We start from the raw sequence: 50,962 nt of genomic DNA on the forward strand, positions 1-50,962 counted from the left end.
TGTGATCCCAAAAATTACAAGGAACTATTACCTCATAACTGGAAAAAGTAATCTAAAAAATTATCTTGCTAAAGCTATAAATAGAATAATACTATTTTATCACACGTACTACACCGAATACTTACAATTCAAAAAAATTAAAGTATACAGGAAGCGGACTTAATAGATTAACAGGAAGTTACAATATAAGGCAACATTGCCGTATGATATCTATTTAACAGCTTATTAATCAATTTTAATAGATTAATTACCTAACCCCGCAGAATTAATTATATATTTGAGAAAAATATTGAAGGACTTTTGTTAATCTGCATGTATGAATACAAAAACATCCATACTTAATCCTTGCAAACCATGAAACTAGAACGACTGATTCTTTTCGTTTTAGTGCTGCATTCAACTATATATATCTGGGCAGATTCAAATGTCAGGTATTCTATTGAAGGTAGTTTGCATGATACCAGTGGACAGTCCATTAACTACGCAACGGTAACTCTGTTATCTGCAATTGATTCAACGTATATAGGAGGTAGTATCACCAATGAGGATGGAAAATTTAGAATCAACAGTATATCATCTGGCAGATATACATTGCAAATAACTCATTTGCTGTTTAAACGTAAACATGTAGACGTTGTAATTAAAGACAATATGGCCTTATCTCCAATTGTTTTAGAAGACAATATCAATGAATTAGGGGCTGTTATTGTTACCGCCAATGCAATTCAGCATAAACCAGACAGATACATTGTTTCATTGCAGGGGAATCCAATAGTCAAAGGAAATAATACAACGGAAGTTCTTGGTCTAATGCCCGGGATCACCAACGAAAGAGGAGTTTTAAAATTAAATGGAAGAGACGTCTCTCAAATTTATATAGATGGACGTAAGCTAAGAGATCGAAAAGAACTGGATGCTATACAGGCTGATAATATTGATAAAATTGAAATTATATATCTTTCAGGAAGCGAAGAAGATGCAGGAAGTACAGGTGGAATTATAGATATTAAACTCAAAAAGCTAGTTAATGGAGGATACTATGGATCAGTATCCGGCGACTATGCTCTTCTTCTTAACGAAGGGCATTACTCAGATAATATAAATGCATCCGTAAATTATGCATATAAGAGACTAAGTGTCTATAATTATCTGTCTTATAATGATTTCAAACAAACAGATACGTATGAAATCAGCTCAATCTATAAGCAGTTGGAGCAGAATATAACGATGAGAACTTATGAGAGAGGATGGAAGCAAAGCTTCTCTGACAGGTTAAACCTATCCTATGAACTGAATAAAATGCATAGTATTGGCATTAATGGAAGGTTAAGTATTGCTGATGCAACTCCAATTCAACACTCCAGTTCTATCGTAAAAAATAGTAACGAGACTACTACGAATTCAACTGGCTCGGATATTAACAATGATACAAAGAACAGGCAATATCAATTGGCATTGAATTATAATTGGCAGATTGATTCTAAAGGATCCAACTTCAAACTTATTGCTGATTATCTGAATTTTTCAAATCAAATCCAACAAAACGGCATTTATAGATATGGAATTAATAGTGAATCAGAAACTAATAAATACTCCAAAAATGATATAGACAATAAAACCGATATGTATGAAGTTGACGCCAGATTTGCAATTATGATTGGGAAGAAAGGTCAGTTAGATTTTGGAGCAAACTACAGTCTGAATAAATCTGATCAACAATTGGATTATCAACATTTAATAAATAATGCATGGATTGCTGATACTGATTTATGCGATAATTATATGTTGGAAGGAATAAAGTATGCAGGATATATGTCGTATTCCTCAGCAATTGGCAAGAAAATAAAATATAAAGCCGGTTATAGAATTCAACAAAATAAAATAAGTTACCATTCAAAAAAGATATACGAAACAAACTTACGTACTTATTTTGGATTCTACCCCTCTCTTAGCTTAATGTACAATATTAATCCTCAGGATGGTACATACATTAACCTAAATTATCAACGAGACATGGATCCAATTCCATATAATGCCATATCTCCTGTTATTGTGTATAATAATGAAAATTCATATACAAAGGGTAATGTAAATATTAAACCGGTCAATTTTCACATAATTATGCTTGGAACGGCATATAAAAGCAAATGGAATCTAAACTATTTATTTGTTTCGGGAAACGATTTATTGTATTACAAGACATTCGTCGACGAGAAAAATCCTTTAGTAACTTATACTATGCCTGTAAACAACGGGCGTATGTACGGACATAGCTTTGCTACAGACCGTACATTTAAAATATCACAGTGGTGGAGTATAAAGGGTAATTTAAGGTTAGAGTGGATGAAATATAAGGGACTAGAAATCAATACCGCTGCATGGAAACCCTATGTATTATTAACAAATACATTTAATACCCTTTCTGGGTGGGGTGGTAATTTAACAGCATATTTAGAGCCTACCTACAAATCGCAAGAGCGTACCTATAAAGCGGTCTATGGATTGTACGGTAAAGTGTATAAATATCTGCTAAAAGAAAAGCTACTGGCAAGTCTTAACTTTACAGCTCTTGCCCGTAACAGACAGATAATAATCGATACCCCGGATGTACTTTCCAAGAAAAGGTATCTCACAAGCCAAACAGGTATATCAATCGGAATAACATATAATTTCAATGGAGGTAAAAAAGTGACAACAAAACAAGTTCAAAGTATTCAGAAATATTATGAATACAAAGATAAATAGATTTTTTGGCTTAGCCTGTAGCTCTCGTAAGAGTGCTAATAGAACCTATTAACTCTCTGAATATCAACCATTAATTACAACTCCAAAAACATGAAAAAGGCAACATTAGTATTGGTAATCGCTTTGCTCGCAGGCTTGGCTGGATGCGGGCAAAAACAAGCTATTAGCGATGATATAATCGTTGTTGACATTACGAAAGCTCCTTCGTCCAAAAAGGAATTGATTCTTCAGGATTTTATGGATGTGGAATATGTTGCCTTGGAAACAAAAGATGACTTTCTTAATCGAGGTGTTGTGCATGATATTGGCAAAAAGACAATATTGGTAACCAACCAAGACGATGGGGATATTTTTGTTTATGACAGAACCGGAAATGCATTAAGAAAAATAAACCGTAGAGGCCAAGGAGGTGAAGAATACATTAGTTGTTTTAATATTACTTTAGATGAGGAGAACGAAGAAATGTTTATTAACGACATCTCTCTCCAAAAGATTCATGTATATGACTTATATGGAAACTTTAAACGGAGTTTTCAACACAAAAAAGGTAACGGGACTTTATTTTATAACGACATATTTAATTATGACAAGAATAATCTGATTTGTTATGACCAATACAATGAAAAAATTCCATTTGTTCTTATTTCAAAAAAGGATGGCAGTATTACCAAAGAAATCAAAATTCCCTTTAAAAAGAAAATACTACTATTACAGCAAACAAGAGATGAAGAACATATTTATATAAAGACCCCGGGACCTTATCGTAGAATTATAACCTTCAAAGGCAATTGTATATTATCAGAAACTTCATCCGATACCGTATATACATTATCTCCAGATTATAGTTTATATCCGCTTTTAGTAAGAACTCCTTCTATCCAAACTATGAATCCGGAGGTATTTCTTATATTAAGGTTTTTTTCAGACCGTTATTATTTTATGGAAACAATTAAAAACGTATTTGATTTTAGTACAGGAAAAGGGTTTTCTAGAACTTTTTTCATGTACGACAGGCAGGAAAAAGCATTTTTCAATTATACAGTTTATAATGGCGACTATACAATCAAAAAAGAGATATACATGAACTGGTTAAGACCTGTAAATCACGAAATCGAATCTTGGCAAGCTTTAGATGCGAACCAGCTCATAGAATCCTATAATAATGGTGAGCTGAAAGGGAAACTGAAGAAAATTGCTGCAACACTAAATGAGGATTCAAACCCTGTGATAATGCTGATTAAGCATAAGAAATAGACTAGTTAGGATATTGTCCGAATTTGATAAATATGTATTACCTTAAATAATTATGATATGCAAAAACTAATTATTGGAATTTTGATTTCCACTTGTATTCTTACAATGTTAAGTTGTAACAAAGATGAGGCATATGATATATATGCAGTCCCTTTGTATGTTCCAATACTGGAAAGTATGAATATGCCTCGTCCGGAAGGATCCTATAACTATCCTGTAATTCCCAACACCAAAGAATGGATTAAGCTTAATGACAGGGAGCAGATGGTTGACGTTTGCCAGATTAATAAGTCGGTAGTAAAAGCGATGTCTACTCAGGCTCTTATTCAAGCATTGTGGGAGTACCCATTATATGCCGATTTCTTTGCATGGGAGAATACACAAAAAGGATACGAGTTTGTTTACGAAGAATTAAATGTTTTTCAGGAACTTAAAAAGCGTTCCGATGCAGCCAGTTGTCTGCTTTACAGATACCAGAGAGTTTTAGAAAAACACAAGAAGCATGCTTTTGCTCATTATTTGCTGGAAATGCATTTAGCTCAAAATTATTTCATTTCGCAACTTACCTCTGATGAGAAAAAGGCTGTTGTAAAACGGGCATTAGAAATTTATACTATAAGACAACAGGATCCGGAGTTTACGGATACGTTTATGGCGATCGATATAACATTCTACCTTGTTGGACGAATAATGATCCACGACCAATACAAGCCTTTTGTTGATAAACTATCAATCAATCCGGAATGGGAAAAACTATTTACAGAGCACGTGTATAATTTTTATAGATCTCCAGATGAAGCTAATGAGTTTCTGGAAACAATAATCGGTATGGCAAATGATTACATAGAAAAATAGATTTCTGTTTCTACATACTGAAAACAGATAAGGCCGGCTCAATCAGATTTGAACCGGCCTTTAATGTCTATATGTTACTATTTATTTTTTACACTGACTTCTGATCCATGATATGCGGGCTGAATTCTGTTCGGGGAAAGTCCAATGGCCTGTTTCAAGGTACAGATGAAGATCTTTGGGGGCTTTGATAACATTATAAGCTGCATGCATAGATGTGGGAGGGCAAACCACATCGTTATAACCCCAGCTGTACCATCCAAGTGCTTTTACCCTGCTCGCAAAATTCACAACATCAAAATAAGAAAGTGTTTCTACTTCGTTAGGCTGAGGTTTGGCATTCTTATAATAATGCGGCCAACCTCCTGCCCGGTTGTTCAGGTATCCTGCAAAATCGCTTAGAGCCGGATACAATGCAGCCAGGAATTTGATTCGGGAATCCAGTCCGGCTGTAATGATGGACAAAGCTCCTCCCTGACTGCCACCTGTTACTCCTACCGTTGCTCCATCAAACTCAGGCAACGAATAAATGAAGTCTACAGCTCTTACGCATCCAAGATATACCCGTTTGTAATAGTGATTGTCGCGGTCGTTCTTGTTAATCCCGTTATAATTGCGCAAGGCTCCTGTTGCAAGGCTATAATAGAGCTCTTGAGGTAAATTAACCGGGATTCCGTGAATACCTATTTCAAGAGAGATTATATCTTCACCCATATTGGACCCTCCATAGGGACGGATACCAGCACCCGGTACCAATAAAACAGCCGGATATTTACCGGGTTTTACCGGAACGGAAAGCATACCGTAAACACGTGAACCTCTCATGTCATTCTGAAAACTTACATGATACACGTTAAGCGAAGAGGTACACTTTTCGGGAACCAACACCATGGTAGGATCAAGCGGCGTTTTACGTGCTTCATCAATCGAGTTGCTCCAGAAAAGATCGAAGTCTTTCGGATCGGGGGTGGTAGGGCGGATCTTTTCTGCTTCATAGGCTACAGTTGCCAATCCTTCGTATTCTTTACCATCTACTTTTGCAACCACACGGCAACGAAGAAAGCCCGGCTCCTTCAAGGAGGCTTTCAGTTCTGTCTTACCGTCTTTCAGAACCACATTCTGTTTCTTAACAGAGGGAAATGCCTCCGGGCCCAGTTCATAGTCGACCGTAACATTATCCAAAAGAACCTGACTTTTAAAAACCTGCACGGTAAATTTCGCCTCCTGTTTAATTTTATATTCCCAGTTGGAATGATCGGGAGATATAACCACACTAATCAGTTTCTGTGCGGGCTGAGCCATTGCAATGCCGAAAGGCATCAATAAAAACAACACGAGAAATGGAATTAAAAGCTTTTTCATAGAATTATTCATTTATGTTTTAATATAAGATTATCTTAAAGAATTTCATTGTTTCGAATGGGACAACACAAAATGTATTTAATCTCCAACTAATAGTTTACTGCATAATCCTTTGGGAATTTATCATTTGCAAATGCCTTTTTTGCTGTCCAGTCGGCTGCAGGTGCTGTCCAAAAAGAGTCTGTTGCAGGCAGTCCAAGAGCCAGAAAGCATTCGGACGTAAGGTACATACTTCCATTGTTGCTATATGAATCTCCTAACTCAGGCTGTTTGCCGGCAAATCCGATAGTCAGAAATCCTTCAGCATTAAAATTAGTGGGATTCGTAAATATCCGTTTTTGTACAGCCGTAAGCGCTGCCCTTACCTGCCCTTCGGAAAGCTTTTCGGGCAATAACTTTTTCCAGGCCAGCAACGATAAGGGCTGGAAAGCTCCTGTACGGTAGGTGAGTGACCGTCCAAAAGGAGGAAAAGTCCCTTCGGGAGATATCATACGCTCCAGTTGTTCCGAATAACGCTGAATTCTTTTTAAAGCCTGATTGTACGCTTTCTTTTCCGATTCGCTTTGTTCGGAAAAGACTTCGAGAATCTCCAGCAACATGGGCTGAATTACAAATGAATTATAGTAATCATAATGAAAACGCTCGCCATCCATATACCATCCGTCACCCACATACCATTCATTCATCTTTCTGATGGAAAGATCAACGCGCATCGGATCGTATGATTCGCCAACCGACTTAAAAAAGGCTTCATTCATGGCTGCGAAAAGCAACCAATTTGAATAGGGAGGTTTAACTCGTCTCAATTGTTTAAGTTCCGATATGATTCTTTCTTTGGTGACCTTATCCTGGGGTTCCCACAATTGCTTAGGAGCTCGGATCAATGCATTGGAGAAGAATGCCGAATCAACAAGCGGCTGTCCTTCGGAATGCCATAACAGATAATCCGGACTTTTGGGATCTACTGAGTGAGCATAACTCTGTAAGGCCCATTCCCTGAGTTGTTTCCTTTGTTTGCCTTCCTGAGTTTCGTCGTCGGGGAGTGAAAGCCACGGGGCCAGACCAGACATTAAACGACCGAAACACTCCATATAGGTAACGGATTTATCTCTTCCATCCCATGTTGGGCTGACTTCAACAGACATTCTTTTTCTGAGTTCGCCTTTAGCCATTGCAGATAAAACGGGTTCGGCCATTCTATACATCAAGTCGCACCAGTATGCTCTGTCATTTCTATCTGTTACATCTGTTTTTTCTGAAGAATTATGTATGCCGACAGCCTGGGTGTCTTGAGTGATAATTCCTAATGCAGCGCCGGCTGCCATTGTTTTTACAAAATCCCGTCTTTCCATGTAGTATCAGGTCCTATTATCTTAAATTAGTTTTCTGCAATATTGATAGAATGAACAATACGACGTTGCAAAAATAACGCTCTTTTTTGTAAAACAAGTATTATAGTAGAAAACAAACAACTCCCCGCCTCTGATTCATTCATGAAGCGGGGAGTTGTGACTTTATTTAATCTTTGGGGCCAGAACAACTAAGTACATGACACAAATTGTTAGAACAATTACCGCGCCGATCTGTCCCGATAAGGCATCGGAAGCAATACCCATCAACAAGGGGAAGACAGCTCCTCCGGAAATTCCCATTACCATGAGGCCGGAGATCTCGTTGTTTCGTTGAGGTAGATGAAGCAGCGCTTGCGAAAACATGATTGAAAATACGTTGGAATTACCGAACCCGATCAGTGCCACGCAGATGTAAAGCGATAAAAGGCTATGTCCGAAATAAAGTCCGCCAACAGCTATAACCATGGAGGCAACACTGATAATGAAGAATTTTTTGGCAGAAAAACGGGCCAGGATTATAGCTCCGGAGAAACAACCGAGTGTTCGAAACAGAAAATAAAGGCTGGTTGAATATCCCGCATCAGCCAAGGTCATGTCCATACGCTCTATCAGCAACTTCGGTGCCGTAAGGTTGATACCTACATCAATACCGACATGAACCAAGATGCCCAGAAATAACATAAACACAAGCTTATCACCCAACAGACTAAAGCATTCCGAAAATGTAGACTGTTTTCCTTCAATAGGCTGCTCTTTTATATTTGTAAGAGACAAAGTTCCCGCGGCCAATATTGCGATGACTCCAAAAATAGGGAAAAGCATCTTCCAATCGCCGAATGTTATAACTGCCCAAGCAGCTATAATTGGTGCCAGAAACGAAGCGATCGCTTTAACAAACTGACCGAGTGTGAGGCTGCTGGCCAATCGGTCGCCCGCAACTATGTTGGCAACCAACGGATTTAAAGAGACCTGCATCAATGTATTTCCGATTCCCAGTAAAGAGAAAGAAAGCAGCATAAATGTAAAACTGTAACCGACTACCGGAATCAACAAAGCCAGAGCTGTTACAAGCAGACTGATAACTACTGTCTTTCGCCGGCCGATCTTGTTCATCAGCATGCCGGTTGGAACCGAGAAAATCAGGAACCAAAAGAAAACCATGGAAGGCATCAGATTCGCCATGGTATCAGACAACATAAAATCTTTCTTTATGTAATTCGTAGCAATACCAACCAAATCAACAAAACCCATCGAAAAGAAAGCAAACATCACCGGGATGATACGTGCATAGGAATTTGAACTTTTCATAGACTATAATGCATAAAGTAAATACTCGCGTAAATTATCATACGGTCCACGCTCCGGCTTTGGTACAAACGTATGCAGCTTTATCAACGGCAAACTGATGTGACTCCTGCAATGATTTTCCCTCTATGAGCGATGAGATGAAAGCCCCCGTAAATGAATCGCCGGCTCCTACCGTATCCACCACCTTCACTTTGGTTGTTTGAATGCAGGAATAATCGTCTTTTGTAATTACCTTACTATAATCGGCCCCGGCTGTAAGAATCACGACCTTCAGGTTAAAATGGTTGAGAAACCATCTGCAGGCAGCGTCCTCATCGTATCCATCCAATGGAAACATCTCACGCAGCAACTCTAACTCATCATCATTCATTTTAAAAACGTTGCACAACCGAAGAGATTCTTCAATTATCTGCTTCGAATAAAAATGCTGACGAATATTTATATCCAATATACGATAGGCACTTTGAGGTACCAGGGATAAAATTTCATGAATGGTACTTCTGGATACTGCCGAACGCTGTGCCAATGTTCCGAAACAAATCGCATCGGTACGTCTTGCCATCTGTTTCACCTCATCCGTTGCCGGGATATAATCCCAAGCCACATTCTCTATTATCGTATAATTGGGAATTCCTTCTTTCAGCTGCACCAATACAGTTCCGGTTGGATAATCCACCCTTTCTATGAAATAGCTTAGTTTTATTTTATCAAGCTCTTGCAAAATTTCATCTCCAAGCGCATCCTTACCGATAGCACTGATAGCGTAGCTCTCGGCTCCCAGAAGTGAGGCATGATAGACAAAATTAACCGGTGCCCCTCCGGCTTTTTTCCCGGATGGAAGCATATCCCACAGAAGCTCTCCAATTCCAACAATTACAGGTTTATTTTTCATGTGCGTACATTTTATTGTTTGTTGTATCTATTATCGGTTGAAACTTTTATTTCCATATGGATTTTAATTCGGTAATTGAGGCTTCGCCCAACCGTATCTGTCCGTTCTCGGCAAAGATCTCGATTATATCAAAATCTTCGGTTGGATAGTAAAGATCCGTGATCACCACTTTATTATCCGCTGCAAAAAATTCAAGAGATGTTTTATCCACCACTATTCTCCAGTCAGCGTAATTACCATTTGCAATAAAAGGAACTATATGGGTGAGAGCAAACTTTTCCGAGAAAACTTCACCAACGGCATTGGTACGGTCTACATAAAAGAATGAATCCACATTATCGTACCCCACCGTAATATATTCTCCACGCGAGTTTTTCAATGTAATACCATATTTGGAGGGGAATCCCATTTTTGTTTTATCTGCAATGTCAAATCGAAGTCTGATATCTACCGGCGACTTGGCAAACGGGATTCTATCCGAGATTGTCATGATGCCTTTTATGTCCTGATTAATAAACTCCACCTTTTCGCCGTACAGTTTTTCAATCTCTTTTACCGGTTCGGATGTAAGCAGGTAGGTGTCCAGCTCTTTAACCAATCCCAGTTCACGCGGGAAGGTAGCAGCTCCGCTCCACTCGATGCAAGGCTTTTCGCCTGCATATTCCCAATTGTTCATCCATCCGATAAGGATCCTGCGGCTTTCGGGAGCGTTGCTCCAGGTTACCCCTGCATAATTATCCTTCCCATAATCCATCCATTGGGTTTTGGATTGTGCCGAAATAAATTCTTTTCCATTAAAATCACCTACAAAATATTGGGTTGCAGAACCTCCGGCAGGTCCTCCGGGATTAATGTTGACAATCAGTACCCACTTGGTTTCATTGGATCCTTTAACCTGCAACGGGAACAGATCCGGACATTCCCAAACACCTCCATGTTCACCACGCCCCTCTCCGAACTCACTCAGATAAGTCCAGTCAAGGCAATTGGGAGATGAGTAGAATTTAATAACCTGCCCTGAAGCGATACTCATAATCCACTGTTTCGAATCATTATGCCAGATAACTTTTGGATCTCTGAAATCGCGGATTCCGGGATTCTTCACAACCGGATTTCCTTTGTATTTGGACCAGGTACGCCCTTTGTCCAGACTATACGCGATAGCCTGAGATTCGATTTCGGTAAACCTGCCCTCTTTTTCCGCCTTCATGTCGTGATAGGTAAAAAAGGCAACTAAAGGAGGATTTTCCTTTGTTCCTAATCCGGAGGTGTTATTGTGGTCGGCAACAGCACTACCGGAAAAGATGTAACCCAGACTGTCCGGATAAATTGCTATGGGCATATGCTCCCAGTGAACCAGGTCTGTGCTGATAGCATGCCCCCAGTGCATCGGTCCCCAAACCGACTTTTCGGGATAATGTTGATAAAACAGATGGTATTCTCCTTTGTAATAAACCATTCCGTTGGGATCATTCATCCAATGCTTTGGCGGCGTAAAGTGAACCTGCGGACGGAATTTTTCCTGAAATTTATTCCCTGCACCTGATCCTTCGTTATCATTTGATTTAGTCTGCATACATGCTGTCGCTAAAAGCAGCATGGATAGCAAATAGAGATACGTTGTTTTCATATAGATCGTTTTTACTCAATGTTTATATTAAGATAATTAGTATTAGTTATATGCTTTTAATCCTCATAGACTTCATATTACGATGACTCGTCTTTATCAGATTAATATTCTATCGCATTTAACAATATTGATTAGTAAGATTTGAAGGCAAACCAAAAATAGTAAAAAAATTGGTTTGCCTTCTATATTATTTACCATCCGTAATTCTGAACATATAACTTTTTGCTAAAGTTAATCTGCTGTTTCGGAATAGGAAAGTATTCGTCTCTGTTTTTTGTAAATTTTGCTTCGCGAAGATGCTCACGTCTAGTTTTCTCAACGGCGAAGTAGCTGTTGAGGTACTCGGCGGCTATTCCCCATCGTACCAGATCAAAGAACCGGAATCCCTCCATTGCAAACTCCATACGGCGCTCCCAACGTAATGCCTGACGGGCAAAGTCGTTTGTCCAGGTGCAATTAATTCCCGGTTGATAGGTACCGACCACAAACTTGCCTGTAGGATCACCTTGAACATCCACTAAACGGGCGGTGCTGTTTGCGGCTCTTTCACGTATGGAATTGATTAAAGGCAATGCCTCTGATTCGCGCCCTAGTTCAATAAGGGCTTCGGCTTTCCATAACAGGACATCATCATAACGGATTATATCCCTGTTTTTTGAACTCGACATAAAGGGATTTACCTTTTCAAAGCAAGGGCAATCGGGCAATACAACCTCTTTTAATGACATAAAAGCTCCATAAACCTCTGGTTGTCTGTTCCACCACGCTTCAAAAATAAACTCAGGATTGTATTTGTAGGGAAGTCCGGGTATAGCCACACTGTGATTAAGACGCGGATCCACATTATTTTGTAATAAATCATCCGGAGTATTCAGGTTCTTACTATTGAAATCGGCAAACTTGGGTAATCCTTTATCGTCGGTTTGAAATGAATTTACCAGATTTTGAGAAGCCTGATGAAATCCACAGCATCCATATTCCGGATTCATGGGATAATTTAACATGGCACCCCAATCCAGGCGACCATGTAATGTTCCATCGTTTCTTGAATGCTGAACAGCAAAAATGGATTCTTTACTATTTTCTGTTTCGCAGAGGAAATTATCCGCATAATCGGCATTCAAGCCATATTTACCGGAATTTATAACTTCACTGGTTAGATTCACCACCTCCGTTAGTTTATCTTTGTTGATGTTTGTCACGTTATGCTTTTCATCTTGTTCGTAGGCTGCATACAATAATGCCTTGGCAAGATATGATTTGGCCATCCATTTGTTGGCTCTACCCACCTCAGCATTATTATCAGGAAGGGTTTGAGCTGCAAAACGGAATTCTTCAATGATTTTATCCCATAGCTGCTGACTTGTAAATTCTACGTTGGATACATTGATGTATTCTTCCACCGGTACAGTTTCGTCAATAAAAGGAATTTGTTTGAACAACAGCTTCAGCTCGAAATAATAATGAGCACGAAGGAATCGCATTTCAGCTATACGGATCATCTTCTTTGAAAAATCGGCTTCGTCGATGGCATTCAATCTGGCCAACGCATTATTTGCCCTTGATATGGCGACATATTCCTTGTACCATTTACTATCCAGCAAACCGATATCGTCTCTGAGGTAAGTAAACGTTTCATAAAAATGGAATTCCTGCAAATCTCCCGTTCCTGCACCTCCCTTATAGGCATCTCCGGAGCGAAGGTCTCCGTAGGGCCAAGGACTGTTTGGTTCGGTGTAATGATCGTTACCTAAACTCGAATAAGCTGCTATGACCATTTTCTCCACATTTTCAGGAGTATTCAGTTGTTCGTTGCTCAAAACTCCTTTCGGGTTCTCGTCCAGGAAAGAATCGCATGAAAAAAGGAGAACCGACAAAGAGCAGCATGTAAATATATATTGCATTGTTTTCATAATTCTATCAATTAAAAAGTTACGTTCACACCAAAAGTTACTGAAAAAGGAATTGGATAAGACAAATTGGGAGTTTCCGGATCTACACCGGTAAACGCATCGTCGCCCCAGGTCTTTTTAACCGTCAGCAAGTTCTGCCCCATTACATAGATTCGGGCATTTTTCATGTAAACCGACTTTAACAGATGCTCTGGAATGGTGTATCCAATCTCCATATTAGCCAGTTTAAGGTACGAAGCATTCTCAATGAAATAGGATGAGTAACGACTTTCATAGTTGTTATCATTTAATGATAAAGCAGGAATAGTGGATGAACTGTTTTGAATAGTCCAGGCATCCAGCGTTCTTTTACCATAATTATGTCCACCAAAGAAACTAATGAAATCGGTATACCTCTTCACTTCATTGTTTACGTTATAACCAACCAACCCATTCCAAAACATACTGAAATCGAAGTTTTTCCAATTAACGGCCACATTCAAGCCATAGATAAAGTCGGGATCCGCCACACCCAACCAGGTTCTGTCTTCATCATTTATTTTTCCATCCTTATTTACATCCTTAAATCGGATTCGGCCTACCCCTTTACCTGTTTGTTCCACATGTGCATCCACCTCTGACTGATTCTGGAAGATCCCTTCGGCCACATATCCGAACATTGAATTTAATGGTCTCCCCAAAATTGTCTGATCGTTTCCATTACCTGCATACGAATTGATAACATCTTCCGGTAGCTTTACCACTTTATTTTTATAACTCGAAATATTACCTGTTACGCTCAATCCAACATCTCCTATTTTATCATTGTAGGAGAGGATGAATTCAAATCCTTTATTATCGAGCGTTGCGCCGTTTACCCAGCGGCTTCCACCTTCGCCGATGGTAGCAATATAAGGAGGGTTAATTAAGATATCCTTCGTACTTTTTGTAAAATAATCCAACGAACCGGAGAACTTCTGATTGATAAATCCAAAATCAAGACCGATATTATTCTGCGTAGTAGTTTCCCATTTCAAATCGGCATTCATCTGTTGAGTACGACGGTAACCCGATAGCAAATCGCCGGTTCCGGTTCCACTGATGTCGTATGCCGTTCCATGATCACTGTCCCACGTTGGGTCTGTTCCATATAAAGCCTGATACAATGCCGGCGAAGCGAAATCCCCAATCTCCTGATTACCCGTCTGCCCCCATCCATAGCGTAGTTTCAAATCCGAGACATAAGGGAAAGCAGCTTTAAAGAACGATTCTTCACTCAGACGCCAACCGAATGAAAATGCAGGAAATGTTCCGTAACGGTTGTTTGCTCCGAATCTGGAGGATCCATCGTAACGGACCGTTGCCGATATCAGGTAACGATTATCAAAGCTATAGTTTACCTTTCCAAAGTAAGAGAGCAACGAATAGGCAGTTGCAGAACCGGCATTTCTTTTGTTTGATTCACCTGCATCAAGGTACATATAATCCGGATCTTCCGAAGCAAAGACATCCCTGCCAGCCGATATTGCATTGAATGAATATTTCATCATCTCCTGTCCGCCCATCACATCCACTACATTTTTACCCAACTCGAAATTATAACTCAACGTATTACTTAATATCCAGTTACCTCCGTAATTTGCAGAGTTATCCAACCGGTTGGTGGACTCCGACATAAATCCGGATACGTAAGTGAGCTGCATATTTCGCTGCCAATAACCGGTATAGTCGATTCCAAATTTCGATCTGAAGTGCAAGTTCTTCAACACTTCAAGGTCAAGGTTCACATCCCCAAACAGACGAACTACATCTTCATGGTTTTGTTTATTATCTTCTATGATACGCACCGGATTATGTCTGTCGCTCATCCCTGCAACCGGACCGCCCCAACCGCCATCCAATGTGTAAACCGGAATAATAGGCTGAATCTCGTGGGTCATATTTAAAATACTCTGTGCATTAATAAGTGATTTGCGCATCTTGGATATTGAAAAATTCTCACCTATCTTCAGTTTATCATTTATCAGGGAATAATCAGAGTTAATACGTGCAGTAAAGCGGTCGTATTCCGTACCCTTTACTGTTCCTTGATTATTAAAGTAATCTAAGGAGAATAGAGCGCGTCCTTTTTGAGTTCCTGTTGAAAGTGTCACGTTATAATTTTGTGTCAAGCCGGTACGACCCACTTCATCCACCCAATTCGTATTAGCCGGCTTCATTGTTTTTTGCTGATCCAGGTATTCAGGCATAATTACCTTATCAAGAACATATCCAGTGGCTGCATCACCGTGCCATTCGAAATTGTACACACCGAAGTTGGGATTCACACCGTCATTCATAGCTGCGCGCCATTGCACCATACCTCTTTCTTCTGCATCAAGTAATTCGAGGGATTTTGAATAATCCTGCGCTGTCAACGAAGCCCTGAAGTCGACTTTTGTTTCATTATTTTTTCCTTTCTTCGTTGTTACGATAACAACCCCGTTGGCTGCCCTTGATCCGTAAATACTGGCCGAAGAGGCATCCTTCAATACTTGAATTGATTCAATATCGGTTGAAGAAAGCTCGTTCATTGATCTCTTACTAGGTACCCCATCAATTATATAAAGAGGATCGTTGTTCCCCAATGTACCAATACCGCGTATCCGTACTGTGGCACCACCATCCGGAGCTCCACTGGATTGAATGAACACCCCCGGCACACGACCTTGCAAGGATTTCATCGCATTACCGGTACTGATATTTTCAATATCGTCCATCTTCACTACAGAAACCGATCCTGTAAGATCCGCTTTCTTTTGAGTTGAGTAACCTGTCACAACAATCTCAGATAAAGCCTTGGCATCTTCTTTCAACAGAATTTGTTTGGGAATTCCTTTAACAGGAAGTTCTTGCGTTAAATAACCTACATAGCTAATCTGAATAACACTGCCTGAAGAGGCATTTAAGGTGAAATTTCCATCCAGATCGGTTATTGTTCCGTTCGTGGTTCCTTTTTCAATAATAGAAGCTCCGATTATCGGAAGATTGTCTGTTTCAGAAATTACGGTTCCCTGAATAGGAACTTGCTGAGCATAGGACCATTGTGTCCAGAAAAACAGAGTTATAAGCAGACTCCATTTAAAAGAATGTGACTTCATCATATTATTATTTAAAATTAATTGAGCCGCAATATTACTCTATGTCCAGCGCCAACTCTATAAAATATGAATCAGAAACGATCAAAATAATTACATAAAAGAACTAGTTAGTTTGATTTATAACAATCGAAACAGATTTGAATCATTTGTGCTAGCAATATATTGACGCTGCTACTCTTGCGATACGTACTCTGTGGGTGTCATATTAAAAACAGACTTAAAACATTTGGCAAAATAGGCTGGTGATGAAAAGCCGGTTCGATAGGCTACTTCACTTACGGAATATCTTTTCTGATTAAGCAATGTAGTTGCCTTACTTAATCGGTAATTCCGAAGATAGTCGACAGGAGACAAGCCCGAGATCTCCTTCACCTTACGGTAGAGCTGTACCCGGGAAATTCTTAATTCCTCACTGATTTTCTCTACGTTAAGTTCCGTATTTTCGTATGAAACATCCAGTAAGTCTACAAACTTTCTCATAAACAGCTCATCCAGGCTCTCTATTTTAGCCTCTGTTTCAATAATTGGAATACCTCCTGCCTGCATGGTCTGCATAAACCGCTTCTGCAATCGCTTTCTCTCTTCCAATAAGCGTATTATTTTTACTTTCACAAAGTCAATATTAAATGGCTTTTGTATGTAGTCGTCCGCTCCTTCTGATACTCCGTATATACGCTGACTGTCATCCATAAGCGCAGTAAGTAAAATAACCGGAATATGGGATAAATCGGGATCCGATTTAATACGCCTGCAAAGCTCAAACCCATTCATTTCGGGCATCAGGACATCACTTAAAACAAGCGACACATTTTCTGATTCAAGAATTGCGAGTGCTTCAGTCCCATTTCCAGCCTTTAACGTGGTAAAATTGGGCGCAAATTCCGATTGAATATAAGCTTGAATATCCGGATCGTCTTCAACTACCAATATAGTGAAGTTGTATTTTTTAGTTAATAGATCGTCTGATACCTCCACATTCATTGAAGTGGGTACAAGATCTATTCTATCCTCCGGATTTACAAGCGGGAAACAGTCGGGTAAATGATCTCTCCCTTTTAGTAACTCCAGAGTAAAAAGCGTGTCGACATTGGGGACACTCTCCACCAGAATTTGTCCCTGATGCATATTCACAAATTCCTGGGTAAGATGCAGGCCTATTCCTGCACCAACTCCAGATGACACAGATCCGGTATAAAACCGGTCAAATATCTTATCAATTTCATTATTCTCAATTCCTACCCCATTGTCTCGAACGACAATGTAAATTCTATCAGAACCATCTTTAATTTGAACACTTATTTTCCCTCCTACAGCTGTAAATTTAAATGCATTAGACAAAAGGTTGGTCAGAACCTTTTCCATCTTATCCTGATCAATCCATATTTTACAAGTCGGGATCTCGGAAACAAACTCGTAGCAGATCTGTTTAGACTTGGCCAGATCTTCAAAAAGAGACATCACGTTTTCTGTAAAGGCGACTATATCAACCTGACTGATCGTCAATCCCATTTTATTATTCTCAATCTTCCGGAAATCCAGCAGTTGATTGATCACCCTCATCAGCCGGTCGGCATTCTTCTTCATCAGTTTCAGATCAGAAAGCAACGGAGATTCGGGTGTTAATTTGATCCATTTCTCTAAAGGTCCCACGATCAAAGTAAGCGGAGTACGTACTTCGTGTGATACATTGGTGAAGAACTGTAATTTTTGGGATGTAACCTGTTCAATCTTTTCATTCAGACAGATTAGTTTTTGCTGTTGTTCTTCCGATTCTTTGTTTTTAATATGTAATTGCTTATTCTTTTTGTTAATCTTCCGGTTTATATAAAATATATAAATTGCAAAAAACAGCAACAAAGCAAGCAGAGACAATATCAGAAATAAAGAGTGACGCAACATACTAAACTTTTGAAATAACATATCAATATTCCTTTTTTGCTGCTCAATCCTGTTCTGATAGTTGATTAGCTGATCAGATTGCAAAAGCAACGTTCGTGCCGTATTTTTCTCGACAACAGCCGTATTCAAGATATATTTCTTATCCGTTTGTTCCTTATTCAGGATTTTCATTGCAACACGAATCACCTGATCGCCCCCGGATGGATACAAAAAGGATGCGTTAAGTAACCCGTTTGCAACTGCTTCAAGTCCGGCTCCTTTCCCAAATGCAGCATCAACACCCAAAAATATAATTTTAGAAACCAACGCCGAATCACGTTCAGAGATGGCCTCTCTTGCCCCAAGCGCCATTACATCATTGTGTGCATAAACCAAATCTATATCATTGAAATCTTCTAATTGAGATACTTCCTTTTTTGCTATTTCCCTGCGCCAGTTACCTACTACCGTTTTGATATTTACATTTTTCTTTTTGAGACCATTTATAAATCCCAGGTGTCGTTCTTGTGCAGGAGAAGACAGTTTGGTACCCCAGACTTCGGCTATTGTTGCATTTTCAGGAAGAAATGCACTTGCATATTCGCCTGCTATCCGGCCAATTTCGTAACTATCACCTCCAACATAAGCCGTATATTCTTCGGAACCAATCTTTCTGTCAACAATGATTGTTGGAATTCCCTTCCTGTAGGCTTCAACCGCAATGGGAGTTATTGAATCGGACTGATTTGGCGAAATGATAAGTACATCTACCTTCTGATCTATGAATTGTTGAATCTGTTTTATTTGTGTTTCATTGCTTTCTTTGGCATCTGCAATTACAATCCGTATATTGTCGTAATTGGATGCCTCGATATTCATCTCCAACATCATGGCCTGTCTCCAAACATCATCCATCATACATTGCGAAAAGGCTATAACATATGGCTCTTCTTTCTCAACTCCTGAACAAGAAGATAAGAACAGGTAAAATACGAGCAGATAGGCAACCGGATTTTTCATAATTCTGAGGAAAGATTTAGTACAAATATAAAAAAAAGATACATACTGTACCACAGTAAGTATCAAAATAACAAACAGGTGTGCAAAAATAGGTACGAGCTCATATATTGAATAAGATATTTGATTCAAACTTGCCTACAGATGATACAAGAAAAAGGGATGAATCAGCAATTGATTCATCCCCAGGTTCTCAAGATCTTAGTAAACCTATTTTATTTTATAACTCACGTATTTTGATGTTACGGAAACTTACTGGCCATCCATGATCTTGCAGACCAATAAATCCTTCTTTAGAAATGCCTTCGGTAAATCCGGGGAAAGATTTAAACTTACTGTTCTGTACCAGATTATCCCATTCACTGGTCCACAAAGTATATTCTACCACCTTCTTACCATTTTGTGTATGAGTTACCTTTCCGTTTTCAACACGGATAACAATGGTATTCCACTGACCTGCAGGGTTCACCGTAGCAGGATCGGCTGGCAACATATCATACAATGAACCGGCAAGATGGCTGTCTATCTTATTATCAGTAGCATCCACGTTGTCTAACACCTGTACTTCGGGAGCAGCATAGTAAATAGGTTTTCCCGGAACTTCGCGAACATTGTAGAATATCCCTGAATTAGCCATCTTACCTGCATTCCAGTCTATCGACAGTTCAAAATTTTTGAATTTCTTGTTTCCGAAAAGAATATCTCCTCCCGCACCATTTCCTGGTTTGGATCCTTCGGCAGTAAATACCTTCATGGCACCATCTTCGATTGTCCAGTTTTTCGGCATTGCCGTACCATTACATTGTCTCCATCCGGAAAAATCTTTTCCGTTAAATAAAAGAACCCAACCTGCTTTTTTTTCTTTGGAGGTTAACTTGTTGGCCTTTTGAGCATGCACCATTGTGGATGCCGAAGCGATAGCCAGCACCATAAACACATAAAACAACTTTAATTTCATCTCTTTTAAGATATTAGATAATTAACACTAATGAATTAAGAACTGAGAACACTAATAAATTTAAAAAACACTTACAAACCCTGTTGCAATGATATTGCCAACGAGCAAAAAGATTTCAAATAGATTAATAAGGCACACAAAGATATACCGAAACAGATAGAATGAATCCATTTCGGTATATTAGATTGATTGAATTAAACTTTTTTATCAAAAGAGGGAAATATACTCCGAAGGAAGAGCTTCGATCTTTTTAATCTGAATCTCCTTATAGAATACTTCGGCTGCTTCGCTTTGCAACTGAATCCGGCCTTTGGTAAGGGGTTTAAGTTCGTTTCCTTCCTTGTAAACCGAACCCGACAAGGCCATAACCACATGTCCATTCACCAGATGGATACTTTTATCCCCGAAGCAAATCAGCTCGATTGTGTTCCAATCGCCTGCAATCTCATGGTCTTCGCTAAACTGAACAAAACCACTTCGTTTACCGTCAACTCCCATATATGTGTCTATCCCTTTCGGATCATAGTTGGCCTTTTCGTTGTTGGCATCCGGATCGCGCATTTTGATATTCGCTCCGGTATCGGCAATGCGCCAGTAATCACCGAAGCCCCCTTCCATCACCTGAAACTCGTGCGATTCCATCCACGAACGCCAATAATCTACGCCACACTCGCCGTGCGAATGATACAACAGCCCCGAATCCATTGGCTCATTAAGTCTGGGAACCCACTTTTTAGTTCCGAACTTAACCTTCATCCGAAGATGATAATTTTCGAAAGACTGTTTTGTATAAACACATCCATAAATCTCGCCGCTGATTCTTAACACGGGTACACCATCCTGTTCGGCAACCGAAAAGACATTCTTCACATTCTTATTATAGCCGATAGGTTGAACCGGATTACCAGCTTCATCCAACGGCTGACTTCCATTGTAATCGGGTTTATGCTCATAACTCAGATACATTTCCCATTGAGAAAGGTCTTTATCCATCAGGGAAGTCCATTCATCCTTCGCAGTACAGGAGACCAGGCAGTTCAACAAAATACAAGCAATCGCAGTTTTCAAGATACTCACATTCATAATTAAATAATAAAATGGTTACTAGTGGTTCAAAATTTCCTCACACCAAATATAACTTAATTTTAATAACCAAATCTATTGCCATAGAAAAAAACACAAACTAACGGCTTAAGGAATAGGGACGCGAATTCTGCTCAACTGCCCAGGCTTTATTAGGTTTATTTCCCATTATCAAAACCAACGTCTTTCCTTCCAATAAATCACGGTGGTTTATGTAGCTTTTATTATAAGGCATTCCATCTAAAGTAGCCGACTGTATAAAACAGTTTTCATCACTGTTATTTAGGGCAATAATAGTAAAACTATTTCCATTCTCAAGATGAAAAGTTGCTCTATCAAATATCGGACTTCCAAGCACATATTGAGGTACTCCGGGACAAACAGGATAAAATCCGGCAGAAGCAAACAGATACCATGCTGACATCTGACCTGCATCTTCGTTCCCGCACAAACCTCCGGGACCAGTTGCATATTCCTCGCGAATAATTTTCCTGGTATATTTTTGTGTCATCCAGGGAGCTCCAGCATAATTAAACAAAAATGGGATTTGATGACCCGGTTCATTTCCATGCCAATAGTAGTCCTCTGTGAACATTGAATCAAGTCGAGCTAAATAATTCTCCTCACCACCCATCAGGTTAATTAGTCCCTCTTGATCATGTGGAACATACCAGGTATAATGCATTGGTGTTCCTTCTGTTATATAAAAAGCTTTAAGATTTGGATAGAAAGGATTAATAAAACTTCCATCTGCTCTACGACCACGTGCCCAAGCTGTTTCTGGATCAATCACATTTTTATAATTGTTTGATCGTCGTTTTAAAGCGTCAGATTCCGGTTTATTTAGAAGTTTTGCAACTTGATAAAGAACAAAATCATCATAAGCATATTCTAACGTTCTTGAAACCTGTTCCTGTTTATGAAAAGCATCCCAGACCGAATCTTCCATTGGAATATAATTAAATTTTAAATAAGAAAGTAATGCGCGCCGTCCCATACCGTCTTTATATTCATCCGGATTTACTATTTCCGACGATTCAAAAGCATTTTTTCGCATTGCTTCATAGGCTGTTTCTACGTCAAAATTATCTATTCCTTTCATTAATAAATCACCAAGAAAAGCTGTTACATGGTCGCCAATCATTGCCGAAGTATAGCTATTCCAGAGTGGGAAAATAGGTAACCAACCTCCTGACTTGTATTTTTGGACCATAGAACTTGCCCAATCAGCAGTTAATGAAGGATTGATTATAGAATTCATCGGCAACGTTGCACGATATATATCCCACATTGAAAATTCACAATAATAATCATGATCTGTAGTATGTGCGATTTTTCCTGTTGAGAATTCTGGATATTTTCCATCCACATCATTAAATATCCTAGGAGCCAGCGAATTGTGATAGAGTGCTGTATAAAAGATCGTTTTATCGGTTATACTTTCTGTTTCTACAACTATTTTCGAAAGTTCTTTCTCCCATATAGCTGCTGATTGTGCCCGGACCATATCAAAATCCTTTTGATTAATCTCTGCACTCAAATTATTTCTTGCGCCATCCATTGAAGTGAAAGAAGTTCCGATTTTTACGATTAATTGCTCGTTCTCTTTCATCAAAAAGGAAACATATGCCCCACAGTTCCGTTGGTCCGATATCATTTTCTGACTTTCAAACAAATTACTGTTGTTAAACGTACCGAACGTTTTAAATGGCTTTGATGTTTTAATAACAAAAAAAACACTAAAGCCAGCAAATTTCCCTGATCCCTGATATATACGATGAACAGGGTTGAAGCCTCTAATTTCCTGCGCTACTGGGTCAATTTCGACAAACCCTTTTGACTCATCACTATTTGGTTGAATTACTAAATGGCCAATACCCTCAGTCTTATAGGTAAACCTAAATATACCGCTTCGCTGTAATCCGGTCAATTCAGCAAAAATATTGTAGCGTTCCAGATTAACTGAGTAATAGTCCGGAGAAGCTTTTTCTAATTGATGACTAAATAAGGAACCTCTGTATTCGGATGTCGGGACAAAAGACAGAGGTCCACATAATGGCATCAAAGTAACACTGCCATAATCTTGCGTGCAAGAGCCGTTTAACCATCTCCCAGCCCTAAAACCCTGCAGAATTGAATCCTCAAAATAGTATGGCGATAAGCATTTCCGCTCGGATGCACGCGTTTGAGGGGAAAAATGTGTCATCCCATGAGGCACACCAATCGCTGGGTTTGTATTCGCTAGTAATTCAGTTCCTTCACCATGGGCAATGGCACTTACTGTTGAGCTTGGAGCCGTTCCAATCAGAGGATCTACATAATCAATCAATTTAAATAACATAGATTGAGCTGTACAAATTCCTGCAGATAAAAGAATTCCTAAAATCGAAGTCAATAAAAACCTGCTTTTCATTTTTAAATATTGATATAGATTAAGAATCTGTTTAAATAAATATCCGGCCTAGTGACCGGATATTTATTTATGTAATTATCATTCCTCTCGAAACATTATTTAGGCTCTATCCGATACTCATTCTGTGTAATAACCGGATTAATATCTATCTGTTTCTGTGGTACAGGACATATAAGATTAGTTGCATTTAATTTGTAACCCTTGGCTGTCATAACCTCTACAGCTCGGTCTGTCCTAATTAAATCAAACCATCTGTGGCCTTCAAACGCAAGCTCTACCCGTCTTTCCTGTTCAACTTTTAAAAGGAATAAATCCTTATTTGTTGTATTAATATCTACAGGTGAAACCTCGTTGCTCTGATATCCGAAACCTCTACGGCGAACTTTATTTAAATAGGTACATGCATCAGCGGTCTTACCATTTTGATTTAAAGCCTCTGAGTACATCAACAAGACATCCGCAAAACGTATTACTGGGAAATTGTTATTTGAATCTCCATCTTTATAGGGGGTATCAAAGTATTTTTTAATGTATTTTGACTCTACCCAAGCTCCGTTTTTACGTGCATCATAATATCCGGAAGCAACAGAAAATCCTTTGCGCAAATCACCTGGTTCATAAGAGTTAATCATATCATCGCCTGGTAAGTTGTTCCCTCCGGTAGAACCCAAAGGAACAACATTTGTTCCAGAATTCTCTGGAGCGAATGTATTTGGGAAATTACTTCCTTCACCAAATCCACCCTTTTTGAATTGAACATCAAAAACTGACTCAGAATTATTATGATTATTCGCATTAAATACTGCAGCATATCCATTTATATTTAATGATCCTGAGGTGTTTTCAAGAAGACTGTATCTATTACTTGTAATAACCTCAGCCAGTTTTGTTTCGGCATCTTTATAATTTTTCATCGTCAAATAAACCTTTCCTAGCAGAGCTTTTGCAGCACCTGAGGTTGCTCTACCTTTATTTACATCTTCCGAATAAGATGCTGGAAGTGATTCTGCTTCAGAAAGATCTGCAATAATCTGACTGTACACTTTATCTTTGGACTCCCTCAAAATCGCATAAGAATCACTAATGCTTATTTCATTTAACACAAGAGGTACATCTCCAAACACACGAACCAGATTAAAGTAAAGTAATCCACGTAAGAATTTGCATTCCAACTTATAACGGTCTCCAACTGATTTATCAATTTTAATTCCGTCAATTCTATTTAAGACCGTATTAATCCTATTTATTGCCATATAACTTGAATTCCAAAAATTAGCAATATACGGGTTTGTAGATCTTATATAATATTTATCAAACTCGTCTTGATCCGTAACCGATCCAGAAAGTTGATTACTCGTATTATCTGACGGAATTTCAGAAAGCACATACCAATTTCCATAAAGATTACCTTCCTGAAGAGATGAATAAGCTCCATTAACTGCAGATTCAAACTGTTCCGGAGTTTTAAAATAGTCATCCACACTTAACTGGGTTTTAGGCTTAAGATCCAAGAAATCTTCTGAGCATGAAGAAATAAGCAACCCGGTACATAGTAATAATGTTAAATATACTGTCTTCATAATTATCTTATTTAATATCCACTAAATTAAAATGTTACGTTCATACCTACTGTATATGTACGTGCCAAAGGGTACATCCCATAGTCGGTTCCAGGTGCAAGTACACTATCTTCTCTATGGCTTGTTTCCGGATTAAATCCGCTGTAATCGCTGAATGTTGCCAAATTCTGAACAGAGAGGTAAAAACGTGCATTTTGTACATTCCAGGCATTTATAAGAATCTTTGGCAATGTATATCCAAGTGTCAGGTTGTTGATCCGGATAAATGACCCATCTTCAACCCATCGGCTCGATACAGCATTGTTCTGTCCGGTTGTAGAAGAATTCGCTCTTGGCGTCCATCCATCACCTGGATTTTCTTCGGATTGCCATCTGTTAAGCACAGACCTCATCTGATTCTGATTTCCCTCCATTTGGGTATAGAAACGTTTCCCCAAATGAAGCACTTCGCTACCATGTACTCCCTGCAACATTATATTCAAATCAAAATTCTTATAGGTAAATGAATTAGACATCCCCCACGTAAAGTCAGGCATATTATTCCCAATAATAGTTCTATCATTTGCATCAATTGTGCCGTCTTTATTTATATCCTCAAATTTTACATCGCCAACATGTGAATTAGAGGTATGCGGATTATTATCCAGATCAGCCTTATTCATATAAATACCAATCATTTTATATCCGTAAAAGCTTCCAATAGGTTCTCCGATCATTGTTATATGAGTAGTTCCAGCACCACCATCACTTTGAATTGGATCCCCGGAAGGGCCTAATGCAACCACTTTATTTCTATTTAATGACAGATTAAAATTGGTGTTCCATGTAAAGTCCTTACCAGAAATATTTCTTGACATAATTGAAAATTCCAATCCTTTATTATCTAGTTTACCAATATTTCTCCACGCATTGGTAAATCCCGTAATAGATGGAACGTCAACTTGAAGGAGTAAATCGGTTGTCTTTCTCATGTAAGCATCAACTGTGAATGTTAATCTGCTATCCAACACAGATAATTCCATTCCAAGGTCGTATTGCTTGGTTTTCTCCCAAGTAAGATCGGCGTTTGAAATACTGGATTGAGCAGCTCCGGAAACAACATTTCCACTTCCCGACCCAAACACATAGTTCTGCGTACTCATAGTTCCGATAGAGCCATAATTAGGAATACTGTTGTTACCGGTTAAACCAAAGCTGGCACGCACTTTCAAATCACTTATAAATGATATATCTTTCATAAAATCTTCTTGCGAAATTCTCCACGCTACAGAGCCTGAAGGAAAATATCCGTAACGGGTATTTTTACCAAAGCGTGAAGATCCGTCTGCACGAATTGAAGCCGTGAGATAGTAACGATTGTTGTATCTGTAATTTACACGCGCCAGATACGATAGAAGAGACCATTCATTTGTGTCTGTAGATCCACTCTTTACTTTCGCATTGTTAATTGTTTGAATAATGTCATCTGGAAAGTCAGATCCTTCTGCATATGTCTGATTGTAAATATTTTTCTGCACGGTGAAACCTGCAACAGCATCAATTTCATGAATTTTATTGAATGACGCAAAATAGCTCAACGTGTTTTCATTCAACCAATTCACTACTTCAACACTTGAAGATGTAGCTTTTCTGTCTGTTGAAGGAAGTGGAGCAACAGCTCCATTCTTGGGAACAGTTGACGGACGGAAATAACGACTTCTATATTCCATAATATCGGAGCCGATAGTGCTTTTAAATTTCAAGTTTTTTAGTAAAGAAATTTCCGCATACATATTAGCAAACAGACGAAGATTTGTATTTTTATTTACAATATCGGTAGCCGACGCAACAGCATTTGGAACCCCGGTTAATCCATCTCCAGCTACTGCATATTCAGATTGGGATGCCCACGTTCCGTCCGAATTATATACGGGAACAATCGAAGAGGTAGCTAATGCTGAATTCACAACTCCATCACTCGCCCAATGTCCTTGAGTAATTGTATTTGAATTCATATAGGTAGGTGCGATATTAATTCCAATCTTAAACCATTTAGTAAGATCGCTATCAATTTTGGCTCTGGCCGAATAACGTTCGTAATCACTTCCGATTATAATACCATCCTGACTAAAATAGCCTCCAGAAAACATGTACTTTGATTTTTCATCACCTCCTGTAACAGTTAATTGATAATTTTGGATCGGAGCTGATCTGAAAATTTCATCCTGCCAATCTGTTCCGTTTCCAATAGCAGCCATTGCTGCAGCATCATCATAAATAGCTGGATACTTATAGCGATTACCTGCAGGACGCATGCTTAAAGGATCTGTAGCCTTTGCCCCCGAGACTCTATCAACGTAATTATTATTAAAAGCCTCCTTACTAAATTCCGCAAATTCCTGGGCATTCATTAAGTCCATTTTCTTGGTAACCTCCTGTGTTCCGTAATAGGCATCTAGCGAAATATTAACCTTACCTGATTTTCCCGATTTTGTAGTAACCAAAACAACTCCATTTGCAGCTCTGGATCCATAGATTGCAGATGCCGATGCATCCTTTAATACCTCTATGGACTCAATGTCGTTCGGGTTAATAGAATTTAGATTTTGCTCACCTAACGGATATCCATCTACCACATATAATGGGGAACTTGAGGCTGAGATCGAACCTGAACCACGTACCCGGATAGTTGAGGCTTGCCCAGGCGCTCCGGCTACCTGTTGAACCTGAACCCCCGCCATTTGTCCAGCCATCGCCTGAGTAGGATGTGAGACTTTTAAATCTTTTAGTGTTCCTGCCGATAACTGAGATACAGCCCCTGTTAAATCTTTTTTCTTAACAATTCCATATCCAATTACGACGACCTCTTCAATAGCTTGCGAATCTTCTACTAATTTTATTATAAGCGAAGTTTCATTGCTAGTTACTATTTGTTGGGTTAAATAACCGATGTAAGATATTTTTATTGTAGCACCTTCCGGACATTCAAGAGCAAATGCTCCATCCATATCGGTAATCGTTCCGTTTGAAGTATTCAGAATAGAAACATTGGCTCCGATAATTGGTTCTCCTTTCAGGTCTACCACCTTACCTCCTATTCGTCGGGTTTGCTGCCGTTCGGGAGTATTGCTATTATCTAGGCGAGCTTTACTAAGTATAATTTTATTATTAATTACTGTATAAACTACATCCGAACCAGAGAACAATTGATTAAGAATATCAAAAATATTCTTATTTTTCACATCAACAGTTACTTTTCTGGTAGTATTAACTAGTTTACTGTCATATATAAATGAAAAATCACTCTGACTTTCTACAGCATCTAATACGGCTCCAATAGGTTGATTGTGAGCACTCAAAGATATTTCGGTAACCTGGGCATACGAGCTTTCGGCCATAACAAAACCAATACTGATGAAAAAGAATAATATACTTAATCTCATGACTAATGGTATTTTATTGAAAATAAATAGCATTTTACTTCCAACAGATTTTAAGGTTGCATTAATTTCCATAAATTTGTGTGATTTATTAATAAAAAAATGATTTTAAAGCTGCGTCAACAGCTTAGTGACTTTTTTATACGGAGGGGTGCGTCAACAGCCTTCCGTTTTTTTTGATTTTCTTTATATCATAGGCTCATAATGTATTAAATAGGTTAGCAACTTTATTTATATATTTCTACGACACTCTTTTCAATTATTATTCCATCACGTATTTGAGGTTTTTTTATTTCATATTTAATACCACTAGCAATTTTTAAATACTCCATCAACTGTGGCAACTGTTCGTAATCAAATTTACCAGTAATTACGGAGCTCATTACCCGCTGATCTTTGACCACAAAACGAACGTTATAGTGTCTTCCAAGAATTTTAAGAACATCCTCCATTGTGTGGTTTTTGAAAATTATACTACCATCTTTCCACGCGGTATCGTATTCCGTATTCACTTTAATAACCTTGAGGTCGCAGCTTCGTTTATCATAAATTGTTTTTTCACCCGGTTTAACTTTTTGACTATTATTACCTGCAAATAATTCTATTGATCCCGAAACCAAAGTGGTCTCAACATAATTATCATCCTTATACGCCGAGACATTAAATTCTGTTCCATATACTTTTACAGAATAGTTTCCTTCTGTTTTAACAATAAAAGGCTTGTCGGGATTCTTTACCACATCAAAAAATCCCTGGCCTTCCAAATTCACAGTCCTGTTTTCATCATTAAATCGGGTTGGGTAGCTAAGTCGGCTACCAGAATTCAACCAAACTTTTGTACCATCAGGTAGTTTGAAAGATGAAACCATTCCTGCGTTGGTTACAACATCTACTATTTGTACAGAATTTTCAGCCGGTTTGAGAAAAAGATATGCTGATAATAGAAAAAGAGGTATACATAAAAAAGCAGCAACCCGCTGAATCATGCTTATGTGGTTACGGAACACATTAAATTTGGATTTATTACGTAGCTTATTTTTAAATCCAGATAACGCTTCTTCCGGATTTACTGAATTCATCACCTCCATCCTATCTTTTACACATAAAATAAAATAGATTTGATCCAGTCGTTTCTCATTTTCCGGGGATTGTTTATACCATTCTTCAATCATGAGATTTTCCTCATGAGTAAGCATTCCAAGTACATACTCAACTAATTTCGCTTCTTCCACTACCATATTCAATTTACCATCTATAACTAATACAGCTCAGAAATAAGATATACTAAACTATAAACCTGTTTTTTTTCATAAATTTTACAAATCTATCGATTAACAAAAAAAAACAGTATGTTTGTACTTCAGAACATGAGGACTGATGGACAATAAAGACCTTTTAAATGAAAACGAAGTCGTTAAACAGCTTCGATCCGGAAACGAAAATGCATTCAACATCATCTATAAGGATTATTACCGTGGATTATGCGCTTTCGCGAGCCAATATGTTCCTACATCCGAATGCGAAGAAATAGTACAAGATACCATGATGTGGCTTTGGGAAAACAGGACAACACTAATTCCTGAAATCCCATTAAAAGGGCTCTTGTTTACCATTGTCAAGAATAAATGTCTTAATTCTGTATCTCATGCCCAGGTATGCTACAAAGTACATAGTTCCATAAGTAAAAAATTTGAAGAACAGTTTGAAGATCCTGATTTTTACGTTTGTAACGAACTAATGGAGTTATATAATAAAGCCGTAAAAGATTTACCTAAGGAGTATAGAGAAGCTTTTGAAATGAATAGATTTAAAGATATGACCTACAACGAGATTGCATCTAAAATGGGTATTTCTCCTAAAACTATCGCCTATCGTATATCGCAGGCAATCCGGCTAATCAGAATACAGTTGACCGACTTTCTGCCCTTCTTCTTTTAAAATATTTTCGAAGATTACAATTACAACATCTTGGCAAAAAGTAATATAAGTAAAATTGCAAGGACGGCTTTTTGTAACAGCTTCAGGGCATGGTAAATATGTGTTTCTACCGTACGGACGGAAATATTGCATTGCAGGGCAATCTCTGCATTCTTTTTCTCTTCAAAGTAGTATAAAGTAAATACCTCTCGGCATTTAGGAGGCAGTTCTTCAATTGCTTTGTGCAATGATTTTAGCTGTTCATCCTTTATCAGAATATCATCCATAGTACAAAACTGCAGCTCTTCTATTTTCAATTCGGCGGATGCCCTATTGATATATTCATGATGTATTACTTCGTGCCTCAGGTAATTTAAACAGGAATTCTGCACAGACCGATACAGATAACTTCGGATGCTTTCGTCGATAATGGTAAAAGATTTCAGCTCCCATAATTTAAGAAAGACATCCTGGATTATATCTTGAGCTGCATCATGTCCTACAAATCTCCTGGCAAAGGAAATCAATGCAGGTGCATACTTTTCGTATAATCTGCGAAACTGATCTATACTATGTTTGTCGTTCTCATTCACCGTAATTGACTGCTTGAGCGTATTACTCCGTAAAAGTATTTCAATTCATTCATATTATAACAATAAACAGAAAACAAAGAGGTCCTTTCTCAAATTAAATCGCATTATTTAATTGGAAAAGAACCTCTTTTATATAGCGTATCCAATGGAACTCAACTAAATCCTCAATCTTTCTTAACAGGCTTGATTAATTTACTTAGTTGGATGTTCTGCATTATCTCACCACTACGCAGGCGAATCCAAGAGGTAAAGTCTCGTGTATTCTCTTTAAGCACAATAACACGGGCACCGTTACCCTCGGGAAGATTGTTATACTCCGTATTACCTCCGCTAAACCGGCCGTATCCCAGAGCTATCCCTTTCCAATCTGCAACAAAGTCATTATCGTGGTCATGCCCCACAAATACACCCATCACATCTCCGGCAGTCAGCATAGCTGTAAACAGCCCCGTATTCAACTCCGGAGCACAGGGCTTTTCGAAACGATAACCCACCAAATGCGAATTTTCGCTGGAAGCTGCCTGATTATATTCGGGCAGAGGAATATGGAAGAACGCCAATGCAGGTAAGGGTTTTCCCTCATTCGCATCAGTAAAGCGTTTACTAGCATCTATATACCACTGAATCTGTGCCGGCTTTATCCAATCGTATCCTTTTACCTGCGGAAGAGCGGAGTAGGCATGCGAGTCCATAAAATAAAGGACAGCAGAGGCTTGGTTGCCGCTGTTTGGCAGAATAGTAAGAATATAATTAGACTCTCCCGGAATACCATCGGTTTTCTTTCCTAAACACCCGGGCATTTGTTCTACAACCGACTGCAAGACGGCTCTCGACAAATCTTGTTCGTCGTCGTGATTTCCCCAAACAACCGCAAAAGGAAGCTTACGGTCAACTACCGGCTTCAACACACGAGTCAGCCCCTCTTTGGCAGGCTTGGAATATACCAGGTCGCCTGTAAAAACTACCAAATCCGGCTTTTCAAGGTCCAGCACCTTATTGATACATTCCAATGCGGCAGCAGATACAGTTTCTTTTTCAACCGAGTAATGTAAATCTGTAAACTGAACAATTTTAAAACTACCCTGCTTATTGAAGCGCAGCGTTGGTTGTTGAGCTGTTAACTGAAGTGCAAAACAAGTCAGCAGTAAGATAAAGATTCCTTTCATTTTCATTGTTTAAACGTTTAATCCTTTAAAATCCACATCAATTCGTTTTCAGTATCGACTCCGTTGTACTGACTATCCACCGCCTTCTTCAGGTTTTCAGTGTTATAGTTATACTCATCCTGCGGATACATCCATCTTACCGGCATTTTGTCCGATGGATCGTTTCTGTTGGATTGCGGGTTGATTGTAAATCTAGGTATCCCCGTTCTTCTGTATTCGAAGTATCCGCTGAAAGGAGTCTGCAAGAACGTGGCAAGATATTTCTGAGTAATTATCTGAGCAATCTGCGCACTTGCATTTGTTGCAAAGGTAACCTTTTCCCCATTAATATAACTCGAAATATACTGGTCTGTAATTTTCATTCCATGATGATAATCGTAGCTATCGGGAGTATGGTCTGCTGTAAACCGCATAGCTGCACGAATACCCTGTTCATAATATGACTTTGCGTTCCCGGCAAGAAGTCCCCGAACCACGGCTTCTGACAATATAAAGTTCATTTCGGCAAAGCTAAGCTTGAATGTAGGTTCGCCTTCCGGCAGTTCACTGTAACGCAAATTGAGCTGAGATACATTCTTGGTCTCCACGGCAGATTGAATTTCGGAGAAAGTAAGCGTAGGATCTACACCGTTGTAGGCATTCCAGTCGGTTGGTTCAAGTCCTGAATCTACCGATTTCACTGTTGGCTTGGCATAATAGAACAATCGTCTGTCACCCAACACCTTCAATGTATCGATTACAAAAGAAGATACCTGGTTGAACACAATAAAATTATTCCCTTCCTTGTAAAAAGGATATTTCTGTCCGGAGTTATCCGAATGCACCAACTGCAGATTATCATCGTTGGATGTAAAAATAGGTTTACCGGAAACTATCTTCTGGAATCTGTCGGCAACCTTCAGTTCCGCATCCGCACTCTTCTTGTACAAATTGATCAGAATTTTAAGCTGCAGCGCATTAACCGCTTTTCTCCATTTGGATACATCTCCGTCGTACACCGGATCGCCGTCAAAGTTTTCACCCGACTCAAAAAGCTGATCTGCCAGATCCAATTCATTCAGCAAACCCAGAAAAACACTTTTCTGCGAATCGTAGGCCGGATATTCGACACCCTCTTCTCCCTTCATCGACTCACTGTAGGGAATATCGCCCACGCGCATCGTAAGATCGAAGAATTTCCATACACGGATAAAATGGCCAAGTGCTGTATACGAATTCTTAGCCTTCTCGTTGGGAGCAAAGCCTATCATCTTCTCCACATTTCCAAGCATGGCCATATTTTCGAAACTATAATTGGAGAAGTCGTCTGTCCTACCCAATTTATTGAACAGGTAATCGATGTCATTTCCTTCGGTCCACGCCACATACTTGCTTAGCATATCATCCCTTAGGAAAGTCTTGGTGGTTCCATCCTCCTGCATAATTCCGAGTATCAGGTTCGTTGCCAACATACCCGAAGTAACTTTTGTCGACTTATCCGGATTGGTATTGAACTCCTCAAAGCTATCGCAGGCGGTAAGTCCCATACAAAGTGCCAGAATATATAATGCGATTCTATTTACTATATTTTTTTTCATGTCCTTAAATTTTAAAATTAGAATTCAAGTTTTAAGTTAAAACCTACATAGCGGACCGAGGGAGATGACAAGTCATCAGAAGCTTTGTCCGGATCGGCATATTTATACTCCTTTGTCCACAACAAAAGGTTTTGTCCAACCAAAGAAACTGAAGAAGAGGACAAGCCCAGTTTGGAAGAAAGCTTTTTAGGAATGTCATAACTTAACGAAAGTTCGCGGAGTTTGATGAATGTCTCATCAAAAATAAGTTGCGGGCCTTTTCTCCAGTAATCCTTAATATACGTTTCGTACGATACCACCTTCGTATTCTTTTCAAATACTCTGTAGTCTGATACAATCCTTCCGTATGCATCGTAGGTAACTGATCCTGAAGTTACGGTAACACCGTCTGCTACGAATGTCTTATTGTTGTTAACCACCTCTTCGTACCGCCATTTATTATCGGTATCCGGGTGAGCTCCCGTCTGCCACATTCTTCGGTTGGTTTCGGAAGATGAAAGTCCGCCTACACGTCCGTCAATACTGATTGACAGTACTACATTCTTGTATTTAAATGCATTGGTCCATCCCCATACCCAATCCGGATCGGCATAACCTATTTTCGATTTATAATCACTTAATTTGGGAACACCGTTAAACAGGATCATGTTACCTTGGGGGTCACGCTGAAAATCGTAACTTTCGTAAGCATCCAGACGGGCACCTTTGTACACCCATAGCTTGTCGGCACTGTACTGCTCATCAAGCTTGGCGTAGTACCGCCGGGAAGTTGACCAGTTAACAATTGAGTTCCATTTAAAATCTTTGTTCATAACCGGTACAAAATCCAGAACGACTTCGAAACCTCTTCTTTCGTACTCTTCGTCGTTGTTTATCAACAAGGTTTTAAAACCAGAAAGAGCCGAAATATTAACCTGAACCGTATTGTTGTAAGTCAGCTTTTTATAATAGCTGAAGTCGGCTTTCACCCGGTTATTCTTAAGCAGATTAAATGTGGTACCAATTTCGTAGGTACGGTTTGTGATAGGTTTCACACTTCCACGCAGGGTAGTTGGATAGTAAGCGGAGTTCATCCCATTCCATACAGCGTTATCAACAGCATAGGCTGTATTGATGGCATAAATATCCAGGTCGTTTTTCGAAACGGTCCACGAACCTCTCAATTTCCAGAAGTTCATCCAATCTGGTAAAGGCATTATTTCCGACATAAGTACGCTGGCTCCTACCGAGGGATAGAAATAGGAATTATCATCGGTTGGCAATGTAGAAGACCAGTCGTTTCGTCCGGTAAGGTCGAGGAAGAATGCGTTTCTGTAACCTACAGTCAGCTTTCCGAAAAGACTGTTCACCTGTTTCTTGCTGGTATAAACATCAATATTGGGACTCTCAACCGAGGCTTTTAACGAATAGAATCCGGGAATAGATAATCCGTTCTTTGTAGAAGCTTCCAGCGAATTTGTTTTGTAATAGTAAATTGATCCTCCCAACAAACCTTCGAAGGTAAATTTATCCAGACTCTTTTCGGCCGACAAGATGAAGTCATTGTTCATACTAAATGCATATGCATTCTTTTCCATATAGTATCCTTTATCTGTACCACCCCAGTTGCGGGTCGAATTAATTCCGAGAGGAGCCCGGCGTTGCGTCTGGTCATTGCTTACATCCATACCACTACGCACCAAGGCCTTTAACCAAGGAGTGATCTGATAATTGAGAGACAACATACCATTGGTGGTGTTGTTATCAATCGTGTTTCGCTTTTCGTAAGCCATTAAATAGGGGTTATCGTACCAGCCTTCATAATGCCAGTTCTGCTTTTCGTCGGGAGTAATCCAATAGTCCTTATACTGAGTTACATCGTATTCGGGGCCAGTCCAGACCAGAAGGTTATAAATGTAACCCTGGTTTCCATAACCTGTTCCTGCCGTATTAGGAGATATCATCTTATTGAATGCCAAAGTACCTTCTACCGAAACCTTATCACCCAGTTTCATCTCGCCGCCGATGCTATACTTGAATTGCTGAGATTTGGCATTCGGATACTGCCCTTTGTTGTGTACGTAAGAAAACGACGATCTTACACTTCCATTTTTTCCTGTTTGAGTTACGCTCACATTCGTATTGCTGATCATACTGAATTCGAGGAAATTCTTGAAATTATTACGCCCTTTGGAGGTAAGTTCGGATTCACGCATTTCTTTGGCTATCGGATCCCACTGCGGATAGATACGTCCGATATCGAGCTTGTCTCCCCAAACCTCATCGTCGGTATTGTATTTTCCGTTGTACCCGGCACTGTATGCAGTCTGAACCTCGGGCATGGCAAGTGTACCTACGTTAAACATGTTACTGGTATTAACCGTAACAGAGAAGCCCTCTTTTCCACCCTTTTTGGTAGTAACCATAATGGCTCCGCTTCCTCCTCTCGATCCATACAAAGCCGAAGCCGTTGCCCCCTTCAAGACATCAATACTCAAAATATCGTCCGAGTTTATTTCGCCCAGTGACATGTTTGTGGGAACACCGTCCAATACTAATATAGGATTCTCGCCACGAAGTTTCAGCGTAGGACTTTCCAAAAATTCAGTAGAGTTGTATACGGTTAAACCGGAAATACGTCCTGTAAGACTCGTTGCGACGTTGGCACCTTTTACCTTTTCAAATTCTCCTCCACTAACCTTCTGGGTTGCATATCCCAGAGCTTTTTCGGAACGCTTCATACCTAAGGCCGTTACCACAAGCTCGTCAATCTCTAAAGACGACTCCTGTAAAGTGATGCTAAAAGTACGACGTGTACCAATCTGAATCTCTTGATTAACATATCCAACATACGAGAAGATCAATACAGATTGCTCATTAGGAGCCTTAATGGAAAAATTACCGTCCATATCGGATACCACACCACTGGATGTTCCTTTTATCAAAACATTGGCACCGATGATTGCTTCGCCTTTGTTATCCACAATCTTACCGGTGATTACAATGTCTTTTACATCTGCACTTCCTTTTCTGGTAAGCACAATATGCTTTCCGTTTATCTTATATACCAGATTTGTTTTGGCAATTACCTCATTTAATACCTCGATAGCCGGTTTATTTTCGGCCTTAACATTCACCTTGATTGAATTATCTATATCTTCATTCTTATAAAGAAACATATAATCCGTCTGCTTCTCGATTTCAGACACAAAAGTCTGAATAGTACCATTTTGGATAGAAAGGGAAATGCTTTTGCTTTCTATTGAATCGGCTGCCATCCCCTTGCTTATTCCCAAGAACAAAAAAACTAGCGCAATGCCTGCAACTGTTAGACGGTTACTGTATTGCCGGCAGATCTTACTTACTGATTTTTGCATAAAATTATTTTTAATAGGTTAACAATGCCTCTTATTCATTCATTAAAGAATAAGAGAAACAGGTATTCGACTATTTAACTTCACTCCTTTGTATTAGGATACATCCTAATTATCACTTTATTTCCGGCGGTTGTTTCATAGGCTTTAATTATTGAATGGTAATTTTATCGTCGTTAATAACACATGAAAACTGTTTGTCGTAATTAATTATATCGATGACCTGGTCAATTGGCAAATTCAGTTCGAAGGTTCCTGTATACCTCACATCTTTTATCTTCGCATTTTCAATGGCAATATTAACCCCGTAAATCTTTTCCAGGCGTTGTAGAATAAGGGCAAGAGGCTCGTTGTTAAAATGATATATCTTGTTGACCCATGTTTTACTCAGGTCGATTTTTACAGAAGATAGTATTATTTTATCGGTGTTTTTATCTACAAAAGCCTGCTGATTGGGTTTCAGGTAATGCATTTCCTTATAGTTGCCATCCTTATCGATAGCCTGCATCTTCACACTTCCACTAACCAGGGTCGTTATGGCATAATCGTCCGAAGCATAATCCAGCACATTGAATGTGGTACCTAATACCTCTATACGCTGTTTCGATGTTTTAACTACAAAAGGGACCTTCGGGTTTTTAACCACATCAAAGAAAGCTTCGCCGTCCAGGTATACTTCACGAAGGGATGTACCGTATTTAGTGGAATAATTAAACTTTGACGAGGCATTTAACATAACCCTTGTTCCATCTGGCAATGTGATGTGACTCATCCGCGGTCCGGATTCGGTATCAATGGCTGTATAAACAACCGGTTTATAGGATTCAAGAAATGCCTGGACACCCAACGTAAGTCCGATACACAATATCACAACAGCAGCGTACTTCCCTATGGATAGCAACCATCGTTTACGGCTACCGACTGAATCGCGTTCTGCTTCACCTGCACTTTCGGATACGTTGCTAATTTTATGTGCAATCCTCTCCCAGCTTTCGTTTATGTATTCTGTCGTTGGATAAGTATCTGTAGTATTCAGGTCATGAACCTTCTTTATCTGAAAAAACATCTCTTTGTTGGCCGGGTCTTCGTTGAGCCAGGACATCAGCAACCTCATCTCATCTTCAGTAATGTTATTCTGGAGATACCGGACTATGATACGTTCTATGTTGTTATTTCTTTCCATACATACCTATATACAATCCACTCCTTAAAAGTACGTAGTCGAAACCGGCTCTTTATATTTCTTTAACATTTAAAGATGTAAATAAATAGTAACCATACATCAACGCATCTATAATATTCTTGAATTACATATTGTTGAAAACGGTGAACATAAAATATTATTAAAGGGAAAAATTAGATTTAATAGATCATCTTATTGTAATTTCATGAGTAAGAAGACTCAATGATTAATTGGAGTTAATTATATTTTTTACAATAAAATAAACAAAAAGGTTAAGGCTGACTCTTAAATTTTAGAAAGTAGATTAGATCCAGTGAATTCGTATTTATTCAAATAATTACTCTTACTCTTCACCGAAACTAAACTACTTTTTTTACAAAAGAACAAACATCGTAGTGTCCTCTAATCTTCAACATTACTACCCCACCATTCTTTATTTGGGAAAAAGAGTGGAGATAGCTGTTGTTTTCGCTCCTCTTCAAGACGAAATAAAAGGTCAGATTGATTTCTTCTTTTATATTCAGCTTCTTTGATGGGATCGTATAGAGGGTCAGCAACGGGATACTTAGCTCCAGAAACAGATAACATTTTTTTAAGTTTTTGACTTAGTTTAATAACCTTTTCAGGGTATTGAGCATTGAGGGGTTCTGATTCCGATTGATCAATTCTTAAATTATACAATTCGGTTCGTTCGTCTTCGTAGTAGTAAATTAGTTTCCAATCTCCATCACGGATAATTGATGAAGGTTCACCTCCCTGATTTCCATAATGTGGGTAATGCCAATATAATATACGTTGGACAAGCTTATCTCCTTTCAATAGAGGGATAAGGCTTTTACCATCAATATGTTGATGTGGCAACAACGGCAGTCCAGCATACTCAAGAATTGTGGGATAAAAGTCCATGCCAATTACGGGGACATCAATTGTAGTACCATTAAGCGGAGAATTTGGATTCATAATAATAAACGGAACACGCAAGCCTCCCTCCCACTGACGCCCTTTCCCTCCACGCAGCGGTAAACAGGATGTGGAGAAACAATCCCCAGAAGATACTCCCCCATTGTCTCCTGTAAGGATAATTAATGTATTTTCGATTAATCCAAGTTCTTCCAATTTATCTAGGACTACACCTACAGCATCATCCATTTGCTTAATCAACCCGGCATAGACAGGATTATCCTGATACTGTCTAACAGGCAAAGTGCGGTCTATCTTGAATCCTTCGGATGCTATTCCCAAAGAGTCAGCCTTATTACGAAAATAAGTCCAATTTTCTTGAGTTGTCTGAATGGGTTCATGTACAGCGTAGAAAGAAAGGTATGCGAAGAAGGGCTGTGATATATTATTTCGATTCTGTTTTTCAATAAACTGTGCTGTTTCATTTGCCAATCTAAGTGACAAGTTTTCTCCCTTAGGTCCATCTGGTAATGAAGGATTATCATAAGGTGAAAAGTAACCTCCGGCCGGACTTCCGGCTTCGTAACCACCCTTGTTAATGTCAAAACCGTGATCTTCTGGCATAGAACCTATACCACCTAAATGCCATTTACCAGCTATAAAAGTGATATAGCCGTGTTTCTTCAAGGTTTCGGGTAAGGTCTGCTCTTTTTGAGCCATAACCATAGAGTAAGAAGGCGGTAGCAGTTTGGAATGTCGTCCACCAGCCCTCCAAGAATTTCCCCATGAGGCACCAATCCAGTCAGTTATACCATGTCGAACTGGTGATTTTCCAGTTAGAATACTGGCACGAGATGGACTGGATACCTGACATGCTGAATAACCCTGTGAAAACATGACACCTTGACGTGCCAAACGATCTATGTTAGGGGTTTCATAAAATCGACTGCCGCCAATTGAAGTATCGTTCCAACCATAATCATCTACAAGAATGAACAAAACATTTCGGGGCTTCTCTTGTGCATGAAGATTAATGAACGTTAAAAATACGCTACTAGCACAGCTCAAAGTAAATAGATTCTTTTTCATTAAAATAAATATTTTATTTCTATTTACGAATCAATTCAAAATAAGGTAATCTTTCCAAAGGAGCCACGACCTCTATCGTTTTGGGTCCTTTAAACAACTTTCCAGTGTCGTCTTTCCAGAGTCCGTTCGGCAGGGAGACCTTCCGAACCGTACCCTTTTCCACCATGGGAGCCACCAGGTATTTGTCACCCAGCATAAACTGGTCCTTGCAATCTGCAAATCCCTTATGAGGAAAAGCATACTCCATATGACGGACGATGGGTTCGCCGGTTTTTGCAGAAGAGCGTGCTTCCGATACAATATAAGGCCCCATCTGCCTGTGCAAACGCGCATAGTCCAAACAGATCTGTAAATGCTTTTCGTCCAAGATGCGCCATGGAGCCACCGAGAACTGCATCATCGGCATTAAGGCGTGGAGCTGGCAAGAACGAACGATTAATTCCTGATCCATCTGGGATTGATCAATGTTCAAAAAAGAGCTGAACTGACCTCCCCCAATCAAATCGGGACAGGCATAGGCATACCCCATTAAACCGGCAGCGATCATTTCGGGAACCAATAAACGGAACGCATCCCAAGAATAATCCTTATCACCCAGACGCTGTACCAGAGCCTCTCCTCCCATCTTCCAGCCGGCGCGGTACTCGTTGAAGGGGAAATCCAGACCTATTTGGGCCCAATAATTGCACATGTCGACGGATGTGGCCGATTTATCATAAAATTCGAGATCCAGACTAGTGTAATGATCGATATCGCCGGCATCAAACTTAAAGCCATCTATACCGTACTCCTTTTGCATGATTCGTAGTTGCTGTTTTAGATGCTCTACGGCCTTTGGATTGCTGAGATCATAAGATGCGCTGTAGCCGTTCCACCAGGGAATAATGGCCGCCCGATCGGTACCTTTCCGTTTAACAAGGTAGCCTTTTTGCTGCAAATCCCTGAACTCAGGGCTGTCTGGACTCACAAAGGGACAGACCCACAACATGATTTTAAATCCCTGTTGATGAAGACGAGCCACCATCCCCTTGGGATCAGGGAAACGTTCTGGCTTGAACTCGAAGTTTCCATAGTATTTCTGCCAGTTGTCGTCTATCATGAATACTCCGGTTGGGAACTTATTCTGTAAGATGTTCTGGGCATACGCTTCGATATCTTTCTGATTCTGGTTATACATTAATTCGATCCAAGTGTTGTATTGAGGCAAGGAGAAAAACAAGGAGTCCGGCAAATCGCCCGACGGCGGGAAGTGGGCGGAACTAGCCGCTAGGTAGGCCTCTTTCAGGGTGTTTCCGGCCTGCATGGGCTCCAGAGTCTCGTAGACGGAATAAATCCACAACTCGTTAGCCTTCATTTCAAACGAAAAAGGCTTTTTACTCCACAGGTATCTACCCCGGGAAGAAACTAGTAATGGCACATTCTGATTGTTCAGGTTTTCGGAGGACAGATTAAACAACCGCATATCGCTGGGGAAAGGCATTTTGGAGCCTAATGCAACCATCCCTCCCCACCATTTTTCACCGGGAAGGGGTGTGATGGTAGATTTATAACCTACAGGTTGGGCAAATGCCATCACTGTCCGAATAAGAAGAAATAGAGAGATAAAAATTACTCGATTCATATTTTCACTTCACTTATGTAAGTCCAATCATTTATTAATTTTACAGATGGTAAAGAAAGCACGATTCCAGGCACTGCCCCTTTGGTTGTATCTACTATCGCCACACAAAATAGATATGCTCCTTTTTTTATTTCTTTGGGTAGGCTCAGGTGGGTGGTATATCCGTAAGCCTTTCCTGCCAACCAGTCTGCAGGTTCTGCGTTGGGATCAACATGACTGTATTCCACGACATGAGTGGAAGGGTTAAGCAACGCAAAACAGACCTTATATTTTTGGTTCCAATTGGGATGCCGGTTAGGTAAAACCCCTACGCCCAAGTTGAGCCATGTATGCCAGATGCTAAGGGTGTTGCCCTGCCTTTCCATTTCGATGGATTGAGGGTAGAGCCTGTACCCTCCGTGGGTGATAAATCGCTGTACCTGATGGGGCAACTGTTCAATCCAATATTTGCATTGAAAGGGAACCCGCAAGTCCAAGGTATTTGAATGGGTTTCCAAAGCATCGTCTACAGCGACCGTGAAGGCTTCATAGAAAGAGTTCATTTTAAACCGCTTATCACTCTTGAATTCATCGTAAACCGTTGTATCTTTATGGGGAAAGGCAAACCAGTAACACCCCTCGCCGATGTGTGCCTTTTGAGGGAACAACTCATTGAGGTGGGTCCTATCTTTATCGCCAAACCAAAAACTGCCGATCCCATCCCTGCGGGGTAAGAAACCCAACCGGTCGAACACCAACGGTTTGGTATAGTTCCAATCGGTATACGAAAGGTTCATCACAGTCAAAACCCGTTTAAAACAGCGGGCATAGGTGCTGGTTACTTTTTCTATCACAAAGGGCAGCTTCTCCTTATCTTTTAAGGTTACCCCATGTCCTTCTCCCCAGCGCCCTAATCCGTAGGCATCTACAAAGTCTACCACATCCGGATCATCATATTCTTTGGCAAAGGCTTCAATGAAGTTCGACAGCTTGTCTAAGAATACTGGATCATCAAAATAGGGCATTTTATCTTTTTCTCTATTCAAAGGAGGATCCAACGTAGAACTAGCTCCTGATTGATAAACAAAATCAGGGACTCCGTTGTCAAAGAATACACGGAAAGCCAGCTTCAATCCACGATCTTTTGCTTTTTGAATGTATGCCTTGTATTCTTCATCGTATTTCCATGCATACTTACCTTCTTCTGGCTCCAACATATTCCATAAAACACGAATATAGAGTATATTGGCATATTGATGAGCCTGAACCTCATCCATCTCCTGCCAAAACTTTACTGGATCATACCATTTTCGATGCATTGGGTCAAAGGACCAACCTTCTTCATACATTACCCAACCCATTGCAGGATTACGCAAAATAGAAATAGTGTCTGGTTCGTAAGCAACAACGAACTTTCTGGCGACTGATGAACAGCCAGACTGAAGATATACACACACAAAAACTAATAAAAAGATATATTTATTCATTTGCTAAATCTTCATTTAATTGATATTGATTGTTCATAAAAACTAAAGACTTATCTGAAGAATCGCTGTTCAACAGATAAGTCTTTTTCTCTAAAATTAATATCCAGGATTCTGAACAATCTCTCCTTTTCCCTCATCAATTACATATTGGGGTAAGGGGATTCGCTGATAGTTTTCGTTAACCAAGGTAGTTTGTCCGGCGATGGCACATTTCTTTTTGATGGCATCCACATAAGATCCGTCTCGGATCAGGTCCTGACGGCGGCACCCTTCATAATAAAGTTCATGCCCACGTTCCAGCAACAACTTATCAAGAAAATCGCGTGTATTCGAAAAATCAGTCATTTCGTAAGCTGGCAAACCCGCCCGGGTACGAACCCGGTTCAGCAAATCCACAGCTTCCTGGGTTACGGTATTTCCCTTACGGACAATAGCCTCCGAGAGCAGGGTAAGGGCATCAGCATAACGGTAAATGATGTAATCGATTTCGCTGTCTTCGCCGGTAGTTCCTTTGTCGATTTCATATTTGAAAGGAACGGCACCATAAAACAACAATCCATTGGTTTGGCGGTCAATCGTTTCGCTGTGTTCTTTGCCTCCCGTACCCGTATAGGCACTAATAATTGTTTCCAAACGTTTGTCTCCTTCCTCAAAGGTATGGAAGAAATCCCAAGAGATTTTAAAGCCGTTCCACTTCACGACGCCAGCCGGTACTGTGGGATAGTCGTTTGGCAGGACGTGGGGATGCCATTTGTGCTCCTGAGTACCCCGCAAACAGTTGACAGCCCAAATCGTCTCTGCGTTCTTTTCGTTAGCAAGGGTAAAAATATCTGCATAGTTGGCAACCAACTCGTAGCCGTATTCCGGCTTGGTAAGTTCACGCCCCATTGCTTCCGCTTTTGCCCATTGCTTGGTCTGCATGTAGAACTTCAATAACACCATGTGACACAGTCCTTTAGTGAATCTACCGTAATTGGGATCACCCTTCTTATAGCTATAGGGCAGTACCGGTGCTGCTTTCTCTAACTCATTAACGATAAAATTCTGCATTTCCTCTTCAGACAAGCGAGGAAGGATCTTCTCTTCCAACGGCTTCTTCAAGGTTTCAACATCTGCGATGGGGATGGGGCCGTACAAATCGTACATGCAAAAGGCCAGCCATCCACGAGCGCAGTGCAACTCAGCCAAGTATTTGTTTTTAACATTTTCGTCCAGATCCATATTCTCAATACGGTCAATGGCCATTGTTATCCTTCCCATAAACTTGGCCCAGTCCCAATGGCGGTCGTTATAACCGTTGCCTACCCGCCAACGGTTGTAAAGCATTGGTTCCCATCCGCGCCAAGTACATTCGCCGTAATCGCTCATCAAATCAGATACCACCAAGACGCCTCTGGCCACATTGAACATGCCGGAATATCCGTTATTCTGAAAAATTCCGTATGCATTTGCAGTAACCAAGGCCTCGGCATCACTCTCCGTGGTGGGGAATATACCCGCATTAATTGAATCGTACACTTCAGATTCCAGTGCACAACCGTTGAATCCAACCAGGGCTGCCATTACGCCCCCTATTATATAATATTTGAAACTTCTCATATTCTAATTAATTTAAAATGCTACGTCTACCCCAAAGCTAAAGGAGGTTACATTTGGATATGAATACTGGTGTCCTTCCGTTTCTGGATCTAATCCGCTCCAATTGGTAATAACAAACGGATTGTTAACATCTACATAAACACGAATGCTATTCAATATCTTTTTAGATAAAGGAACTGTATATCCCAATGTAATATTACGGCAACGGATATATGAAATCTTCTTATGCATATAATCGCCAACACCATAATCATTAGATCCAAGAATGTTAGGGTATCTACCTCCTTGATTTTCGTGAGACCAAGTAAGCATGTATCCAGTAGAAACATTTTGACTTTGATTAATTTGATATCCTTTATTCGCCCATGAGTCATAATAACTAGGTCCTTTTAGTTTATCAGCTTCACCATAAAAATATATATTCAAGTCAATATTTTTATATCGCAATGTATTGTTAAAACCAAAAAGAAATGCGGGATCTTGAGTCCCTATTCGAACCATATCTTGTTCATTAAGCGATCCATCATTGTTACGATCTACCAACTTGACCTGTCCCGGCAACAGAGCTGCCTGATGTAATGGAGCTTTTTCGCCTGCCTGCAACAGACCATCGGACACATAGGTAAAAATAGACCTAATAGGATCGTCAACGCGCTGGTAAGCGGCTGGCTTCCAATTTACATCCCGTTCCTTCCAGCGGTCACGATACAGCGAAAGGGTAACATCGGTACTCCAGCTCCATTCCCGACTGCTCACATTCACCGTATTCAAAGAAAATTCAAATCCCTGGCTCTGGGTCTTTCCAATATTTGCCGCAATCGAAGTTATCTCGTTGTATGAGGGCAATGACTTACCTGTCACCAACAAATCGGAAATGGTGCGGTTAAAATATTCAAAAGTGGTAGAGATTCGATTGTTGAAAAAACCTAAATCTAATCCGACATTAAATTCACTGGTCGTTTCCCACGTCAACAAGGGGTTGCCCAACTGCGAAGCATACACGCCGGTATAAGCACTGTTGCCAAAAACATTGTTGTAACCCGATCCAAACAAATCCATTGTACGGTTGCCCACATTCGAGTTACCGGTCTGTCCATAGCTAACCCGCAGTTTACCATTCGACATGTATTTGCTGAATGGCTGCATAAAACCCTCGTCACTAAAGCGCCATCCTGTTGAAACAGAGGGAAAATATCCCCAGCGGTTGTCCGGATCGAAGTTAGAAGCGCCATCCGCACGAAGAGTCAGTGTCATTAAATAGCGACCTAGATAAGAGTAGTTGATACGGCTAAAATAGGATCCCAAGGCAGACTTATAAGCCGAAGAGCCCACTGAGGGTTTCGTATAGTTGCCGGCGCCCAAGTTGTTGAATAAAAACGAATCGATGAGGAAGTCTTTGTTTTCGGCTGAAACATCCTCATAATTAAATTGCTGGTAAGAGTACCCTAACAAGGCGGTTAAACTGTGATTTCCAAACTCTCTTGAATAAGTAGCCGTAAGATCCATCAAGTAATCATTGCGGTCGTATTGCCGTATGCTGGCCTGTCCGTTTACCGCTGCCCCGTACATGGTAGTCTTGGGTAAATATACTTTGCGTTTCTCATTTTGCCGGTCTACACCAAAATTAGCTTTAATGATCAACCCTTTTACAGGCTCTGCTTGGACATAAGCTGAAGCCAGCAGACGGTCTTTGGTCGTTTTATCAGTAATTTCCAACAAAGACACGGGATTAGGTAATTGCGTAAAGTCTGGATTAACCGTGTAATTTCCATTCACATCGAAAATGGGCAATGTGGGATTAAAGGTTGCTGCAGCAGAAATTACACCGGCATTCTCAAATTCTCCATCACCAATTGGTACATTATCGAAAGAATTTCTGGCAACATTCAACGAGAAGCCAACTTTTATAAACCGGGAAAGAATCTGGTCCATATTAACTTTACCTGTAAACCGATCCATGTTATTAGTATCAACAACACCTTTTTGTCCGGTATAATTTAATGAAGTCATGTATTGGTTGCTTTCAGTTCCTCCATTAATAGAGATATTATGTGTCTGTAACATTCCTGTACGAGTTACAGCATCAAACCAATCGGTTGTTTTTGCATTAGCGATCTCAGCATCACTGTAAACAGGCACATAATTGGGAGTAACATGTCCGGATTCGAGCGTAACATAATCCTTATAAATATCTAACCCATTTCTTTTTAAATAGTTTTCATAATTATAACGGTTGCGTTGCTGCATATATTCGGCACCGTCCAATACTTCATAACCATTTTTCATGTTCTGTAAAGAAATATTACCAGAATATCTAACCTGGGCTTTTTGTTGTTTCCCGCGTTTAGTAGTGATAATAATAACTCCGTGACCAGCACGAGAACCATAGATGGCTGTAGAACTAGCATCTTTCAATACTTCAATAGATTCAATATCATTAGGATTTAATGACGCTAATAAATTATCTGTAGACCCTGCATTATAACGAGTTCCTGAGCTCAATGAACTACCTGATGAAACAGGAAAACCATCGATAATTACCAATGGGTCGTTTCCGGCCCCAGTTGAGGCGGCTCCGCGTATGCGAAATGTAGCCCCTCCACCTACTTGTGCACTATTTTGAGTTACTTGAAGACCCGAAGCCTTTCCTGCCAAAGCATGACTAATGGTTGAAAAGGTGTTAACAGGGGCATCATCCATTTTTACAGAGGAAATGGCTCCAGTAAGATCACGTTTTTTTTGAACACCATATCCAACGACAACAACTTCATCTAATGCCTGAGAATCTTCCTTGAGGACAATTTGCAGGTTGGATTCTTTTCCCACCTTTACAGCCTGCTGAACATAGCCGATATAGGTGATTTGCAGAATCGCACCCTCGGATACCGACAAGCTGTATTTTCCGTCAATATCTGAAATCACACCGTTGGTGGTTCCCTTTTCGACCACGTTGGCCCCGATGATGGGCATGCCGGCCTGGTCCACCACAACACCGTTGATAACCTTACCACTCTGTTGAGACACGGGCTGCATTTGGTCATTTTTTACGATTAACGAGATGTTTTTACCCACCAACTTATACGAGATGTTTGTATTAGCAAAAAGGCTGCTGAGAACATCGGATACGGATTTGTTTTTCACATCCAGCGATATCTGTCGGGTTAAATCGACTTCGTTGCCGTTGTATACAAACAGATATTCGGTCTGCCTTTCAATTTCGGCAATCACCTCCTTTGTGGATCGTTGATTTACATGAATAGAAACTTTTGCATTTTGTGAACTGGCTTCCGTAGCATAAATAGAAAAAACAGAGGCAAATAACGCAACAACTGTGATTTTCATAATACGAAAAGGATGTTTAATTTTAGATATAGTTTGTCTGTACAAAATATAATTCATAATTTTGTATATAGATTTTTTTGTTAGTACTTCGATAATATTTCCAAGCTCGGGGTTCTAACCCACAACCGGTGAGCGTTGGCGCGCTTGCCGGTTTTTATTTTATTCGGTATTTATTTCATAGGCATTCAATTATTAGTATTTTATATTTTATTCAATTGATAATTATCTTGTTATTTTCATCATCCTTCTGGTACTTAAAATGATTTGTAAGCTGCAAAACTTGCAGGATATGCTCCAATCCGTCTCGGGTCCGGAACTTACCAACACAGTATTGCTCGTTTTGAAGGATGAACTTATTATTCATTTCGATGGTTACATTGAAGTATAGCTCTAACTTTTTCAATACCCCAGACAAGGGTTCATTGAAACAGATTACCCCTTCGCGCCAGAGGAAATAGTCTTTATTTTCAATCGGATAGGTTTTCAACGCACCTTTCTCGAGAACAGCTTTGTTATTGGGATATAAAGTAAGGGTGTTCTTGCTGCCCGGAGTTTCAATTTCAACCTTTCCGGTCAGCAACGCGGTCTCAAACTCGCGGGACTGGTTATAGGCATACACATTGAAGGAGGTACCCAATGCTTTTACCTTATACCCCGATGCCGATACGATAAAAGGTTTCTTCTTATTGGCCCGGACTTCAAAGAATCCTTCTCCGTTTAAAGTTACAAGTCGTTCGCGGTTGGAAAAACGGGTCGGAAAATGCAAAGTACTACCTGCATTAAGCCAAACTTTGGAACCATCCGCTAGGGTTACAAGCGAATTCTGTCCAGGAGGGACCTCAACCATCTGCATCTTTACATCTTCTTCCTGCAAGAAAAAAAGCTGGCTGAAAAAGAACCCAAATGTAAAAATAGCCGCTACCTGGATGGTCTGGAGCAGAATCTTTGGCCACAGCCTCTTTTTCTTTCCGGAAACACTTTCCTGTGGCAACTCCTCGTTCCAAAGGCTGATCTCATATATCCGACTCAGCCGCTGGTAATGAATGAGATTGGCCTCATCCTGATCCAACCACTCGGTTATCATGCGCGATTGTTCATCGGTAGTTTTTCCTTCAAAATAGGCTTGTAGTAAAATATCGTCCATGCTATAAATTTAGGCTTTTATATATAAGACGTTCAAAAAGGGAAGTTCACTAGTAGTAAAATGAAAATAAAAAAGGGATAAAGGGTAAATAGTCTTTCAGAGAAACCCGTAAAGCGCTGACTGCCTTTGCTATATGATAATCAACTCCTTTAACACTAATTCCTAGAATTTGAGCAATCTCTTTTCCAGATTTATGTTCGAAGCGGCTTAAAACAAAGGCTTTTCGAGTTTGACTTGGTAATTGGCTCAAAGTATCCCTCAAAATCTTTCGAATTTCATTCGAGAAAACATATTCAGGATCGCAGGCATCCAAAGTAGAAATGCGAATCAAAAGTTCTCGCTGGCGCCAATTTTCTAAATCCTCAAAAACTTGTTGGGCACGTGATTGAGAGCGAAGATAATCCAGAGACTTACGTTTCAATATAGTCAAGAGCAAAGAAGAAGGCTTTTCCACGCACTCCTTTTTCATTGTTTCCCACAACTTAACTAACGATTCCGCCGCTATATCTTCGGCAACCATATCATTCCGAACATACAAATTAGCAAAACGAAAGGCTTTACTATAATACTCCTTATATATATTACTAAATAACTTCTCCACAGGCATTATAAGATGGACTTACATCGTGACAAATATAAAGATAATTTTTATATATCTGTTTAGAAACAGGAAAATCAGAGAAACGCTTCTCTATCAGTTAGAATAGATTTATAGTTTTTATGTTCTTTTGATTTATTAATAATCAAAAATGAATATAAAAAAAGAAAAATTACCTCGTTAATTTATGCTGGATAAATTAAAACTTATCAAGCCCAACTAATCATAGCTAGTATTAACTAATTTCAATCCATACTTTGTTCGATTCTTGCCATAGTTTAGGTCTTTTCAATAGATTGTTTCTTCGTCTTTCAATTGGGGGACCATTGTCACACAACTGAGGGACAATGATCACTCAGTTGGAGGACAATGGTCACTCAGCTGAGAGACGAAGAATATACTTTAAGTCATGCCCTAATGATTGTAATGAAAAGAGCTAATCCTTTAAGGGAAAAAAGAACTATTCAACCTCTTTGACGAAGGCCGTAAGGAATGACAGATGACAGATGGAATGTAAGCGTCTCCGCGATACCGTCTTGTAAGATTTAGTAATCTGTTATTAGAGTTTAGTCCACTTGTCTGGAAGTAAATCGCGATATATTTGATCTGGAGCGGTTGGGCTTATGTATGCCAGTCGGC

30 protein-coding genes are annotated in these 50,962 nt (G+C 39.7%); 4 read left to right on the forward strand and 26 right to left on the reverse strand.

Features of this window, described 5'->3' with window-relative positions; translation table 11 throughout:
- The first annotated feature begins 354 nt into the window (after positions 1–354).
- From AB7E53_RS03540 to AB7E53_RS03550, 3 genes are all read left to right on the forward strand, one after another.
- Positions 355–2,745 carry a TonB dependent receptor gene (locus tag AB7E53_RS03540; protein ID WP_446774191.1) on the forward strand — a complete coding sequence of 797 codons (2,391 nt, stop codon included), beginning with the start codon at positions 355–357 and terminating at the stop codon, positions 2,743–2,745.
- Positions 2,746–2,835: 90 nt separating this feature from the next.
- Entirely contained in the window at positions 2,836–3,999 is a 1,164-nt protein-coding gene (locus AB7E53_RS03545) for a 6-bladed beta-propeller (protein WP_446774193.1), read from the forward strand.
- A gap of 57 nt (positions 4,000–4,056) precedes the next feature.
- On the forward strand, positions 4,057–4,854 hold the full coding sequence (locus tag AB7E53_RS03550) for a hypothetical protein (protein WP_446774195.1): 798 nt from the start codon (positions 4,057–4,059) through the stop codon (positions 4,852–4,854).
- A gap of 81 nt (positions 4,855–4,935) precedes the next feature.
- On the opposite strand, the gene AB7E53_RS03555 is transcribed toward AB7E53_RS03550, so the two are convergent.
- The 14 genes from AB7E53_RS03555 to AB7E53_RS03620 all read right to left on the reverse strand — a co-directional run bounded on the left by AB7E53_RS03555 (position 4,936) and on the right by AB7E53_RS03620 (position 30,013).
- Positions 4,936–6,213: an acetylxylan esterase gene (locus AB7E53_RS03555; protein WP_446774197.1), complete on the reverse strand. Its 1,278-nt coding sequence runs from the start codon at positions 6,211–6,213 to the stop codon at positions 4,936–4,938.
- Positions 6,214–6,302: 89 nt separating this feature from the next.
- Positions 6,303–7,565 (reverse strand): DUF2264 domain-containing protein, encoded by a 1,263-nt coding sequence (locus AB7E53_RS03560; RefSeq protein WP_446774199.1) that lies wholly within the window; start codon positions 7,563–7,565, stop codon positions 6,303–6,305.
- 162 nt (positions 7,566–7,727) lie between these two features.
- Positions 7,728–8,873 (reverse strand): MFS transporter, encoded by a 1,146-nt coding sequence (locus AB7E53_RS03565; protein ID WP_446774201.1) that lies wholly within the window; start codon positions 8,871–8,873, stop codon positions 7,728–7,730.
- A gap of 37 nt (positions 8,874–8,910) precedes the next feature.
- Entirely contained in the window at positions 8,911–9,765 is an 855-nt protein-coding gene (locus AB7E53_RS03570; protein ID WP_446774202.1) for a carbohydrate kinase family protein, read from the reverse strand.
- A gap of 46 nt (positions 9,766–9,811) precedes the next feature.
- The gene (locus AB7E53_RS03575; RefSeq protein WP_446774204.1) at positions 9,812–11,395 is read right to left on the reverse strand and encodes a glycoside hydrolase family 32 protein; all 1,584 of its coding nucleotides are present in this window, start codon (positions 11,393–11,395) and stop codon (positions 9,812–9,814) included.
- A gap of 191 nt (positions 11,396–11,586) precedes the next feature.
- Complete coding sequence (locus AB7E53_RS03580) at positions 11,587–13,308, reverse strand: RagB/SusD family nutrient uptake outer membrane protein (RefSeq protein WP_179399838.1); 1,722 nt, start codon at positions 13,306–13,308, stop codon at positions 11,587–11,589.
- Positions 13,309–13,319: 11 nt separating this feature from the next.
- Positions 13,320–16,430: a SusC/RagA family TonB-linked outer membrane protein gene (locus AB7E53_RS03585; protein WP_446774206.1), complete on the reverse strand. Its 3,111-nt coding sequence runs from the start codon at positions 16,428–16,430 to the stop codon at positions 13,320–13,322.
- A 168-nt stretch (positions 16,431–16,598) separates the two neighbouring features.
- Positions 16,599–19,325 (reverse strand): substrate-binding domain-containing protein, encoded by a 2,727-nt coding sequence (locus tag AB7E53_RS03590; protein ID WP_446774208.1) that lies wholly within the window; start codon positions 19,323–19,325, stop codon positions 16,599–16,601.
- 217 nt (positions 19,326–19,542) lie between these two features.
- Positions 19,543–20,280 (reverse strand): 3-keto-disaccharide hydrolase, encoded by a 738-nt coding sequence (locus AB7E53_RS03595; protein ID WP_068186295.1) that lies wholly within the window; start codon positions 20,278–20,280, stop codon positions 19,543–19,545.
- Between the two features lie 207 nt (positions 20,281–20,487).
- The gene (locus tag AB7E53_RS03600) at positions 20,488–21,363 is read right to left on the reverse strand and encodes a 3-keto-disaccharide hydrolase (RefSeq protein WP_068186297.1); all 876 of its coding nucleotides are present in this window, start codon (positions 21,361–21,363) and stop codon (positions 20,488–20,490) included.
- Positions 21,364–21,463: 100 nt separating this feature from the next.
- On the reverse strand, positions 21,464–23,776 hold the full coding sequence (locus tag AB7E53_RS03605; protein WP_446774210.1) for a GH92 family glycosyl hydrolase: 2,313 nt from the start codon (positions 23,774–23,776) through the stop codon (positions 21,464–21,466).
- Between the two features lie 95 nt (positions 23,777–23,871).
- Entirely contained in the window at positions 23,872–25,356 is a 1,485-nt protein-coding gene (locus AB7E53_RS03610; RefSeq protein WP_321623682.1) for a RagB/SusD family nutrient uptake outer membrane protein, read from the reverse strand.
- Between the two features lie 26 nt (positions 25,357–25,382).
- Entirely contained in the window at positions 25,383–28,778 is a 3,396-nt protein-coding gene (locus AB7E53_RS03615) for a TonB-dependent receptor (RefSeq protein WP_421468607.1), read from the reverse strand.
- A gap of 224 nt (positions 28,779–29,002) precedes the next feature.
- Positions 29,003–30,013: a FecR family protein gene (locus tag AB7E53_RS03620; protein ID WP_421468606.1), complete on the reverse strand. Its 1,011-nt coding sequence runs from the start codon at positions 30,011–30,013 to the stop codon at positions 29,003–29,005.
- Positions 30,014–30,152: 139 nt separating this feature from the next.
- Between AB7E53_RS03620 and AB7E53_RS03625 the strand changes: the two genes are divergently transcribed.
- On the forward strand, positions 30,153–30,713 hold the full coding sequence (locus AB7E53_RS03625; RefSeq protein ID WP_421468602.1) for an RNA polymerase sigma-70 factor: 561 nt from the start codon (positions 30,153–30,155) through the stop codon (positions 30,711–30,713).
- Positions 30,714–30,733: 20 nt separating this feature from the next.
- Here AB7E53_RS03625 and AB7E53_RS03630 read toward each other — a convergent pair whose 3' ends face one another.
- The 12 genes from AB7E53_RS03630 to AB7E53_RS03685 all read right to left on the reverse strand — a co-directional run bounded on the left by AB7E53_RS03630 (position 30,734) and on the right by AB7E53_RS03685 (position 50,332).
- Positions 30,734–31,285 carry an RNA polymerase sigma-70 factor gene (locus tag AB7E53_RS03630; RefSeq protein ID WP_421468601.1) on the reverse strand — a complete coding sequence of 184 codons (552 nt, stop codon included), beginning with the start codon at positions 31,283–31,285 and terminating at the stop codon, positions 30,734–30,736.
- Between the two features lie 164 nt (positions 31,286–31,449).
- Positions 31,450–32,451: a metallophosphoesterase family protein gene (locus AB7E53_RS03635; RefSeq protein ID WP_421469243.1), complete on the reverse strand. Its 1,002-nt coding sequence runs from the start codon at positions 32,449–32,451 to the stop codon at positions 31,450–31,452.
- Between the two features lie 17 nt (positions 32,452–32,468).
- On the reverse strand, positions 32,469–34,028 hold the full coding sequence (locus AB7E53_RS03640; RefSeq protein WP_446774212.1) for a SusD/RagB family nutrient-binding outer membrane lipoprotein: 1,560 nt from the start codon (positions 34,026–34,028) through the stop codon (positions 32,469–32,471).
- Between the two features lie 17 nt (positions 34,029–34,045).
- Entirely contained in the window at positions 34,046–37,384 is a 3,339-nt protein-coding gene (locus AB7E53_RS03645; RefSeq protein ID WP_446774214.1) for a SusC/RagA family TonB-linked outer membrane protein, read from the reverse strand.
- 148 nt (positions 37,385–37,532) lie between these two features.
- Positions 37,533–38,564, reverse strand: a complete 1,032-nt coding sequence (locus tag AB7E53_RS03650; RefSeq protein ID WP_446774216.1) for a FecR family protein — start codon at positions 38,562–38,564, stop codon at positions 37,533–37,535.
- A gap of 402 nt (positions 38,565–38,966) precedes the next feature.
- Complete coding sequence (locus tag AB7E53_RS03655; protein ID WP_446774218.1) at positions 38,967–40,553, reverse strand: sulfatase; 1,587 nt, start codon at positions 40,551–40,553, stop codon at positions 38,967–38,969.
- A gap of 19 nt (positions 40,554–40,572) precedes the next feature.
- A complete protein-coding gene (locus AB7E53_RS03660) occupies positions 40,573–42,174 on the reverse strand; it encodes a glycoside hydrolase family 31 protein (protein WP_446774220.1) in 1,602 nt (533 codons plus the stop codon).
- Positions 42,171–43,640: a hypothetical protein gene (locus tag AB7E53_RS03665; RefSeq protein WP_446774222.1), complete on the reverse strand. Its 1,470-nt coding sequence runs from the start codon at positions 43,638–43,640 to the stop codon at positions 42,171–42,173. The genes AB7E53_RS03660 and AB7E53_RS03665 overlap by 4 nt, the downstream gene beginning before the upstream one ends.
- 96 nt (positions 43,641–43,736) lie before the next feature.
- Positions 43,737–45,239, reverse strand: coding sequence for a RagB/SusD family nutrient uptake outer membrane protein (locus tag AB7E53_RS03670; RefSeq protein WP_446774224.1), 1,503 nt, complete (start codon positions 45,237–45,239; stop codon positions 43,737–43,739).
- A gap of 12 nt (positions 45,240–45,251) precedes the next feature.
- A complete protein-coding gene (locus AB7E53_RS03675; protein WP_446774226.1) occupies positions 45,252–48,581 on the reverse strand; it encodes a TonB-dependent receptor in 3,330 nt (1,109 codons plus the stop codon).
- A 211-nt stretch (positions 48,582–48,792) separates the two neighbouring features.
- Positions 48,793–49,725, reverse strand: coding sequence for a FecR family protein (locus AB7E53_RS03680; protein ID WP_446774228.1), 933 nt, complete (start codon positions 49,723–49,725; stop codon positions 48,793–48,795).
- A 49-nt stretch (positions 49,726–49,774) separates the two neighbouring features.
- Positions 49,775–50,332, reverse strand: a complete 558-nt coding sequence (locus AB7E53_RS03685) for an RNA polymerase sigma-70 factor (RefSeq protein ID WP_446774230.1) — start codon at positions 50,330–50,332, stop codon at positions 49,775–49,777.
- Between the last annotated feature and the right edge of the window lie 630 nt (positions 50,333–50,962).

Source organism: Macellibacteroides sp. (assembly GCF_050251695.1).
Lineage (GTDB): Bacteria > Bacteroidota > Bacteroidia > Bacteroidales > Tannerellaceae > Macellibacteroides > Macellibacteroides fermentans.

What these genes read in the sequence shown, in the direction of transcription:
- AB7E53_RS03540 (WP_446774191.1), top strand. Translation starts at nt 355, where the DNA reads ATGAAACTAGAACGACTGATTCTTTTCGTTTTAGTGCTGCATTCAACT.
- AB7E53_RS03545 (WP_446774193.1), top strand. Translation starts at nt 2,836, where the DNA reads ATGAAAAAGGCAACATTAGTATTGGTAATCGCTTTGCTCGCAGGCTTG.
- AB7E53_RS03550 (WP_446774195.1), top strand. Translation starts at nt 4,057, where the DNA reads ATGCAAAAACTAATTATTGGAATTTTGATTTCCACTTGTATTCTTACA.
- AB7E53_RS03555 (WP_446774197.1), bottom strand. Translation starts at nt 6,213, where the DNA reads ATGAAAAAGCTTTTAATTCCATTTCTCGTGTTGTTTTTATTGATGCCT.
- AB7E53_RS03560 (WP_446774199.1), bottom strand. Translation starts at nt 7,565, where the DNA reads ATGGAAAGACGGGATTTTGTAAAAACAATGGCAGCCGGCGCTGCATTA.
- AB7E53_RS03565 (WP_446774201.1), bottom strand. Translation starts at nt 8,873, where the DNA reads ATGAAAAGTTCAAATTCCTATGCACGTATCATCCCGGTGATGTTTGCT.
- AB7E53_RS03570 (WP_446774202.1), bottom strand. Translation starts at nt 9,765, where the DNA reads ATGAAAAATAAACCTGTAATTGTTGGAATTGGAGAGCTTCTGTGGGAT.
- AB7E53_RS03575 (WP_446774204.1), bottom strand. Translation starts at nt 11,395, where the DNA reads ATGAAAACAACGTATCTCTATTTGCTATCCATGCTGCTTTTAGCGACA.
- AB7E53_RS03580 (WP_179399838.1), bottom strand. Translation starts at nt 13,308, where the DNA reads ATGAAAACAATGCAATATATATTTACATGCTGCTCTTTGTCGGTTCTC.
- AB7E53_RS03585 (WP_446774206.1), bottom strand. Translation starts at nt 16,430, where the DNA reads ATGATGAAGTCACATTCTTTTAAATGGAGTCTGCTTATAACTCTGTTT.
- AB7E53_RS03590 (WP_446774208.1), bottom strand. Translation starts at nt 19,325, where the DNA reads ATGAAAAATCCGGTTGCCTATCTGCTCGTATTTTACCTGTTCTTATCT.
- AB7E53_RS03595 (WP_068186295.1), bottom strand. Translation starts at nt 20,280, where the DNA reads ATGAAATTAAAGTTGTTTTATGTGTTTATGGTGCTGGCTATCGCTTCG.
- AB7E53_RS03600 (WP_068186297.1), bottom strand. Translation starts at nt 21,363, where the DNA reads ATGAATGTGAGTATCTTGAAAACTGCGATTGCTTGTATTTTGTTGAAC.
- AB7E53_RS03605 (WP_446774210.1), bottom strand. Translation starts at nt 23,776, where the DNA reads ATGAAAAGCAGGTTTTTATTGACTTCGATTTTAGGAATTCTTTTATCT.
- AB7E53_RS03610 (WP_321623682.1), bottom strand. Translation starts at nt 25,356, where the DNA reads ATGAAGACAGTATATTTAACATTATTACTATGTACCGGGTTGCTTATT.
- AB7E53_RS03615 (WP_421468607.1), bottom strand. Translation starts at nt 28,778, where the DNA reads ATGAGATTAAGTATATTATTCTTTTTCATCAGTATTGGTTTTGTTATG.
- AB7E53_RS03620 (WP_421468606.1), bottom strand. Translation starts at nt 30,013, where the DNA reads ATGGTAGTGGAAGAAGCGAAATTAGTTGAGTATGTACTTGGAATGCTT.
- AB7E53_RS03625 (WP_421468602.1), top strand. Translation starts at nt 30,153, where the DNA reads ATGGACAATAAAGACCTTTTAAATGAAAACGAAGTCGTTAAACAGCTT.
- AB7E53_RS03635 (WP_421469243.1), bottom strand. Translation starts at nt 32,451, where the DNA reads ATGAAAGGAATCTTTATCTTACTGCTGACTTGTTTTGCACTTCAGTTA.
- AB7E53_RS03640 (WP_446774212.1), bottom strand. Translation starts at nt 34,028, where the DNA reads ATGAAAAAAAATATAGTAAATAGAATCGCATTATATATTCTGGCACTT.
- AB7E53_RS03645 (WP_446774214.1), bottom strand. Translation starts at nt 37,384, where the DNA reads ATGCAAAAATCAGTAAGTAAGATCTGCCGGCAATACAGTAACCGTCTA.
- AB7E53_RS03650 (WP_446774216.1), bottom strand. Translation starts at nt 38,564, where the DNA reads ATGGAAAGAAATAACAACATAGAACGTATCATAGTCCGGTATCTCCAG.
- AB7E53_RS03655 (WP_446774218.1), bottom strand. Translation starts at nt 40,553, where the DNA reads ATGAAAAAGAATCTATTTACTTTGAGCTGTGCTAGTAGCGTATTTTTA.
- AB7E53_RS03660 (WP_446774220.1), bottom strand. Translation starts at nt 42,174, where the DNA reads ATGAATCGAGTAATTTTTATCTCTCTATTTCTTCTTATTCGGACAGTG.
- AB7E53_RS03665 (WP_446774222.1), bottom strand. Translation starts at nt 43,640, where the DNA reads ATGAATAAATATATCTTTTTATTAGTTTTTGTGTGTGTATATCTTCAG.
- AB7E53_RS03670 (WP_446774224.1), bottom strand. Translation starts at nt 45,239, where the DNA reads ATGAGAAGTTTCAAATATTATATAATAGGGGGCGTAATGGCAGCCCTG.
- AB7E53_RS03675 (WP_446774226.1), bottom strand. Translation starts at nt 48,581, where the DNA reads ATGAAAATCACAGTTGTTGCGTTATTTGCCTCTGTTTTTTCTATTTAT.
- AB7E53_RS03680 (WP_446774228.1), bottom strand. Translation starts at nt 49,725, where the DNA reads ATGGACGATATTTTACTACAAGCCTATTTTGAAGGAAAAACTACCGAT.
- AB7E53_RS03685 (WP_446774230.1), bottom strand. Translation starts at nt 50,332, where the DNA reads ATGCCTGTGGAGAAGTTATTTAGTAATATATATAAGGAGTATTATAGT.